Genomic DNA, 55,120 nt, shown 5'->3' with positions numbered 1-55,120 from the left:
GCGGAAGGTACCGGTGCCGTTGTCGACCACCGGCGCAACGCGGTCCACCGTGCCGGTGAACGGCTTGCCCGGCAGCGCATCAACCTGCAGCGACACCGCCTGGCCCGGCTTGAGCTTGGCGATCTCGCGCTCGGGCACATTGAGCGTGGCTTCGAGCTGGGCACTGTCGACGATGCGGATGATCGGCGAGTTGATCTGCACGAAGTTGCCCGGCTTGATGTCGCGCGAAGCGACCACGCCGCTGATCGGCGCGACCACCGTCGTGTAGGACAACTCCAGCGTCGCCATCCGGTACATCGCCCGCGCGTTCTCCAGGTCATAGCGCAGCTGGTCCACATCGGCGGCGCTGACCAGCTGTTGCTGCACTAGCTTCTCCGCACGGTGATAGCTGTTCTCCAGCTTGCGCATCTGCGCCTCGCTCTGCGCAACGCTCAGGCGCGCACGATCCGGGTCCAACCGAACCAGTGCCTGCCCGGCGCGGACCTGCTGGCCTTCTTCGACCAGCACCGCCAGCGCCACACCGGAGGTCTTGGCGACAACCTGGGATTCAGCGCGTGGCTCCAGCGCCGCGGTGCCGGTATAGCTGGCGGCAATGGCACGGCGCTCGGCCTTGGCCACTTCCACCGGTACGGCGTCGCTGGCCTTCTGCTCATCCGGCGTCTTGGCCTTGGCTTCCTCGCCACCGGCTTTGCAGCCGCCGAGCAACAGGGAAGTGGTGATCAGGAGTGCAGCAGCGCAGCTTCCGGTGCGGGCGTGCAGAGTGAAAAGTCGCGACATCGTCTTGTCCCTGGGGATGCGTAGGCAGGTGTTGTAGCAAAGTATTGCACCACCCCACGTCTACACCATGCCCCGAAAGTCATGGGTACCTGCACCTTTGCTTCCGCCTACCGCATTGCAGCATCCAAGCCCCTGTTCCGAACGGGTAAATACGCGGGCTATACTCGGCCCGTTCCGTATCCCACGGCGGAACCCCAGACCCGCTCACCGGATAAGGAAACCATGCGCTCGCAGCCGCTCGCCGCTTGTTTCGCTCTGGCTTTTGCCCTGACCTTCGGGGCCGCCCAAGCTGATCCGCAGTCTGCTACACCCGCCGTCGCCCCCGCCGCTGCTGCCCCTGCCGCCACACCGGCGCCAGCCAGCACTGGCAATGCCGCTACCGGCCGGACCCTGGCCTATACCTGCCAGGGCTGCCACGGCATCACCGGCTACAAGAACGCCTACCCCAGCTACCGTGTGCCGAAGATCGGTGGGCAGTCGCCGCAATACCTGACCCAGGCGCTGACCGAGTACCGCGAAGGCAAGCGCAAGCATCCAACGATGCAGGCGCAATCGATGAGTTTCAGCCCGCAGGACATTGCTGATCTCTCCGCCTACCTGTCCACCCTCAAATAAGCGCCGACCATGACGAAAGCCACGCACGCACTGCGTTTGTCCATCGCCCTGTTCGCCGCCATGGGTCTGGCTGCCTGTACGCAGTCGGAGGTCGAGTCCAGCGGAAAGTCCGCGGCCGACCCGGGCCATGCCAGCGGAGAACACGGCTCCAGTTCCTCAGCAGGCTTGCCCGCTGGCCGCATCGCCGCCGGTGAGCATCTGGCTGCCGTAAAGGGCAAGGCCACCGGGCAGAGCTGCATCGACTGCCACGGCGCCGACGGCAACAACCCGATCGACCCGACCTATCCCAAGCTCGGCGGCCAATACGGCGACTACCTCGCCCACGCGCTGCAGGCCTACCGGGCAAGCACCCGCGACCACATGCTGATGACCCCGCAGGCGCAGAAGCTCAGCGACCAGGACATTGCTGATCTGGCCGCCTACTTCGGTTCGCGCCCCAGCCAGTTGCGCGACCTGCACGGCGTGGACTGACAACAGCCGTTGCAACACCGCACTTGAAACAACAAAGCCGCCCAAAGGCGGCTTTGTTGTTTATTGGTCAACTCCCGATGCGTTTGAGACTGCTTGTGGGAGCGGCGTAAGCCGCGAAGCTGACATTGTTGGGGCTCTGGGCATCCGTGCCATCTGATGATGTACCTGCTTCGCGGCGTACGCCGCTCCCACCAACCAACCAACGACCGCGGCCCCCCGCGGGCCGCGCGCCGTGAGCCGGGATCCACCTTTACACGGCTGCCGTGGGGTTCCTGCAGCTCTTTCTTGAACGGGATATCCGGTGGCGGCCTTGCTTCTGCCGGCTGCTCCTGCATGTTCGGGTTGGTCAAGCCGCAGCCGCCGCCGAATTGCAGCATCGACACCACACAGGAAATCTTGCTCTTTGAGCCGGGGATCGGGATCTCCACGCTCTTGATGCCCTTGCGCACCCACTCGGCCAGCAAGGACTCGTTTGGAGCCCAGTATTTGTCGAACGAGGTTGGCGTGTAGTCATACGGCGGGCGCTTGAGCCAGGTGCCTGACTCGGCAATGCGCTCACGGCTCCAGGTGTCGGCGTCACCGCCCGGCGCGCCACGCTTGGCCGCGTCCTGCGCCTGCCCTTCGTTGCCGCCCAGCTTTACGCTGCCATCGGCATTGAACAGCCCTGTGCCCTTGTCAGCCTGACCACCAGCGTTGCCGGCAACCTGACGCTGTGATGCACCCCAGTCATCGCCACGACTCGGTGTTGCCCAACCACCGCTGCGATCCTGTGGCTTGGGGCCCGCACCAGCACTTGTTCCGGGCCGCGGACTGGCATTGGCTGCGGTCGGCTGCCCACCAGCGCGCGACGGACTGGTGGATGCGGTTGATGCCTGCGTCGTAGCAGCTGCGGACGTCGCCGCCTGCGCGGCGGGCTTGTCCGGTACACCGGGCACCGCACGCTCACGCACCGCCATCGTCGGCGTCTTTACTTGTACCTGGGCAGCGCGCGATGGCAGCGCCGCCATCGCCACCGATTCCTGCGTTGCGGTTTCAACCTGACGTTCGCGCACGCCAATCTCAGGCGTGCGAATCTGCACCTGCGTTTCGCGCGTTCGTGGCTGAGCTACCGCTACTGGTTGCTGCGTGGCCACTTCGATCTGGCGTTCGCGCACCTGCACCTGGGTCGAACGCAGCTGCACAGCAACATCCGCAGGCTGGCGTAGCGCCAGGGTTGGCTGCGGACGATCAACCGCGGTTTCGATCGTGCGTTCGCGCACCTGGGCTTGACTGCTGCGCAACGCAGGCGCAGTGACCGTGGCTGGGGGTACCACGAACTCGCTGGTCGGCCGGTTTGTCTCCGTCACCTGCAGCGGCTGCTCGCTGGCGGTTGGTGGCTGCGGCACTGGCTTGGATGCATCAATCTGCATCGACTCAGGCTCGAATGTTGGCTCAACAGACGCCGCATCGGCCTGCGCAGCGCTTGCAGCCGGGGCCTCAACCGATTCCCGTGTCGATGGCGTCGATGGCTCGGCCGCAGCAGCGCCGGACTGCGCTGCAACTGCCGCCTGCGCACCCGTCGCCTCGGCCGCCTGCGGGGCACCGCCGCCCTCTTCGTCCGGCGTACCGCGCCCGACATACTCCACCTGCACGCGCTCGCCTTCTTCGGCGCTCTGCTCCGGCACGTTGCTGCGCACCAGCGCCACCCACAGCAACAGCAACGCAAACAGCACATGCAGGCCGGCACTGAAGAACCCGGCAAACCAACGCAGGCCACGCTGATCGCGTGGCGGCGGCTCACCACCATTCCAGAACAGCAACACGATGTGTTGCCACAACGGCAACGGTGTAGCTGCTGCCTCGCGTGGGCGCGGCGGTCGAGCAGCCATGGCTTCAGCAGCATCGGCATCGACAAAGGCGGACAGCCCCTTGGATACACGCGTGCGCAGCCAATTGCTCCAGCTATACGGCATGCCGGTGCGGCGATCGTGCAGGATGCTGGTCTGCCGGCGCGAGGCCAGCAGATTGATCAGCTCGGTAACCGATGTCACCGGCATGCGTGGTAGCGGCTCAGCCCGCGCCGTCGCGCGGAATATACGGGGCCTGACCGGTTTCGTGGTCGGTGGCGTCACGCACGGCGGTAATGCCCGGCACCCGGCCCATCAAGGTCTTCTCGATCCCCTGCTTCAAGGTCACATCCGCCATGCCGCAACCGTGGCAGCCACCGCCGAAGCGCAGCAATACCACGCCGTCGGCCGACACTTCCTGTACTGCGACGCGGCCGCCATGCGAGGCTAGCTGCGGGTTGATTTCGTTTTCAATCACCCAGCGCACACGCTCGACGATGGACGCTGCATCACCCGGGGCTTCGCCCTTGATCTTGGGCGCCTTGATGGTCAGCTGCTGGGTACCGGCAGCCTGGGTGACGATGTCGATCTCGGCGCCGTCCAACCACGCCACACTGGTGGCAGCGATATACAAGGTGAAGCCATCGCAGTCCACGGCCCACTCATCACCGAGCAGGTCAGCCGGCTCGGCAAATTCGAGGCGCGCATCGGCGGTGGGGGTTCCGGGGTCCATCGCGCTCAGGCGCACGCCCATACCGGGCACGGCCTCGCGTTCGATCAACTTGCGGAAATGCGTTTGGGCGGTATCTGATATCTGGATCATGCGGGTATTCTAGCCGTGTCTTGGTTGCCACCGATGGGACAGTGATTCCAACGGCGGCACAGTTCAGTCATCTGTTATGGAGGTTTGTATGGCCCCTGATCTTGTCCCGCTGGCACAAGCGCATTGCAGTCCGCGCCGGGGCAGCGAATATCGCCTCAGCCAGGCCCGCGTTGCCGAGTTGCTGCCGCAGGTTCCGGGCTGGGAGCTGGCCGAAAATGGCCAGGCCCTTACCCGTACATTCCGCTTTGACAACTACCACGGCACCATGGCGTTCGTGAACGCGCTGGCCTGGGTTGCGCATCGCGAAGACCACCACCCAGACCTGGGCGTGCACTACGACCGCGCCGTTGTGCGCTTTTCCACCCACGACGTGGGCGGGCTGAGCGAAAACGACTTCATCTGTGCCGCCAAGGCATCCGCACTAACGGAGCAATGACATGAAACTGCGTCTGCTGTTCGCTGCAATGGGTACCGTGGCTGCACTGAGCGCCTGCAACTCCTCCAATCAACCCGACGCGCCGGTGATCGCCCCGACCGAAGTGGCCGCCGTACAGACCCCGCCGCCGGATTACCCGGCCGAACTGGCCTGCACCGGGGTTGGCGGCAAGAGCGTGTTGCGCGTGGTGGTTGGCCCGCAGGGCACACCTACCGAGGTATCGCTGGTCACCAGCAGTGGCAACAGCCAGTTGGACGACTCCGCCGCGCGCCGCGTGCGCGAGTGGAAGTTCAACCCGGCCACCCGCAACGGCCAACCGGTGCCTACCACCATCCAGGTGCCGGTCAGCTTCAACCCGCCGGATCCCAAGCCGAATGAGTGCTTCGCCATTGAAGAACGCGCCAGGCGCGGCGGCTGATCGCGGCTGATGCATCCAGTTACCCCTGAAAACCTATGGATGGCCTTCGGGCTGACCCTGGCCGCCGGCCTGGCCACCACCGTCGGCAGCCTGATGGTGGTGTTCTCCAGGCGACCCAACCCGCGCCTGCTGGCTTTTGGCCTGGCCTTCGCCGGCGGCGCGATGGTCTATGTGTCGTTATCGGAGATCCTGAACAAGTCCGTGGCCTCGTTCGCCTTGGCTTATGGCGACCGTCTCGGCTTCACCTACGGCACGCTCTGGTTCCTGGGCGGCGTGCTGCTGGTGGTGTTGATCGACCATTTCGTGCCCAACCCGCACGAAACCCTGGACAAGCAGGACCCGGCCTTCAAGGAAAAGACCCGCAGCAACATCCGCCGGGTCGGCTTGCTCAGCGCAGTGGCTATCACCGCCCACAACTTCCCGGAAGGCCTGGCGACCTTCTTCGCCACCCTCGAAAGCCCGTCGGTCGGCCTGCCGCTGGCCTTCGCCATCGCCATCCACAACATCCCGGAAGGCATCGCCATCGCGGTACCGGTGTACTTCGCCACCGGGCGCAAGTCCTATGCGGTTTTCGCCAGCCTGCTATCGGGGCTGGCCGAGCCGGTTGGCGCCGCCATCGGCTACTTCGCCCTGGCCGGCTCGCTGTCCCACGCTACCTTCGGTGCGGTGTTCGGGCTGATCTCGGGAATCATGGTGTTCCTGGCCCTGGATGAACTGCTACCGGCAGCCAAGCGTTATGCCAAGGGCCACGAGACCGTGTACGGACTGGTGATCGGCATGGCGACGATCGCCGTGAGTCTTGTGCTGTTCAAGTGGTAGGAGGCTGGGAGCGACTGGCAACCGCCCCAAATCTGGAACTGGATCTGTTGTGGGCGCGGCGTTAGCCGCGAAGCCCACACATCATCAGATCTCCGGGTTGCCGGGGGTCCAAGCAAGGTCGGCTTCGCGGCTCACGCCGCTCCCACAAACCCTTGCCCCCCCGATCCCGGCGTCAGACCCTCAAAGCCTGTTCATCGCCTCAACCAGATCCTGCGGCAGCGGCGCATTCAATACATAAGGTGTCTTGCCGCCATCCAGCGCAAACTCCAGCGAGGCCGCGTGCAGGAACAGACGCTTAAGCCCGATCTGCTCACGAAAGCGCTTGTTGACTGCAGGATCGCCGTACTTGTCGTCACCGGCGACCGGATGACCGATGTGCTGGGCGTGTACACGGATCTGATGGGTGCGGCCGGTTTCGATCCTGACTTCGCAGTAGGACTGCCCGCCGCGACGCTCCAACACCTTGAAATGACTCAGCGACGGCTTGCCGATCGCGTTCACCTGAACATGGCGCTCGCCGCCCTGACGCAGGCCGACGTGCAGCGGGGCGTCCACACTCATCACGCCGTCGGGCATGCGCCCGGCCAGCAAGGTCAGGTAGCGCTTCTGGATGCCGCCATGGTCTTCACGCAGCAATGCCTGCAGTTCGACCAAAGCCGAACGCTTCTTGGCGAGGATCAGCAGGCCGGAGGTGTCCCGGTCCAACCGGTGCACCAGTTCCAGGCTCATGTTCGGCCGCAGCGCGCGCATGGTCTCGATCGCGCCGTGGCTGATACCGCTGCCACCGTGGCTGGCGACACCGGTCGGCTTGTTGATCACCAACAGCTTGGCGTCCTCGAAGACGATGGCTTCTTCCATACGCTGCAGGAAGCTGCTCGGTGGCGGTGCCTTGTCTCCAATCTCATTGAGATTGACCGGCGGGATACGCACCTCTTCACCGCCATCCAGCTTGCGGTCGGCCTTGGCGCGGCCGCCATTCACACGGACCTGGCCACTGCGGACCAGTTTGTAGACCAGGCTGCGTGGTGCGCCCTTCAGCTGACCCAACAAAAAGTTGTCCAGTCGCTGTCCTGCCCTGTCTTCGGGCACTTTGATCATGCGCACGCTGCTTTTGGCGGCAGGCGGTGCTTGGGGCTTGTCGGAATCAGTCATCGGCCTATTTATTCTGCTACACTCGGGGGGCGATATAAGGGTTTGATTTCGTTGGAAGTTGGTCAGGGCCAGAAGCCCCGCTCCCTACGAATCCGGCACAGTGCGCGGCCACCGCCCCCGGGGCGGCCATGTTAGCGGCTCGTCGGCGTTCCCGGCCATCGCCGGATGCCAAAAAAGCATCCGAGCTGGACGAAACCCATGTCCCGCGCGACGCCATCGGCCACGGCCGCGGGCGGCCGCCGGCCCTGAAACACCTAAAAACAAGAAAGAAGCGCTCCCGCGGCCTGCCGTGGTGTCGTAGCGCTGGAAACCCAAGCCGCCCTGCCCGCGCCTGCGCGAATGGGCGGCGAACCGTGTCCAGAGGCGAAACCCCATGGCGTTCCGCGCGGTAGCAGCGCGCGAGGAACGCACAATGAAGCGAATGCTGATCAATGCCACGCAGGCTGAAGAACTGCGCGTGGCCATCGTCGACGGGCAAAACCTGTACGACATCGACATCGAGCAACCGTCCAAGGAACAGAAGAAGTCCAACATCTACAAGGGCCGTATCACCCGTCTTGAGCCATCGCTCGAGGCTGCCTTTGTCGAGTACGGCGGCGACCGCCATGGCTTCCTGCCGCTCAAGGAAATCTCCCGCGACTATTTCCAGGCGGGCGTGGACCACAACAAGGCCTCCATCAAAGAGCTCCTGCGCGAAGGCCAGGAAATCGTCGTGCAGGTCGACAAGGAAGAGCGTGGCAACAAGGGCGCCGCCCTGACCACCTTCATCTCCCTGGCCGGCCGCTACATGGTGCTGATGCCGAACTCCCCCTCTGCCGGCGGCGTGTCCCGTCGCATCGAGGGTGAAGACCGCGCTGCCCTGAAGGAAGCGCTGGACAAGCTGAACATCCCCGACGACATGGGCGTGATCATCCGCACCGCCGGCGTTGGCCGCGATGCCGAAGAGCTGCAGTGGGATCTGGACTATCTGTTGCAGGTATGGCGTTCGATCGCCGAAGCCGCACTGACCAAGCCGGCCCCGTTCCTGATCTACCAGGAATCGCGCCTGATCGTGCGCGCCCTGCGCGACTACCTGCGTTCGGACGTCGGCGAGATCCTGGTCGACACCGAAGAGCTGTACGAGACCGCACGCGACTTCATGCAGCAGGTGATGCCGCAGACCCTGCGCAAGCTCAAGCATTACAAAGACGACATCCCGCTGTTCAACCGCTTCCAGATCGAATCGCAGATCGAGGCGATCTACGAGCGCAACGTGCGCCTGCCGTCCGGCGGCTCGATCGTGGTTGACCAGACCGAAGCGCTGACCGCGGTCGACGTCAACTCGGCCCGCTCCACCAAGGGCAGCGACATCGAAGACACCGCCTTCCAGACCAATCTGGAAGCGGCCGAAGAAGTCGCCCGCCAGCTGCGCCTGCGCGACCTGGGCGGCCTGGTGGTCATCGATTTCATCGACATGTCCTCCAGCAAGCACCAGCGCGAAGTCGAAAACCGCCTGCAGAATGCGCTGAAGTACGACCGCGCCCGCGTCCAGCTGGGCCGCATCTCGCGCTTCGGCCTGATGGAAATGAGCCGCCAGCGCCTGCGTCCGAGCCTGGGCGAATCCAGCCAGATCGTCTGCCCGCGTTGTGACGGCCAAGGCCGCATGCGCAGCATCGAGTCGCTGTCGCTGTCCATCATCCGCGTTGCCGAAGAGCATGCGATGAAGGAAAACACCGGACAGGTGCTGGTGCAGGCCCCGGTCGAGATCGCCAATTACCTGCTCAACGAGAAGCGCAGCGCCCTGCGTGAAATCGAGCAGCGCCACGACGCGCCCATCGTCATCGTTGCCGATGAGCAGCTGCACACCCCGCATTACGAAGTCACGCGCCTGCGCGACAACGAGCTGGGTGAAGAGTCGAACAAGCCCAGCTACCAGCGCGGCACCCCGCGCAAGCTGCCGGTGCATGCACTGACCAAGGCCCAGTTGAACATCCCGGCACCGGCCGTGACCCACGTCAAGCACAGCCAGCCTGCGCCGATCCGTGAAGTCGTCGAAGCCGCCCCGGCTCCGGCACCGGTTGCCGCACCTGTCGCTCCCGCCGCTGGCGGCGTGATGGGCTGGCTGAAGCGCGTGTTCGGCGGCGAACCGGCTCCGGCCGCACAACCGGCCCAGCCGCAACGCCAGGACAACGGCCGCAACAACCGCAACGAGCGCGGCAACCAGCGCCGTGACGGCCGCAACGGCCAGCAGGGTCGCGGTGGCAACGGCAATGCAAATGCGGGTGGCAACGCCAACGGCAACCGCCGTGATGAGCAGCGCCGCGAAGATCGTCGCCAGAACGCCGACAAGCCGCAGCAGCAGGCCCAGCCGCAGGCGCAGAACAACGCCCAGCAGCAACCCAAGCAGCGCAATGAGCAGCCGCGCGGCGAGCAGGCACAGCAGCCCAAGCAGCAGCGCAACAACGAGCAGCAGCAGGCCAAACAGCCCAAGCAGCCGAAGCAGCCCAAGCCGCAGCAGGACGCCGACAAGCAGGCCCAGCAGCAGAACGTGCAGGGTGAGAAGCCCGCACGCCAGCAGCAGCCACAGCAGGAAGCCGCTCGAGCAGCTGCACCGGCCGTCGCAGCACCGGTCGCCGCCGCAGCAGCGATTGTTGCCAACGAAGCCGTTGCCAACACCGATGCCGTGATGAAGGACACCAACATCGCTGCCGAGATCGCCAAGCCGGCGGTCGTCTCCGAAGAGCAGCCAGCAGTGGCCGTGGTCGTCGATGAGAACGGCAACCCGGTTGCAGGCGAAGAAGCTGCCGGTGAAGCCGGTGGTCGTCGTCGTCGCGGTCGCCGTGGTGGCCGTCGTCGTCGCCGTGGCAACGGTGAAGGTGCCGCCGGCGGTGAAAACCTAGGCGGTGACGAGGACGGTCTGGACGGTTTTGATGATGCCGATGGCGAAGTCAATGAAGCTCCGGCCAAGCCCGCCAGCAGCCAGCCCGAGTTCGAGTTCGATGACGAGCCCGCAACCCCGGCCGCCCCGGCTTCCGCGCCAGTAGCAGCCAAGCCGGCTGTTGCTGCACCGGTACAAGCAGCTGCAGCCGTTGTTGCGGTTGTTGCCGCAGCACCTGCCGCTGATGTCGAAGTGCTTGCTGTTGAAGCAGCCGTTGTCGAAGTGACCGCACCGGCAGCAGCAGCTCCCGTCGAGGTGGCAGCTGCCGCCGAACCGGCAGTGGTCAAGGCCGAGCAGGTAATCGCTACCCCGGCAGAGGCCGTCGCCGAAGCCGTCATCGCAGCCCCGGTTGCCGCCGTGGTCGAAGCGCCTGTCGCTGCTCCGGTGGTTGTCAGTGCACCGGCAGTTGCCGCTGCACCGATCGAGCAGGCCGCAGCTGTTGCACCGATCAGCGAAGTGCCGACCCCGGTCAGCACGCTGCAGCCGGAACCGGTAGTAGTTGCAACACCGGAACCCGCAGCACCGGAGAACGGGCAGCTGTTCGCCCAGACCACGGTTGTTGAGGAGAGCGCTGAAAAGCCGGTCGTCGAGAACGCAGCACCGGCACCGGTCGTCGTCGCGGCTCCGGCCGTACATGCCGAGAGCGTCGCTACGGAAGTTGACGCCGAGAAGCAGGAAGACGACCAGCCGCGTAACGGCTGATCCGTCCAGCGTGTGTGAAAGCAGAAAGCGGCCTCCGGGCCGCTTTCTGCGTTTCTGGGCGAGGGAATCGCTGCGACCGTGATGCGGATTGAGTGGCGGATTCTTTGTAGGAGCGGCGTCAGCCGCGAAGCTCGCACATCATCGGATGACATAGGCACCAAGGATCCAAGCAACGCCAGCTTCGCGGCTCATACCGCTCCCGCAGGCAAACTCCAAGCTGGTGCACCACCTGCGTCACTGAAGTGAACAGCATTGCGCTCGGCCAACAGCACCCGCGCTGCGCTCTTGCGGGAGCGGTGTCAGCCGCGAAGCACGCATATCATCAGATGGCACAGCTGCAAGGAGCTTAGGCAACTCCAGCTTCGCGGCTCACGCCGCTCCCACAGACAAACGCTGGGCTGCTGCATCACCCGCATCGCCCACGTTCGACCTGTCCAGCACATAACGCGTACAAACAAAGAGAGCGCAACGTTGCCGCTGCGCTCTCTTTGATTCAACTGCATTCGAAGGGCCCCCTTCTGCAGAACAATGCCTGCCAGAAGCCCTCTCCGCTCAGATCGCCTTGCTGGGATCGCCCACGCCATACTGCGCGGCAAGCCGGGCAAGAGCGATGTTGTCCTGCACGCCCAACTTCTGGAACAGGCGCGCCTTATGGGTATTCACGGTCTTGGCACTGAGGCTCAGGCGACGAGCGATTTCTTCCTGACGGTGCCCCTGGATCAGCAACAAGGCCACTTCAAGTTCACGCGGCGAGAGCAGGTCGAACGGCGATGCGCCGCCTTCCAGATTGGACAGCGCCAGATTCTGCGCAATGCTGGTGGCCAGATAACGCTTGCCGATGGCAACGTCATGCACAGCGCGGATCAGCTCTTTCGAATCCCCACCCTTGCCCACGTAGCCGGAAGCACCCGCCTCCAGCAAGCGCTTGGGCATCGGCCCATCTTCCAGCACGGAAACGATGATTACCTTGGTGCCGTGATCGCCCTTGACGATGCGCTCGGTGATCTCCAAGCCACTGAGCCCAGGAAGATGCAGGTCACACAGTACGACGTCCGGCTTCAGCCGCCGGATCTGCGGCAGCGCGACATCGCCGCTGTCCGCTTCACCGACGACTTCTATCCCGGTTTGCCCCGAAAGAATCATCCGAATGCCCGTGCGCACAAGTGCGTGGTCATCGATAAGAAAAACGCTGATGGTCATGAAGGATTCCTCGCGGCGAGGTGACAGTTGAAGCCTTGGGCGCGGCAAAATCCGAGCATGCGAGGCGACGGCCCTCCCCCGTCCCTCATGGCAAGGCCATGTGTATTATCAAGCAGAAGTGGCCCAACTGGGCTCTATCGGACACCCGCTCGCAGGAAATGTATCTGTAGTTTTGAGCATCAGGATGATGCTGTTTATGCGCCTGCGGCTGGCGAGCTCACTATGCCGTCGCAGCCAATACTGTATCCATCAGGTCAATTCGTCCAATGACTTAGGACTTCTCTTACCTTTTGGACATTACCAATTGCAGTGCACCTCAGGGCGCGGGCAAGGACCAGCGTCGGCGGAACATCACCATATACACGCCTGTAACCCAGATCGTTGCGGCACACCAGCCGCCGAGGATATCCGAGGGGTAATGCACCCCCAGGTAGATCCGTGACAGGCCGACCGAGACGACAAAACCACTGACAACCGCCACCACCGGCCAACGCCAGCGTGTGCGCCAGGTCAAAAACACCAGGGTCAGCGCCAGGGTCATCGAGCCCATCGCATGCCCGCTGGGGAAGCTGAACGTGCTTTCCGGTGCAATCGACTCCCACAGGCTCGGGCGTTCGCGCTGGAAGATCTGCTTGCTGCCCAGGTTCAACAGCGCCGAACCAATGAACGCCGTCGCCGCGAATGCGGCCTTGCGCCAATGGCGCTGCAATAGCAGCACGGCCACGATCAGGATATCCAAGGGAATGACGCCCCACTGGTAGCCCAGCTCGGACATCAACACGAAGAAGTCATTCAGGCCGGGTGTGGCCATCGCATGCATGCGCAGCAGCAGGGCCGCGTCGAAATGGAAGGCCTCGGCCTCGTGGATCTCGTCGGCCAAGGCCACGAAGCCGGCCAAGGGCAGCAGCACACCAATGAACAACACCAGCAGCCGCCACGCATTGTGGGCGAGCCAACGACGTAAACCGGCAGCTTCGCTCCGGGAATCAGCCGGAGCTTCGGGCATAGCGGGTCTCGACATAGTCATCAATCAAGGCGACGAACTCGTGGGCGATGTTGTCACCGCGCAGGGTGATCTTCTTCTCGCCGTCGACAAACACCGGCGCGGCCGGGGTTTCGCCAGTACCCGGCAGCGAAATGCCGATGTTGGCGTGACGCGACTCACCGGGGCCGTTGACGATGCAGCCCATCACCGCAAGCGTCATGTTCTCCGCACCCGGGTGACTGACGCGCCACACCGGCATCTTTTCGCGCACGTGGTTCTGCACCACCTTGGCCAGCTCCTGGAAGAACTCGGAGGTGGTACGGCCGCAGCCCGGGCAGGCGGTGACCATTGGCGTGAAAGCGCGCTGACCGGTGGTCTGCAACAACTCCTGGGCGACGATGACTTCCTGCGTGCGCGACTGGCCCGGCTCGGGCGTCAGCGAGATACGGATGGTGTCGCCGATACCTTCCTGCATCAACACCGCCAGCGCCGCCGACGAAGCGACGATGCCCTTGCTGCCGATGCCGGCCTCGGTCAGACCCAGATGCAGGGCAAAGTCCGAGCGCTGCGCCAGATCGCGGTACACGGCGATCAATTCCTGCACGCCGCTGACCTTGGCCGACAACACGATGCGATCGCGCGGCAGGCCGAGTTCAACTGCGGTCTCGGCCGAATCCAACGCAGAGCGGATCAAGGCCTCACGCAATACCCGCCCGGCATCCCAAGGCTGCGCACGCTGACTGTTCTCATCCATCAGTTTGGCGGCGAGGGCCTGATCCAACGAGCCCCAGTTGGCGCCAATGCGCACCGGCTTGTTGTACTTGATGGCGAACTCGATCAGCTGCGCGAACTGGGTGTCTTTCTTCTTGCCGAAGCCGACGTTACCCGGATTGATGCGGTACTTGGCCAGCGCCTCGGCGCAGGCAGGCGCGCCGGTCAGCAACTGGTGGCCGTTGTAATGGAAGTCGCCGATCAGCGGCACCTCGATGCCCATCATCGCCAGCTTCTCGACGATGCGCGGAATAGCCGCGGCCGATTCAGGATTGTTGACGGTCAGTCGCACCATCTCCGAGCCCGCGCGCCAGAGTTCGGCCACCTGCTTGACACTGGCAGCCACATCGGCGGTATCGGTATTGGTCATCGACTGCACGACCACGGGATTACCTCCGCCCACCTTTACCCCGCCGATAGCGACGGACTGGGTGATGCGGCGGGGCCACGCGGTAGCGTCGGTGGGCGGTGTTGGGCGGGTCACGGCGTCATGCATTGCCCATTTTAGCGCGCCAGCCACCCGTACGGGATGAACCTTGGATTGCGTGGTAGCCACCGCGACAGCATACGATTGCGCCATGGAAACCCGAGACACCTCTTTTCTTCGCACCCTGTGCAGCCTGCGTTGGCTGGCCACTGCAGGTCAGGCCGCCACCATTCTTGTCGCCACCTGGCTGTTGGGCCTTGAACTGCCGCAGGAGCCGCTGTGGGCCGGCGTCGCTGTGCTTGCCTTGTTCAACCTGTACGTGCAGCTGCGTGTACATGACACCGACCCGGCACCGGTCACCGCCTTCGGCCATATCCTTGTCGATGTCACAGTACTGACCTGGATGGTGGGCTGGAGCGGCGGCATCGCCAATCCGTTCGGCTCGCTGTTCCTGATCCTGATCGCGCTGGCCGCGCTGGCACTGCCGCTGCGCTGGACGCACGCCGTGGCCGCCGCCTGCGTGGGCGGGTATGCACTGAGTGCGGTATTCGGCCTGCCGCTGGAAGGCGGTTACTTCGACACCATGAGCCTGCACCTGTGGGGGGCGGCGGCCAATTTCCTGTTGTCCAGCGTAGTGGTGCTGGTGTTCTCGACCCGCTTGGCTGCGGCCTTGCGCGAGCGCGAGAACCAGTTGGCGATGTTGCGCGAACGCTTCGTCCGCAACGAAGGCATTGTCGCCTTGGCCACGCATGCCGCCTCTGTCGCCCATGAACTCAACACGCCGCTGGCGACCATGACACTGCTCACCGACGACATCGTCGAGCAAGGCGCCGCCACCCCGGAAATGCGCGACGACCTGGAGACCCTGCGCGAGCTGCTGGTGCAGTGTCGGGAGAAGGTGTTGGCATTGGCAGCACCAGCTGAAGGTGCCGGCAGCCGCGCACCGGTGTCCATCGCCAGCGTGCTCGAACAATGGCGACTGGTGCGCCCGACCATCCAGTTGCGGCGCAACCCGGATGCGCCACTACACCTGAAACTGGATCCTGGCATCGGCCATCTGCTACAGGTACTGCTGAACAATGCCGCCGATGCCGGCGAACATGCTGGGCGTGCACAGATCGACCTGGACATCCGCATCCACGAAGGCCAGCTGTATGGCGAGGTACGCGACTACGGCCCCGGCTTCAACGCCAATGATGCCGCCCTGCCCGGCACCTTGTTCAACAGCGGCAAAAGCAACGGCATGGGTGTCGGTCTGGCACTGTCGCATGCCACCATTGAGCGTCTGCACGGCGAATTGTGGATGCGCCCGGCCGAAGGCCAGGGAGCACGCGTCGGCTTTCGCCTGCCGTTGAACAACATTGAGGTAAGTCCATGAATGCTGCTGCCACCCACGGCCTGCTGGTCGATGACGACCCGCTCTACCTGCGCACCTTGCAGCGCACCCTGGCCCGCCGTGGCATCGAAGCAATCACCGCCACCGACATCTCCAGCGCCATGCAACTGGCGACGCAGACACCACCGGCATTCGCACTGATCGACCTGAAGCTGGGCAGCGAATCGGGTTTGAATCTGATCCAGCCGCTGCGCGAGCTGCGCCAGGACATGCGCATTCTGCTGGTCACCGGCTATGCCTCCATCGCCACTGCGGTTGAAGCGATCAAGCTTGGCGCCGATGACTATCTGCCGAAACCAGCGACGGTGCAGATGATCCTGCGCGCGCTTGGCGAGGAAGACGAGGCCGGCGAGGAACCCGAAGATGTTGAACCACCGGATGCGATGACGCCGATCAGCCGCCTGCAATGGGAGCACATCCAACAGGCTTTGCATGAAACCGGCGGCAATGTCTCCGCTGCAGCGCGCCTGCTCGGAATGCATCGGCGCTCATTGCAGCGCAAGCTCACCAAGCGGCCCAGCCCGGAGCGGGACCCGAACAGGTAACCCCGCTTCCTGTAGTGCCGAGCCATGCTCGGCAAGGGCCTGCACCAGAAATGCGAAGCCTCTCCAAAAAATCCTCCTCTCGCCCTTGGCAAAGGGAAGTAGCGAAGGATTGTGGGAGCGGCGTAAGCCGCGAAGCAGATCAACTGTCGGGGACCATAGATACAGGGCACTTCAGCCATGTCAGCTTCGCGGCTTACGCCGCTCCCACAACACAGAGCAAAGAAAACCGCGCATCTCTGCGCGGCTTTCTTCTTCAAAAGACAATCAGCGCAGCCGCGCCAACAACTCCCGGGTCATCGGGTCGGCAATCTCTACTGCCTCACCCTGCACCGCAGGCAGCAACTGGCTGGCCAGCTGCTTGCCCAGTTCAACACCAAACTGATCGAAGGCATTGATGTCCCAGATCAAGGACTGCACGTACACCGCGTGTTCGTACATGGCGATCAGCGCACCCAGCGACTGCGGAGTCAACGCGTCCAGCAGGATCATCGTGCTCGGGCGGCCACCCGGATATTGCCGGTGCGGGTCTTCGCTGTCCTGGCCGTTGGCCAAGGCCTCGGTCTGCGCCAGCAGGTTGGCCAGCAAGGCCTGGTGGTTGATCTCGTAGGGATCATCATTGCGCACGCAGCCGATGAAATCGGCCGGCACGATGCTGGTGCCCTGGTGCAGGGCCTGGAAGAAGCTGTGCTGCACGTCGGTGCCCGCACCGCCCCACCACACCGACACCGTGTCACCATCGACCGGGCTGCCGTCGCGCTTGACCCGCTTGCCCAAGCTTTCCATCACCAACTGCTGCAGATAGGCCGGCAACAGCGCCATGCGCTGGTCGTAGGTCATCACTGCATGGGTGGCATAGCCCAGCACGTTGCGGTTCCAGATATCGGTCAGTGCGTGCAGCACCGGCAGATTGCTTGCCAGCGGTGCACTGGCCGCATGCGCATCCATCTGCGCAGCGCCTTCCAGCAGCAGGCCGAAGCGTTCAAAACCAATCGCCAAGGCAATCGGGAAGCCCACCGCCGACCATAGCGAATAACGACCGCCCACCCAGTCCCACATCGGCAGCACGCGCTCGACGGCGATGTCGAAAGCCTTGGCAGCGCGCTCGGGGTTGGCACTGACGGCGTATAGGCGCTCGCTGCCGCCCAGCCAGTCGCACAGGATGCGGCCGTTGAGCAGGGTTTCCTGGGTGCCGAAGGTCTTGGAGATCAGGATGCCGGCGGTGGTCGCCGGATCCAGCGTCGCCAAGGTGCGTTGCATTGCCGCGCCGTCGACGTTGGAAACGAAATGCACACGGAAACGCGCACCCGATGCCGGACGCAAAGCATCAGCAACCAGACGCGGGCCCAGATCCGAGCCACCAATGCCGACACTGACGATATCGGTGACGTTGCTGGCTTCCAGCGCCTTGATCAAGGCACCCATCTGCGCCTGCACCGCCACCGCTTCAGCGCGCGCAGCCACTGCAACCGGCGCGTCACTGGCGTCGCCGCGCAACGCGCTGTGCAGCACCGCGCGATCTTCGGTGTGGTTGATTTTCTGGCCAGCGAACAAACGCTGGAAACCGCCGGCGACATCGCGCGCGGCGGCCAGTTCCAGCAAGGCATCCAAGGCCGCGCGGTCATACTTCTGCCGCGCGAAGTTCACATACAACGGACCGACTTTCAGCGCCAGGCGCTGCACCCGGTCAGGCTCTGCGGCCATCAGCGAGGGAATGCCGGTGCCCTGCAGACGCTGGGCGTGGGCGTGCAATACGTCGAATCCGTTGTTGGTGATCATGCGGCCTGTGTGGGGATGCTGTCGTTGGTGTGGGAAATGCGGTTGTCGCCGTCAACGTAGACAAGCTTGGGCTTGAACGTGCTGGCTTCTTCTTCGCTCATGCCGGCGAAGGCAGCGATGATGATGATGTCGCCCACCTGCACGTGGCGCGCTGCGCCGCCGTTGAGCGAGATCACGCCGCTGCCGGCTTCTGCGCGCAGTGCGTAGGTGGTGAAACGGGCACCGTTGGTCACGTCCCAGATGTGCACCTGTTCGAATTCGCGGATGCCGGTCGCCTGCAGCAGGTTGTCGTCGATCGCGATGGAGCCTTCGTAGTTCAGCTCCGAATGGGTGACGGTGGCGCGGTGGATCTTGGTCTTGAGCAGGGAAAGTTGCATGACAATGCCGAAACTGCGTGAGAAAGGGCGCAGTCTAGCACCGGCGCGCGCCCTTGCCCGCACCGCAACATGACCTTTCCAGCGGTGTTTGCGTGGATACAGCAATGGCGCCACGAGGGCGCCATTGGCTGTCATACAGAGGACTGGTAACGGACAAGCAAAGTCCGCCAACTGCCCTATTCAGAACTCGCGGCTTCAGAACTCAATGTTGTCGATCAGGCGGGTCGTGCCCAGCTTGGCCGCCACCAGCGCCACGCGGGCACCTTCGTGGCTGGCACCGGGTTCGCTCAGGTCGGGCATGCGCACCACCGCGTAATCCACCAGGTAGCCGGCAGCTTCCAGCTGCGCCGCCGCCTGCTGCTCCACCGCTACACGCTCGGCGCCGCCCAGATAGGCATCACGCGCGGCCAGCAGCACCTTGCGGATAACCGTGGCCTGCGGCCGCACATCGGCGGTCAGGTACTGGTTGCGCGAGCTCATCGCCAGACCATCGGTCTCGCGCACGATCTCACCGCCGAGGATCTGGATCGGGAACGCAAGGTCGGCCACCATCTGCTGGATCACTGCCAGCTGCTGGTAGTCCTTGCGCCCAAACGCCGCCACGTCCGGCTGTACCTGGTTGAACAGACGGCTCACCACCGTGCAGACACCATCGAAGTGCCCCGGGCGGTGTGCGCCTTCCAGCAGCGAACTGACACCGGGCACATGTACGTTGGCAGCCAACTCCACGCCAAACGGGTACATCGACTCCACGGTGGGCAGCCACAACACGTCACAGCCAGCCTTCTCCAGGCCACTGGTATCGGCCTCGGGCGTGCGCGGGTAACGGGTGAAATCCTCGTTCGGACCGAACTGGGTCGGGTTGACGAAGACGCTGGAGACCACCTTGTCGGCGTGCTCACGCGCCAGCTTCACCAACGAGTAGTGGCCAGCGTGCAGATTGCCCATGGTCGGCACCAGCGCGACGCGCAGGCCCTCGCGCTTCCAGCCGCTGACAATGGCGCGCAGCCGGGAAAGTTCGGTAACGGTTTCGATCATGATGCGTAAGCGTGTTCTGCGTCGGGGAAGATGCCGGCGCGCACGGCGTCGGCATAGGCACGGACCGCACCGGCCACCGAGCCACCTTCGGCAAGGAAATCCTTGACGAACTTGGGACGCCGGTGACCGCTGTCCAGACCGAGGAAGTCATGCAGCACCAGCACCTGTCCGTCGCAATCGGGACCGGCGCCAATACCAATGGTGGGAATCGTGATTTCAGCAGTGACGCGACCGGCAATCGGGGTCGGCACACACTCCAGCACCAGCAGGCTGGCGCCAGCCTCGGCCACGGCCTTGGAATCGTCCAGCAACTGCTTGGCAGCATCGCCGCGACCCTGCACGCGGTAACCGCCCAGGCGCAATACCGACTGCGGGGTCAGGCCCAGATGCGAGCAGACCGGGATTTCGCGCTCGACCAGGTGACGGATGATGTCCAGCTTGAAGCCGGCACCTTCGATCTTGACCATCTCCGCGCCCGCCTGCAGCAGCTTGAGCGAGGCATCCAGCGCGCGCTCGGCGGTGGCATCGGCGCCAAACGGCAGGTCCGAGACCAGCAGCGCGCGTTCCAGCACGCCAGCTACTGCGCGGGTGTGATAGACCACGTCGTCAACGCTGACCGGCAGCGTCGAATCGTGCCCCTGCACCACCATGCCCAGCGAATCACCGACCAGGATCAGGTCCACGCCATTGGCGTCGAAGGCACGGGCGAAGCCGGCGTCGTAAGCGGTCAACATGACCAGCTTCTGGCCATTGCGCTTGGCCTCGGCCAATGCGGGTACGGTCCAGGGCTTGCTATCTGCGTGTGTGCTCATATGGTCATAACGGTGGCTTATGAGCCGACCATTATCCCCCTATCGGGTCGATACCGCAGGTATTGATGCCTACCAATACGTCCCGCACTGTTCCATGGCCCGGAATCAGGGCATCTGGCGCCACGTCTGCCAGCGGCAGCAGGGCGAAAGCGCGCTGATGCAGGAAGGGATGCGGCACCTGCAGCTGTGGCAGATCAATCACCTGCTCGGCATATAAAAGCAGGTCCAGGTCCAACAGCCGCGGCCCCCAATGCTGGCCCGGCTCGCGCACCCGCCCGAACTGCTGCTCGATCGCCAGCAACTGCTCCAGCAGCTGCGGCGCCGGCAGATCGGTCTGCAGCGCAACGGCTGCATTGATGAAGTCCGGCTGCGCCTCGTTCCCCCAGGCCGGGGTGCGATACAGGCGTGAGCTGGCCAGCAGCTGCACACCCGGCAGCTGCGCCAGCACATCGATTGCCGAACGCAGGGTGGCGGGCGCGTCCCCAAGGTTCGCGCCCAGCCCGATACACGCTACAACCATCGCTGCTTACTCGCCCGCAGTCGCGCTGCCACCGCCAGGACGACGACGACGGCGACGGCGACGCGGTGCCGCCCCCTCCTCCGCCTCGCCGTCGGTATGCACCGAATCCAGCCCAGCGCCTACTTCGTGCCCGGCCTCGGCCTGGGCCTCGCGCCAGAACGCGATGTCTTCCTGGTGCTCGCTGGAAGCAGCCTGACGCAGGGCCAGGAAATCGAACGCAGCGCGGAAGCGTGGATGGCTCAGCGTGCGCAGCACGCGCTTGCGCTGACGGCTACTGAAGCGCGACTGCAGCAGCCAGATTTCCTGCATCGGCAGCGAGAAGCGGCGCGGCAGGGCAATGGTGCTCAGCTGGTGCAGGGTCACCCGGTCGGCGGCACGGCGCTGCGCCTCTTCCGGCGCCAGGCCCTGCTTTTGCAGGCCGATCAGCGCGCGGCAGAAGGCCGGCCACAGCAGCAGCGCAAACAGGAAGGCCGGCGACACCGGCTCCTCGTTGGCGACACGCTCGTCAGTATTGCGCAGACCTTCGATCAGGATGCGACGCAGCGCGCCGGTGCGGTTGCTCTTCAGCGCAGCGGCGCTTTCCGGGAACAGCACGGCCAGCAGTCCGTAGCGCTCCAGCCCTTCAAAGCTGGCCACGCCATGCCCGGACAGGAACAGCTTGAGCACTTCTTCGAACAGACGGGCCGGCGCGGCCTCGCTCAGCAACGAGGCCAAGCGCGGAATCGGCTCGGCGGTAGCCGCCTCGATCTCGAAGTTGAGCTTGGCCGCCAGACGCACCGCGCGCAGCATGCGCACCGGATCTTCGCGGTAACGCTGCTCCGGGTCGCCGATCAGCTTCATGCTGCGCGCCATGACGTCTTCAAAGCCGCCGGTGTAGTCGCGCACCGAGAAATCCTCGATGGCGTAATACAGCGCATTGCAGGTGAAGTCGCGACGGACGGCGTCATCTTCAATGGTGCCGTAGACGTTGTCGCGCACCAGCATGCCGTTCTCGACCTCGCGGTCGCCGCTGCCGTCATCGCTGTTGGCGCGGAACGTGGCTACTTCGATGATCTCGCGACCGAACACCACGTGCGCAAGGCGGAAGCGGCGGCCGATCAGTCGGCAATTGCGGAACAGCTGCTTGACCTGCTCCGGGGTGGCATCGGTGGCCACGTCGAAATCCTTGGGTCGTCCACCTACCAACAGGTCGCGCACAGCGCCACCGACAAGATAGGCGCCGAAGCCGGATTCGCGCAGACGGTAGAGCACCCGCAGCGCATTGGGACTGATATCCCTGCGCGAGATGGTGTGCTGATCGCGCGGGATCACGCGGACGGTGAACGGCGTTGTAACTATGGAATTGATGTTGGCGCTTCCAGTTGGGTTTACGGGATTGCCGAGCGGCAACCAGATGCATATACTAGCGCGCTCGCCAGACGCGAACAAAACGCTCCCTTCGTCTAGAGGTTAGGACGTGGCCCTCTCAAGGCTAAAACAGGGGTTCGAGTCCCCTAGGGAGCACCAACTCCGTCTGCGATAGCAAAAGCCCCGCCCTGCGGGGTTTTTTGCTTTGTACACCTGCCAGAGCCCTGTCTCCAGCATGCCTCTTTGCGCCCGCAGCCCGGGCCAATGAGAATGCCCCCGCCCACCCCCTGCATCCTGATCTAGAATTGCAGGGTTCAAAGCCGGACCCCGTCATGCCTTTTGTCGTTACCGAAAACTGCATCAAGTGCAAACACACCGATTGCGTCGAAGTCTGCCCCGTGGATTGCTTCCACGAAGGCCCCAACTTCCTCGTAATCGACCCTGACGAATGCATTGATTGCACGCTGTGCGAGCCAGAATGCCCGGTCAACGCCATCTTCCCCGAAGATGATGTGCCCGCAGGCCAGGAAGGTTTTGTTGCGCTCAACGCCGAACTGGCCAAGGCCTGGCCGGTGCTGACCATCCGTAAAGATCCGCCGGCCGATGCGGCCGAGTGGGACGGCAAACCAGACAAGCTGAAGCTGCTGGAACGCTGAGCCGCCGCATAGCCAGCTCAACAGCCAGCCAATGAAAAGGGCGCCCGCTTACGCAGGCGCCCTTTTTTATTGCCAAACCGCCGCGATCAACCGACCAGCCTGGCCTTCAGCGCAGCAATCAGCTTGGTTGCAGCAGCATCGGTGGCCGGCATGCCGCGCGGATCCACCGCTGACACATAGGCACCCGCGTCGGTTGCGACCACACGCACGAGGAAGTTACTGCCTTCATAGGCAACATCATAAGAGCCCAGCAGCTGCGCGCGGCTGGCGATGGTCAGGCCTTCGACGCCGGCGAGTGCCTCACCGACCTTGCCGAATACGTCGTCACGGCTGCCACTGACGGTGAAACCGCTCTGCGACGAGGCAACAGTGGCGGCCGAGGCAGCCGCCGGCTTGGCCGCCGAGGCCAGTGCCGGGATCGGCGCCGAGCCCGAGGTGTTGGGCAGATTCAGATCCGGCGGTACTTCCAGTGGGCGCGCTTCCGGGGCCAACGCGTAATCACCGCGCGCACCGCGCTTGAAGAAGCAGCCAGAGGTGGCCACGGCGGTGACCACGCCCAGCAGCACCAGCGAGAACACGCGAACGGTAGAGGTTTGACGCATGGGTGAATCTCCAGAGTTCAAAGGCCGCAGGATCAGCGGCTGGATAGTTCTTCCAACGCACCCACGTCAGCGGCCAGATGATCGGCATGTGCGTGGTATTGCGCGGAAAGCGGGAGCAGCGGCAAGCGCAGCCCATCACCGATGCCGATACGCTGCAACAGCGCCTTGACCGGAATGGGGTTGGACTCGACACCGCAGAAATCGTGGTACGGCTCAAGACGGGCATCCCAGGCCTCGGCAGCCTCGTGCTGGCCAGCGCGAGCCAGGTCACACAGGGTGCGGTAGGCCCCAGGCAGCACGTTGGAACCGACCGAAATCAGGCCATCGGCGCCAGACAACATGGAACGGGCTGCCGAGCCGTCGTCACCACTGAGGATGGCGAAGCTGTCGCTGCGCAGCTCCAGCAGGGCTTTCAGGCGGGTGGTATCGCCCACCGCTTCCTTGATGCCGATGATGTTCGGGTGCGCGGCCAGCTCGGCGACGGTTTCCGGCAGCAGGTCGCATCCGGTACGCCCGGGCACGTTGTACAGCAGCACCGGCAGGCCGCCCTGCTCGGCCACGGCCAGGTAATGCTGGCGCAGGCCTTCCTGGGTGGGCCGCACATACGGCGGGGTGACCACCAGCGCATGGGTGGCGCCATTGGCTGCCGCGCGTTTGGTCAGGGCAATGGTGCGGGCGGTGCCGGACAGGCCGGTACCGGCCAGCACAGGCACCTTGCCGGCAAAGGCGGCAACGGCACTGCGCAGCAGGCCATCGTATTCATCGTCGGACAGGGTCGAGGCTTCGCCGGTGGAGCCGGCTACCACGACACCCTGCACGCCGCCCTTGAGCTGCTGCGCCAACAGGCGCTGCCAGCCGTCGGGATCGAGTGCGCCGTCTGCCTTGAAAGGCGTCGCCAGCGCGGTGATGAGACCAGATATGGACAAAGGGTCAGTCGCTCTTCGTGGGGGTAAAGAAGCCCGCCGAGCGGCGGGTTCGTGACCGAAGGCATGTTACTTGCCGGTCGAAAGCACGGGCAAGTATGCTGGACACCAGCGAACAGCCCCAACCGGTGCTGTTCAGACTCATCTAGCACCCGGAACCACCTTGACCGACACCACGCCGCGGCCGCTGCCGACCGAAAACCACCTCCTGATCAACGCCTATACGACGCATCCGGAGTCCCCCCTGCTGTCCGTCACCCGTCGAATTGCCGACAGCGGCTGCAACCTGGTCGATGCCCGCCTGTCCACGGTAGGCCGCGATGTCTCGGTGACCACCCTGGCCACCGGCTCCTGGGATGCCGTCGCCAAGCTCGAAGCCATGCTGACCCGGCTTGAGCGCGAAGAGAACCTGAAGCTGGTGTGGTACCGCACCGCGGCCAAGCAGGCGCAGTCCAACCTGCTGCCGTATATCGTGGAAGTGGTTGCCGCCGACAAGCCAGGCATCCTGTTCCAGCTGGCCGACTTCTTCGACCGCCAAGGCATCACCATCGAGAACCTGCAGAGCACCCGTTACCAGGCCATGCAGACCGGCGCGGAAATGTTCTCTGCGCAGATCACCATTGGCGTACCCTCCAACATGCACATCGCCGCCTTGCGCGACGATTTCCTCGAGTTCTGCGACCACCTCAACCTGGACGCGATCATGGACCCGATGAAGTTCTGAAATTCGCGTGCCCGTCACAGGCGCGCGGCGTTTCATGTAATTGCAATCGAACTACCCCAGGCTCCGGAAAGGATCTGATGAACATCGGCGATACCCTGGACCGAGACACCCTAGCCCTGCCACTGGCCCTGTCCGGCGGCACCACTACCAGCCTCGGCGAACTCGCCGGCCAATGGTTGGTGTTGTACTTCTACCCGAAGGACAGCACCCCCGGCTGCACCACCGAAGGCCTGGATTTCAACGCACTGCTACCCAAGTTCAAACGTGCAGGCGCGCAGGTGTTCGGCATCTCCCGCGACTCGCTGAAGTCGCACGACAACTTCTGCGCCAAGCAGGGTTTCAAGTTCCCACTGATCAGCGACGCCGATGAAGCGCTATGCACCGCCTTCGACGTGATCAAGATGAAGAACATGTACGGCAAGCAGGTGCGTGGCATCGAACGCAGCACCTTTCTGATCTCTCCTGACAGCCAGCTCGTGCAGGAATGGCGCAAGGTCAAAGTCGCCGGCCATGCCGATGCCGTGCTTGAAGCACTGAAGGCCGCTCAAACCAAGTGACCCACATCCCGTTCCAACCCATGTCATCGCCCTGCTCTGCAGGTGCGATGGCGTGACCCTGTCCCGCCACCAGGAATCGACGATGACCCGAGGCAAGCGCATCTACGTACTGGATACCAACGTGCTGATGCACGATCCGACCGCGCTGTTCAAATTCGAGGAACATGATGTCTACCTGCCGATGCAGGTGATCGAGGAGCTGGACAACGGCAAGAAAGGCACCACCGAGGCGAGCCGCAATGCCCGCCAGGTGAGCCGCTTCCTCAACGAGCTGATCGAACAAGCCGGCATTGGCAGCGTGCAGAACGGCGTGCCGCTGGCACGACCCAAGGGCCTGCAGCTGCGCGGCGCGCAGAGCGCCGGCAACCTCTACTTCCAGACCAGCCACTTCGAGGCCGGCAAAAGCTTTGGCAAGGTGATCCCGGACAACGCCATCCTCGGCGCGATCCTGGCATTGAAGGAAGAGCACCCGGAAACCCCGGTAGTGTTCATTTCCAAGGACATCAACCTGCGGATCAAGGCGGCTATCGCGGGCATCGATTCGGAGGACTACGAGAACGACCGCGCGCTGGACGATTTCAGCCTGCTCTACACCGGCGCCACCGTGCTGCCGGAAGATTTCTGGAAGAAGCACAGCGAAAGCCTGCGCAGCTGGAGCGACAAGGGCCGCACCAGCTACGAGATCCAAGCCGCCGACGACGAAGACTGGCATCCAAACCAGTACGCCTACCTGGCCGGCGATGACGAAGTGGAACTCAAGGTCAGCAAGGTCGAGGGCGATGGCCGCGTCACCTTGTCGGTGGTCAACGACTTCCGCCACGGCTCGCATTCGGTGTGGGGCATCACTGCGCGCAACCGCGAACAGAACTTCGCGCTCAATGCACTGATGGACCCTGAGATCGACTTCGTCACCCTGCTCGGCACTGCTGGCACCGGCAAAACCCTGCTCGCCCTGGCCGCCGGCCTGGCGCAGACCATGGATACGCAGCGCTACCGCGAGATCATCATGACCCGCGCCACGGTCAGCGTGGGCGAGGACATCGGCTTCCTGCCCGGCACCGAAGAAGAAAAGATGACGCCGTGGATGGGCGCGCTTACCGACAACCTGGAAGTACTGACCCACAACCAGGACGGCGGCGCCTGGGGCCGAGCCGCTACCAATGACCTGTTGGCCAGCCGCATCAAGATCCGCTCGATGAACTTCATGCGCGGCCGCACCTTCCTGTCGCGCTACCTGATTCTGGACGAGGCACAGAACCTCACCCCCAAGCAGATGAAGACCTTGATCACCCGCGCCGGTCCCGGCACCAAGATCGTCTGCCTCGGCAACGTCGAGCAGATCGACACGCCCTACCTCACCGAAACCACCTCCGGCCTCACCTATGCGGTGGACCGTTTCAAGAATTGGCCGCACAGTGCACACATCACACTGCGCCGGGGCGAACGCTCGCGTCTGGCCGATTACGCTTCGGAGGTTCTGTGAAACATCTGCACACCCTGTCCCTGCTGGCTGCGGCAACACTCACTCTGGCAGCCTGCACGCCGTCGAACACACGCCCCGGCAGCGTGCCGACGGCGGTCAAGACCGGACAGTCCTGGGTCGTTACCCGCCCCGTGGTCGCCGCGCAGGTGCTGGACACCTGCTCGCGCGACAGCCCCGCCAAACATGCCGGTGAAGTCACCGGCTACTGGGCCCCCAGCCGCGCCGACATCGACGCATTGGAAAGCCAGCTGGCACAGCTGCAACCCACCATTGCCGAGCCGGCCTTGTCCGGCCGGCAGTACGTGGGCTTCGAGTCCAGCGGCAAGCGCCTGATCTACATCAACGCCTTCACCCTGCCCGACCACAGCGACACCAACCCGGCCCGCGAAGCCATCCGCGTCTGCGATGGCGGCGGACAGTTCTGGGGCGCGGTATACGACCCGCAGACCAACACGTTCTCCAGCATCGAGCGCAACGGCGCGATGTCCAAGCCCTGATCCGGCGTCGGCATGAAGGTCCGCCTGCCCACCTGGGTCTGGATCGGCGCCATTGCACTGTCCTGCGTGGCCGGCATGGTCAATGCGGTCGGCTTCCTCGGGTTTGAGCACCAGGCGGTCAGTCATGTCACCGGCAGCACCAGCCAGCTCGGCATTGCCCTTGCGCATGCCGACTGGCGCTCGGTCGGCCACCTCTGGGGTCTGCTGATTGCCTTTGCGCTGGGCGCGATGCTCAGCGGCCTGATCATCCAGGACAGCACCCTGCAACTCGGCAGACGCTACGGCGTCGCACTCGCGTTGGAATCGGCCTTGCTGCTATTGGCCATTCCACTGTTCAAGCAACAGCAGGTCTGGGGCGCGCTGGCTGCCGCGATGGCCTGTGGGCTGCAGAACGCGCTGGCCACCACCTTCAGCGGCGCGGTAGTGCGCACCACCCACCTCAGCGGCATGTTCACCGACCTCGGCATCGGCCTTGGCCATCTACTGCGCGGCCTGCCGGTGCCGATGCATCGGCTGACTTTGAGCGGCTTGATCATTGGTGGCTTTTTGGCCGGCGGCATAGTGGGTGCATGGCTGTTCGCGCGTTGGCAATACGACGCGCTGCTTGTCCCAGCCGTACTGACCGGACTCAGCGGCCTGGGTTATGTGCTGTACCGGCAATGGGCCATGCGCAGGCAAGCCTGAGGCAGGCCAGCGGCAAACCCTGCACAATCGGCGCATGAGTCCTTCAACGCCCGTTTCCGCCCTCACCATCGCCGGCTCCGATTCCGGCGGCGGTGCCGGCATTCAAGCCGACCTCAAAGCCTTTGCCGCCCATCGCGTGCACGGACTGTCGGCAATCGCCGCCCTCACCGCACAGCACACCCGCGGCGTCACTGCCGTGCACGTGCCACCACTGCCATTCCTGCAGGCGCAGCTGGATGCCTGCTTCGACGACTTCGACATCCATGCGGTCAAGCTCGGCATGCTCGCCAATGCCGAAGTGATCCATCTGGTTGCCGACGTACTGGAGCAGCGCCGCCCGCCGCAGATCGTGATCGATCCGGTCATGGTCGCTACCAGCGGCGCCAAACTGCTTGAAGACAGCGCACTGCGCGCAATGCGCGAGCGGCTGCTACCGCTGGCTACGCTGCTCACACCCAATACGCCGGAAGCAGAGCTGCTACTCGGCCGCAGCATCCGCAACGCAGAAGAAGCTGAAGACGCCGCTGCCGCATTGATCGACATGGGGACCAGAGCGGTATTGCTGAAAGGCGGCCATCTATTGGAAGGCAATCGCGTGATCGATCGTTACTTCGATGGCGTCAGCCGCGAAGAATTCAGCCACATCAGGCTGCCGGTCGATGCGCATGGCACCGGTTGCACGCTGGCTTCGGCCATCACCGCGCAGCTGTGCTGCGGGCTGTCATTGGCCAATGCCTGTGAAGCGGCGATCGACTATGTCGCACGCGGCCTGCAAGGCGGCTATCACCCGGGGCGCAGCGAGGTAATGGTGCTGGATCACTTCGGCGCGGCGCGCCCGGCATGAGCACTGATTCCTTGCCCTTCGAAACAACAGCACTGCCAGTCAGCAGCGCCGATGGCCATCGCTTCGAACTGCTGGCCTACCTGCCCGCACAGCCTCTCGCCTGCCTGCTATGGCTGCCGGCACTGGGGGTGGCGGCACGCCACTACCAGGCGTTCGCAGAAACCCTCGCTGCCAACAACATCGCCGTGTTCCTGCACGAATGGCGCGGCAACGGCAGCAGCAGCCTGCGCCCGGACCGCAAGCACGACTGGGGTTACAAGGAACTGCTGCAACTCGATCTACCGGCAGCCGAGGCCGCCATGCATGCCGCACTGCCCGGCCTGCCGTTCCGACTTGGTGGCCACAGCCTCGGTGGTCAGCTCAGCTGTTGCTATGCCGGCCTGCGCGATGCCGAGCTCGATGCCTTGTGGCTGGTCGCGAGCGGCACGCCGTGGTGGCGCAGCTTTCCTGCGCCGCGTGGCTGGCTGCTGCCGCTGGCCTATCGCTTCCTGCCATGGCTTGCACAACGCAATGGCACCCTGCCCGGCCGACGCGTCGGCTTCGGCGGTACCGAAGCGCGCGGACTGATACGCGACTGGGCGCGCGTTGGCCTGAGCAATCATTACGCTGCTCAGGGAATGCCGATCGACATTGAAGCTGGCATGCGCCGTATCAGCGCAGCGACGCGCGCAGTGGTGCTGGACAGTGATTGGCTGGCGCCGGTCAGCTCGATGCAGCAACTGCTGGCCAAGCTTCCAGCGTCGGCACGCAGCTTGAAAGTATTGTCGTCACGCGAATTGGGTGCGCGTGCCGACCACTTTCATTGGATGAAATCACCACAGAACGTGGCTTCGGCACTGATTCATCCCGAAGATTAAGAAATTTTCACAAAAGCGTTGACGCAAACGTCTCAAATCCGCATAATCTCGCTCCTGGCAACGAGGCGCTCGTAGCTCAGTTGGATAGAGTACCTGGCTACGAACCAGGTGGTCGGGAGTTCGAATCTCTCCGAGCGCACCATGTCAGAACGCAGATTTGATCTGCACCGCTTCAAACTACAACAGCAATGTTGAGCGCTCGTAGCTCAGTTGGATAGAGTACCTGGCTACGAACCAGGTGGTCGGGAGTTCGAATCTCTCCGAGCGCACCAATACTAAAAACAGCAGGCATTGCCTGCTGTTTTTTTATGTGTGCTTTTTGAGCGTAATTCAACCAGACAGCCGGACAGGTAGTGCCGAGCCATGCTCGGCAGAGGCGTTACCGGGAAAGCCCCAGCCGAGCATGGCTCGGCTCTACAGCGGTGCAGCACCATCGCGCACCACAGCCCCTTCAGCGCGCACCCGCCATGCAGGAGCGCAAGCACTGTAGTGCCGAGCCATGCTCGGCAGAGGCCTCACCAGGAAAGCTCCTACCGAGCATGGCACAGCTCTTCAGCAGCACCCCGCCACGCAGCACCACCGCATCCTACACACCCGTGAGCACCCATCAGCGATGCAGGAGCGCCAAGCAGCGTAGTGCCGAGCCATGCCCGGCAAAGGCCCCCAGCAGCGCATCACTACAGCACAGCACGACTACGCCCTATAGACCCCCAGAGGCGCATCAGTTTTTGCAGGAGCGGCCTACGCCGCGAAGCTGACGTCATTGAAATCACCCGCATGCCGGCAACCCGATCCACCACTAGCTTCGCGGCTTACACCGCTCCTACAAAGACGCGAGCGCGCTTCAGCGCAAGCAACGCAGTGCCCAGCCGTGCCCGGCAGAGGCATTATCGGAGGGCCCCTGCCGAGCATGGCTCGGCACTACAGTGCGACCACCCCAACACAGCCCCTTCAGTCGCGCAGCGCCATTGCGCGCGCTACACACGACAGCCGTGGAAAAGAAACTCAAAGAGAACGCAAATAAAAAAACTACAGACACAAAAAAGCCCCGATAAAGGGGCTTTTTTGAAACTGGCGGAGTGAGAGGGATTCGAACCCTCGATAGAGCTTTTAACCCTATACTCCCTTAGCAGGGGAGCCCCTTCAGCCACTCGGGCATCACTCCGTTTCTCTTGCCCCGTTACGTGTATTCCGTAGCGGGGCGCGAAGAATAACGTTAAACGAGGTGAAAGGTAAACCCCTTATTCGGAAGTTTCTTCACTTCCGGGAGTTGCGGGCTCATCGCCACGCTGGATACGCTGGAAAATCTCCTCACGATGGACAGCAACATCCTTCGGCGCGGTGATACCGATACGTACCTGGTTGCCCTTGACGCCGAGCACGGTCACGCTGACCGAGTCGCCGATCATCAAGGTTTCGCCTACTCGGCGAGTCAGGATCAACATTGTGTAAATCTCCATGGAACCGGTGGGTTTCCCACCGGCATTGGCGCGCTTCGAGCTATGCGCCCCACGACAAAGGGGAAAAGACTCCCAATGTTACCGTCAGGGCGCGAACACCTTCAAGGTGCGTGACTTGTCACATTCAGGCCAGATGCGGCTTGACCCACTCCAGCACGCCCTCAAGGGCCGCCACCAGCTTGGGACCATCCTCACCGCCACCCTGGGCCATGTCCGGACGACCACCGCCCTTGCCGCCGATCTGGGCCGCGACGTGGGCCAACAGCTCGCCCGCCTTCACCTTGCCCAGCGCCGCACCATTCACGCCAGCCACAAGTGCGGCCTTGCCGTCCTGCACACCGGCCAGCACGATGATCGCGTCGCCCAGCTGCTGCTTCAGGCGATCGATGGCATCGCGAAGAGCCTTGGCATCAAAGCCTTCCAGGCGCACCGCCAGCACCTTCACGCCGGCCACATCGACCGCCGAACCGCCCAGGTCTGCGGTAGCGCCTGAGGCGACCTTGGCCTTCAGGGCTTCCAGCTCGCGCTCCAGCTTCTTCTGCCGCTCACCGAGTTGGCGGATCTTGTCGACCACGTCACCGGCACTGCCGCCGAGCAGCTGCGCCGCTTCGTGCAGGCGCGCCTCCTCGTCAGCCACATAGTCCAGCGCGCCCTGCCCGGTCACTGCTTCGATACGACGTACGCCCGAGGACACACCACCCTCGGAGGTGATCTTGAACAGGCCGATGTCGCCGGTGCGCGAAACATGGGTACCACCGCACAGCTCGGTGGAGTACTCGCCCATTTTCAGAACGCGTACGTTCTCGCCGTACTTCTCGCCGAACAGCGCCATGGCACCGAAATCCAGCGCTTCCTGCATGCCCATGTTGTGCACTTCGGCAGCGTTGTTGGCACGCACCTGCTCGTTGACCTTGCGCTCGATGACGGCAAGCTCTTCAGCAGTGATCGGCTGGAAGTGCGAGAAGTCGAAACGCAGACGATCCGGCGCCACCAGCGAGCCCTTCTGCTGCACATGGGTGCCCAGCACTTCGCGCAGGGCGGCATGCAGCAGGTGGGTGGCGGAATGATTGAGGATGGTGGCGCTGCGGCGCGCAGCATCGACCGTACCGGCCAGCACATCGCCGATCTTCAGTGCGCCCTGTTCCAGCTTGCCGACATGGCCGTGGAACTGGCCAGCGAACTTCTGCGTATCGCTCACCGCCAGCTTGACACCGTTGGCCGACAGCACGCCGGTATCACCGACCTGGCCGCCGGACTCGGCGTAGAACGGGGTCTGCGCAGTAAACACGATGACCTCATCGCCAGACTGCACGGCATCGACCGCGCGGCCATCCTTGATCAGCGCAACAACCTTCAGACCATCGGCCTGCAGACGGTCGTAGCCGAGGAAAACAGTCGGGCTCAGGGTGGAGACCAACTCGGCGGAAAGCGTCACGCCGCCGCCGAACTTGCCGGCCGCACGCGCGGTTTCGCGCTGGTGCTCCATCGAGGCATCAAAGCCGGCCATGTCCACCGTCATGCCGCGCTCGCGGGCGATATCGGCAGTCAGGTCGACCGGGAAACCATAGGTGTCATACAGACGGAATGCGTCGACACCCGGGATGACGCCATCGCTGACCTTGCCAGCAACGTCGTCGAAAATCTTCATGCCCGAATCGAGGGTTTCGGCGAAACGCTCTTCTTCGGCCAGCAATGCACGCACGACGGTGTCGGCCTGCGCCGGCAATTCCGGGTAGGCCTCGCCCATCTGCTCGATCAGGGTCGGCACCAGCTTGTTGAAGAACGGCTGACGCACGCCCAGCATCCAGCCATGACGCAAGGCGCGGCGGATGATACGACGCAGGACGTAGCCACGGCCTTCGTTGGACGGCAGCACGCCATCAACGATCAGGAACGAGCAGGCGCGGATGTGATCGGCGATCACGCGCAGCGACTTGTTCTCCAGGTCAGCCATTCCGGTCAGCTCGGAAGCCTTGCGGATCAGCGCCTGGAACAGGTCGATTTCATAGTTGGTGTGCACGTGCTGCAGGATCGCAGCCAGGCGCTCCAAGCCCATGCCGGTGTCCACGCACGGCGCAGGCAGCGGCTGCAGCGAGCCGTCTGGCTGACGGTCGAACTGCATGAACACCAGGTTCCAGATTTCGATGAAACGGTCGCCATCCTCGTCCGGCGAGCCCGGCGGGCCACCGGCGATGTGGTCGCCGTGATCGAAGAAAATCTCGGTGCAAGGACCGCAGGGGCCGGTATCGGCCATCTGCCAGAAGTTGTCCGACGCGAACGGCGCACCCTTGTTGTCGCCGATGCGCACGATCCGCGATTCCGGGATGCCGATCATGTCGCGCCACAGCGCGTAGGCCTCGTCATCGGTCTGGTAAACGGTGACCAGAAGGCGATCGGCCGGCAGCTTCCAGACCTGGGTCAGCAGCTCCCATGCCCAGGCAATGGCGTCCTTCTTGAAGTAATCGCCGAACGACCAGTTGCCCAGCATTTCGAAGAAGGTGTGGTGACGTGCGGTATAGCCGACCTGGTCCAGATCGTTGTGCTTGCCACCGGCACGCAGGCAGCGCTGGACGTCGGCCGCGCGCACGTAGCTGCGCTTTTCCGCGCCCAGGAACACGTCCTTGAACTGGACCATGCCCGAGTTGGTGAACAACAAGGTCGGGTCATTGCCCGGCACCAAGGGTGCCGACGGCACGATGGTGTGGCCTTTGCCCTTGAAGAAATCGAGGAAGTCAGCGCGGATCTGGGAGGTAGTAAATTTGGCAGGTGTATTCATGGGGACTGGCGGTAAGCTGGCAAGCGGGTCCCAGCAGCCTGTGCAGGCGCGGGAATTCGGGACAACCGAAACCCTGAAAGGGTATCAGGCCCAGCCCGCCCAGTCCTGTTCAGTCCTCTGGATCGTAGCGACTGGCCTGGCGGATACAGTTGCCGTCAAAACCACGCCGGGCCAATAGATCCGCGGCTTTGCGCCGTTGCGCCAGATCTTCCGGGCCGCTGGCACCAAAACGGCGGCACACCAGCTCGCGCGCGTTTTCAGTCCAATCACCTTCAAACGAGGCCATCGCGGCCTCGATCTGCTCGCCGTCCAGCCCATGGGTGCCCAGCTCCGCGCGGATATGCAGCGGCCCATAGCCGCTACCGGCGCGGTTGCGAACCACGGACTGGGCAAACCGGGCGTCATCCTGCCAGCCTTCCTCGGCCAGCTTGGCTACCGCCGCATCAACCGCATCGGGATCCACACCGCGGGATTTGAGCTTGCGGCCCAGCTCTTTACGCGAATGCTCGCGCCTGACCAGCAGGCCCAAGGCACGCTGTAGTGGCGTTTGTTGGCGACCACGCTTGGTTTTGCCCGCAGGCTGGTCATCCATCTCGGTCATCACGCCACCACGCTCCGTTCCGCCAGATTCAACTCCGGCGAGCGCGATTGCGCCTCGCCAAACTCCGGCAACGCCCAACCCCGCCCCATCCCTGGCGCGGGGTCTTCATGGACAAAATGCCGCAGGAGCGGACAACGTCACTGACGATGCGCCGCCCGCTCCCGCGGGAAAATCATTCCTCGCCGTCGTCGTCGCCTTCTTCGCGCGCCGCTTCGGTGGGCTGGAATTTCTCGCGCAGCTCTGCCTCAAGCCGGACTGCAACCTGCGGATTGTCACGCAGATAGCCGCGGGCGTTGTCCTTGCCCTGGCCAATGCGCTCTTCACCGTAGCTGTACCAGGCGCCTGCCTTCTCGACGAGCTTGGCTTCCACGCCCATGTCGATCAGCTCACCCTCACGGGAGATGCCTTCGCCGTAGAGGATTTCGGTGATGACCTGCTTGAACGGCGGCGCCAACTTGTTCTTGACCACCTTGATCTTGGTCTGGTTACCGATGATCTCGTCGCCTTTCTTGATCGCACCGATGCGGCGGATATCCAGGCGTACCGAGGCATAGAACTTCAGCGCGTTGCCGCCGGTGGTCACTTCCGGGCTCTGGCCCGGCATCATCACACCGATCTTCATGCGCAGCTGGTTGATGAAGATGACAAGAGTATTGGAGCGCTTGATGTTGCCGGTGAGCTTGCGCAGCGCCTGGCTCATCAGACGGGCCTGCAGGCCCGGCAGCTGATCACCCATTTCGCCTTCGATTTCAGCACGCGGGGTCAGCGCGGCGACCGAGTCGACCACCACGATATCGACCGACCCGGAACGCACCAGCATGTCGGCGATTTCCAGTGCCTGCTCGCCGGTGTCCGGCTGCGACAGCAGCAGGTCGTCGACATTGACGCCCAGCTTGGCGGCGTAGATCGGGTCCAGTGCGTGCTCGGCGTCGATGAAGGCAGCGGTGCCGCCCAGCTTCTGGCATTCGGCAATTGCCTGCAGGGTCAGGGTGGTCTTGCCCGAGGATTCCGGGCCGTAGATCTCGACCACACGGCCCTTGGGCAGGCCGCCTATGCCGAGCGCGATGTCCAGCATCAACGAGCCCGTGGGGATGATCTCGACGGGTTCGACAACGCGGTCGCCCATACGCATCACCGAGCCTTTGCCGAACTGCTTTTCGATCTGACTCAGTGCAGCAGTAAGCGCGCGCTTCTTGTTCTCGTCCATCGCGTTCGTCCTCGGGGTTGATTTCGTTGATTTCGTCATGGGGTCCACTGTAGGGGTGTCGTATCGCACAGGCTGAGACTGCAACCGAGACGACAAAATTATTGGGCCGACAAGGATACCGACAGCAGCCCAAACACCCGCCCTACGTAAGGGAAACAGTCAGTTACGGCTGCGAAGTGCGCAGCTTCCAAACCCGTGGGGTTCAGCGGTTTGGCCTCAGCAGCCCGCAATACAGCCCTTCGATGGAGAAATCCTGGTCAGGCAGGACCTCGATCGGTGCGTAGTCAGGGTTGCGCGGCAGCAAGCGGATCCGGTCCTTGGCGATCTTCAGCAACTTCACCGTGATCTCGTCATCGATACGCGCCACCACGATCTGCCCGGAGCTCGCATCGCGGGTGCGGTGCACGCCGATCAGGTCGCCGTTGAAAATGCCTTCGTCGATCATCGAATCGCCCTGCACTTTCAGCAGGTAATCCGGTGCCGGCGAGAAAAACACCTTGTCCAGCACCACGTAGTCGTCCGAACCGATGTCCGCGCCAATTGGTAGACCAGCAGCAACACGGCCCAGGATCGGCAGGCGCAGTACATCGTCATTGGCGGCCTGCGCAGGCGCTTGCGACTCGACGTCGCCCTCGCCTTCCTGACGCACCAGGCGGATGCCACGAGCGCGCCCAGGGACGCGCTCGATGGCGCCGGCCGCTTCCAGGGCATCCAGGTGGTATTGGGCCGAGCGCACACCCTTGAAACCAAAGGCGCGGGCGATCTCGGTCTGCGATGGCGGCATGCCCTCGGCCTCGATGCGCTCAGCGATCAAGTCGAGGATGGCCTGCTGGGTGTCGGTGAGGTTCATGGTTAGTAGTATTACTACTAACAAAAAGATCTGCAAGCCCCTCGACGTAGATCAGGGATGGCGCCCACTGCGCCAGATCGAAAACAGGATCCAGACCCCGCAGATGCCCGCGCCAACAAAGCCGCACAGGCCGAGCGCCAGGAACCAGCGACTGGAAAGCCCACCCACGCTGTGCATCACGATCGACGACCCGATGATCAAGGCTGCGGTGATTACGCCAACCACCAGTCGGTTGGCTGCGCGATTGACCTGATCGCCGAAGCCCTGCAAGGCGGTGGTTTCCACGCGTAGCTTCAGCTGCCCGCGCCGCGCCGCCTGCACCAGCCGGCGCAGATCGCGCGGCAACTCGCCAGCGAGATCCAACATTCCCAGCAGGCTGCGGCGGCCGCGTTTCAGGAGCGCCTTGGGGGCATAGCGCTGCAGCACCACCCGCTCCAGGAACGGGCGCGCGGCACTGGCCATGTCGAAGTCCGGATCCAACTGCCGACCCATGCCCTCAAGGGTGAGGAAGGCCTTGATCATCAATGCCAGATCGGCCGGCAAGGTGAGGCTGTAGCTGCGCAGCAGCTGGGTGATGTCGCCGAGCATCAAGCCGATGCGCAGATCCTTCAGCGGCACGCCACGGTATTGATCGACGAATTGGCTGATGTCCTGTTGCAGGCGACCTTCGTCGACTTCCACACCGCCAGCCCAGTCCAGCAGCACATCGGCAACCACCTGCGGCTCCTGCTCAACCAGCCCGTGCAGCAGCTGTGCGACCTGGAAGCGGCGCGCTTCGGACAGCGCACCGACCATGCCGAAGTCTATTACGCCGATGCGCCCGTCGCGCATGTAGAAGATATTTCCTGGATGCGGATCGGCATGGAAATAGCCGTCTTCCAGCACCATTTTCAGCACGATCTCGGCACCGCGCCGAGCCAGCGCAGCACGGTCCAGACCGGCGTCATCGACTGCCTCCAGCTTGCGGCCCGGAATGCCATCGACGAAGTCCTGCACGTTGAGGCTTTCACAGGTCCACTGCCAATGCACGCCGGGAATCAGGATGTCATCGCGGCCATCGAAGTTGCGTGCGATGCGTTCGGAATTGCGGCACTCGGCGGCGAAATCCATCTCGCTGCGCAGCGAGATGGTGAACTGCTGCACCACTTCAGCTGGTCGATAGCGGCGCAGATCCGGCAGCCGCGCCTCGACTATTTCAGCCAGCCGCGCCAGCAAGCGCAGATCGGCCTCAACAACATCGCGGATACCGGGCCTGCGTATTTTCAGCACCACCTCGCGGCCATCGTGCAGACGCGCGCGGTGCGCCTGCGCCAAGGAGGCAGCGGCCATCGGGGTTTCATCAAGGAAGGCGAATACCTGCGTCGGCGCCGCGCCCAGATCGGCCTCCAGCTGCTCGCGGATCGCGGCATAAGGCAATGCGGGCACCGCGTTCTGCAGCTCGGACAGCTCGGCAATCCATTCCGGCGGCAACAGGTCCACGCGCGTGGCCAGCACCTGGCCAAGCTTGACGAAGGTCGGCCCCAGTTCCTGCATTGCACTGCGCACGCGCACCGGCGCGGTCATCCGCAGCATCTGCTGGCTGTCGTTCCAGCGTACCAACCGGCCTGCCCGCTCAAGGACCGAGGCCAGACCGGTACGGCGCACTACGTCACCGAAACCATAGCGGATCAGAACCGCTGCTATTTCCTGCAAGCGGCCCAGATCACGGACCGTGCCCAGTGTTTCCCACATCGCGACTTATCCCGGTTGCTGGCCGGGCCAGCATGTCATAGATGCTCACCGATGCCGCGCAATGCAGCTTCCACGGTTTGCCGACGTACGGCATCGCGGTCGCCATCGAACTGGAACAGCTGCGCGCGCGCATAGCCACCGCGTCGCTTCCAGCCGATCCAGACACTGCCGACCGGTTTGTCCGGGCTGCCGCCGCCAGGGCCGGCAATGCCGGTCACCGCCACTGCCACCCCAGCGCCGGAATTGATCAGCGCACCTGCCACCATTTCCAGCACGGTTTCGCGGCTGACCGCACCGAACTGCTCCAAGGTCTGCGCGCGGACGCCAAGCAGGCGCTGCTTGGCTTCGTAGCTGTAGACCACCATGCCGCAGTCGAAGAAGGCCGAGGAACCAGCAATATCGGTCATGCTCTTGGCGATCCAGCCGCCACTGCAGCTTTCCGCGGTTACCAGTTGCAGCGAGGCGTGCTGCAGGCGTTCGCCGAGCGCGGCGGCCAGGGCATTGAGATCGGCATCGGTTGGATTGGACATTGCGGTAAGGGGGCTTGACGGAGAACCCTTACGTTTTACCGCAGATGATGCCTGCGTGTCAGGGCACAGCCCCGAGGTGGTACTTGCGGGTGTTGGCAGGGCTGTGGGAGCGGCATAAGCCGCGAAGCTGATAATGCTGAAGTAGCGGGCAGCTGTGCCATCTGATGATGTGCCTGCTTCGCGGCTCACGCCGCTCCCACAAACAAGACAGCCGGCACTACGCCGGCTGTCTCTTCATCCTTCAACGATCCGACAAACCGCCGAATCACCATTCAGGCAGCTTTTCCGGCAGCAAAGGCTTGATCACCGCGCCATCCTCGCTTGCTGCCAGCTTCTCAGCTTCAGCAATCGGGATATCCACCTCGATCAGCCAGCCTTCTTCATCGGCCTGCTCGCTGCGGATGACCTCCAACTGGTGCAGGCGCGCGCGCAGGCGGCCAGCGCTCGGCGGCAATCGAACCTGACCGGTGACATGCTGCAAGCCCAGGCGCTTGCCCAATACCGATTGCAGCAGTTCCAACCCGCGGCCATCACGCGCGGAAACCCACACCCGCTCGCGCCGTGATTCATCCGGAACGCCATCCTGCGCGTCATGGCGCACTTCGGCACCTTCGATGCGATCGATCTTGTTGAACACCAACAGCTGCGGCAGATCGCCGGCACCGACGGCTTCCAACACTTCGTCGACCTGGGCAATGCGTTCTTCGCGCAGCGGATCGGCGGCATCGACAAGATGCAGCAGGAAATCCGCTTCGCGCGCTTCGGAGAGCGTGGAACGGAACGCCGCCACCAGGTCATGCGGCAGGTTGCGCACGAAGCCGACGGTATCCGCCAGCATCGCGTTGCCGCCGGGCAGGGTGATACGTCGCACGGTGGGGTCCAGCGTCGCAAACAGCAGATCGGCGGCGTAGGCACCCGCACCGGTCAGTGCGTTGAACAAGGTGGACTTGCCAGCATTGGTATAGCCGACCAAGGCGATACGCGGCATTTCGCTGCGCACGCGTGCACGGCGCATCTGGGTGCGCTGCACCTCGACCTTTTCCAGCCGCTTCTGCAGCTGCTCCACCCGCTTCTGCAGCAGGCGGCGGTCGGTTTCCAGCTGGGTTTCACCCGGGCCGCGCAGACCAATGGAACCACCGCGCTGACGCTCAAGGTGGGTCCAACCGCGGACCAGCCGCGTGGCCATATGTCGCAACTGGGCCAGCTCAACCTGCAGCTTGCCTTCGTGGCTGTGCGCACGCTGGGCAAAGATGTCCAGGATCAGGCCGGTGCGATCAATCACCCGGCGCTCCAGGTAGCGCTCAAGGTTGCGCTCCTGTACCGGGCTGAGTTGATGGTTGACCAGCACCAGATCGGCGCCTGTGGCGTCGGCGGCAGCCTTCACTTCTTCCAGCTTGCCGCTGCCGATCAGCGTCGAAGGGTTCGGCCTGTCCATGCGTGCACTGATGGTCGCGGCAATAGTTGCCCCGGCCGAGCGCGCAAGATCGGTGAACTCCTCCAGTACATCTTCTTCCAACCGGCCAACATGCGGCTGGATCAACAGCGCATGTTCGCCCTTTTTAGAGCGGTCAAACATGCGCCGCCACCTGCTTATTCGTTGTCGTTGTCAATTTCGTCATCAGCTGCCTGACTTCCATCACCCGATTGCACATAGCCACCACCCGGCCCCACGCGCACATTGCGCGCCGGCACCACGGTGGAAATGGCGTGCTTGTAGACCATCTGGCTGACGGTATTGCGCAGAAGCACCACAAACTGGTCAAACGATTCAATCGTGCCCTGCAATTTGATGCCATTTACCAGGTAGACCGAAACCGGCACGCGCTCACGGCGCAACGCATTCAGAAACGGATCCTGCAAAGACTGCCCCTTGGACATCGTCTACTCCTCGTTATTGTTTTTATGGACCGGACCGATGGCGGCATCCCCTGCCCGTCCGGAACCCTGATGGTACACCGCCGCGCGCTTGCTCAGCCTTGCAGAAAGCGGGAAACCGCGTTCTGCACACCAGACATGTCCCGAACCGGGTCAAACCAGCGCGCATCCAGCTCGCCACGCAGCCAGGTGAGCTGTCGCTTGGCCAGCTGGCGGGTCGCAAACACGCCCTTGTCGCGGAACTCGGCGGCGCTGCCCTGCCCGTCCAGGAACTGCCAGGCCTGCCGGTAACCCACCGCACGTACCGCCGGCAGGTCCAGTGGCGTAGCCACCGCCGCCATCTGTGGCAGCGCCCGCAGCGCCCGCACCTCGTCCAGGAAGCCACGCTCCAGCATCAGGTCGAAGCGGCGCTCGATACGTTGATGCAGGACCGCACGGTCAGCCGGGGCCAGCACCAGTTTCAGCACCCGCGCCGGCAAGCGCGCGATCCCCGGCAAGCCCTGCCAATAGCTGATCGGCTTGCCGGTCAATCGATAGACCTCCAACGCCCGCTGGATACGCTGCGGATCGGTGGCGTGGATGCGCGCTGCGGCGATCGGGTCGATAGCTGCCAGCTGCGCGTGCAAGGCCGGCCAGCCGCTGAGCTCGGCCTCGGCGGCAATTGCCGCGCGCATGGCCGGGTCGGCCTCAGGCATCGGCGACAGTCCCTGCAGCAAGGCACGGAAGTACAGGCCGGTGCCGCCGGCCAGAATCGGCATTTTGCCGCGTGCAACGATGTCACGCACCGCAGACGTCGCGTCAGCGGAGAACTCGGCGGCCGAATAGGTCTGCCAGGGGTCGCGCAGATCCAGCAGGTGATGGCGGATGCCGTCCTGCTCGGCGGCGTCTGGCTTGGCTGCACCAATGTCCAAACCACGGTAAACCAGCGCCGAATCGACGCTGACGATTTCACCGTCATGCGCCTTGGCCAGAGCAATGGCCGCCGCGGTCTTGCCCGAGGCGGTCGGGCCCATCAAGGCAATGGCCAAGGGCCGTTGATCGATGCCCATCAATCCTCGTCCGGCCAGCGCGGCATTGCAGGCTTGTCGGCACGCGGCGCGGGTACCGCAGCGAACGCAGCCAGCACTTTGAGCGCGTCAACGGTGGCGGCCACGTCATGCACACGCACCATCATCGCGCCCTTCTGCACCGCCAGCAGATGCGCGGCCAGCGAACCGGCCATACGTTCGGCAGCAAGCGCTCTGCCGGTGACATCACCAATGCAGCGCTTGCGCGAGAAGCCCGCCAGCACCGGCGCGCCCAGCTCGTTCAAGCGATCCTGTGCGGCCAGCAAAGCAAAATTCTGCGCGGTGTCCTTGTTGAACCCATAGCCCGGGTCCAGCAGCAAACGCTTGCGCCCGATACCGGCCATTTCCGCAGAAAAAATGCGCTCGGCGAGGAAACGCTGCACATCACCGGCAATATCGACATACGTCTCGGCAACACCCGCGTCGTAAGGGCCGCCAACGGCATGCATCAACACCACTGCCGCCTTGGACCCAGCAACCGCTTCCAGCGCACCCGGCTGCCGCAGGGCCTGCACGTCGTTGATCATGTGCGCGCCAGCCGCCAACGCGGCACGCATCACTTCCGGCTTGAACGTATCCACGCTCAGCGGCACTGCCACCTGCGCAACCAGCGCTTCAATCACCGGAACGATGCGGTCGATTTCCTCCTGCACCGATACCGGGCTTGCCCCCGGCCGGGTAGATTCGCCACCGATATCTAGCAGATCGGCGCCCTGTTCGACCAATGTCAGGGCATGGGCGATGGCAGCAGCAGCATCAGCATGCTGCCCGCCATCGGAAAACGAATCCGGAGTGACGTTGACGATGCCCATCACCTGCGGCCGATCCAGCCGCAGCGTACGGTCGCCACATTCAAGGGTTGGGAAAACATCAAACATGGGCGCTCCGGCGGACTGCAACAGCACCTAGTTTAAGCCACCGCAGCGGCCCTCCAGCGAAGTCGCCGGCCAACCCCACCGTGCAACTGGACCGGCGGCATAAACCCTCAGTTCTTGTTGCGGGCGCGGATCCGGCTACCGATCAGGCTCAGGATCACGCCCAGCACCACGCCGATGAAAATACCGGCCAGAAAGTTGTTGGTCTTCACCCCGAAACCGACACCGGCCACGGTGGCGATGATCATCTCCGGCACATTCGCAGAGGGTGCCTTGGGCGGCGTCGGAGCATCATTCATGGGAAGGGAAACCTGAGAAAACCAAAGTGACGCCATTCTCGCCCAGCGCAGGGCCTGGCGCATAAAAAAACGAGCCGGGAAACCGGCTCGTTCTTGTTGCATCGACGCTGATGGCTCAGTGCTGGCCGGCAGGATCGGTGATCGGCGCCACCGGCTGCGGGGCATCGCCACCCTTGCCATCATCGGCACGGTCGTTGTTGCCGCCCTTGTCCACCCAGCCTGCAGGCGGCGAAGGCTTGCGGCCTTCCATGATCGCCTTGACCTGGTCGGCGTCGATGGTTTCCCAGTCCAGCAGCGCGGCAGTCATTGCCTCGACGATCTGGCGCTTCTCATCCAGGATCTTGTAGGCAACGTTGTACTGCTCGTCGAGGATGCGACGGATCTCCGCGTCCACCTTCTGCTGGGTGGCCTCGGAAATGGTCTTGCTGTGCATGCCATAGCCGCCTTCTTCATCGGCGTAGACCATGATGCCCAACACATCGGACATGCCGTACTTGGTGACCATGGCGCGGGCCAGCTTGGTTGCACGCTCGAAGTCGTTGGACGCACCGGTCGACATCTCACCGACGAAGATCTCCTCGGCGATACGGCCACCGAACAGGATCGCCAGCTCTTCCAGCATGCGCTCCTTGTACTTGCTGATGTGGTCATGCTCCGGCAGCTGCCAGGTCAGGCCCAGGGCCCAACCGCGCGGCATGATCGTGACCTTGTGCACAGGGTCGGCCTTGGGCAGCGACATGGCGACAACGGCGTGACCGGACTCGTGATAAGCGGTATTACGACGCTCTTCCTCACGCATGACCATGCTGCGACGCTCAGGACCCATGTAGATCTTGTCCTTGGCGTCCTCGAAGTCCTTCATGTCGACTTCCTGCTTGTTGCGACGAGCCGCAAACAGGGCGCCTTCATTGATCAGGTTGGCCAGATCGGCACCGGAGAAACCCGGTGTACCGCGTGCCAGCACTTCCGGACGCACGTCATCGGCAGCCGGCACCTTGCGCAGGTGCACGCGCAGGATCTGCTCGCGGCCCTTGATATCCGGCAGGCCGACCATGACCTGACGGTCGAAACGGCCCGGACGCAACAGCGCCTTGTCCAGCACGTCAGGACGGTTGGTGGCAGCGATCACGATCACGCCTTCGCCGCCTTCAAAGCCGTCCATCTCGACCAGCATCTGGTTCAGGGTCTGCTCGCGCTCATCGTGGCCACCGCCGGTGCCCGAGCCGCGGTGACGGCCCACGGCATCGATTTCGTCGATGAAGATGATGCACGGCGCGTGCTTCTTGGCCTGCTCGAACATGTCGCGCACACGGCTGGCGCCGACGCCGACGAACATCTCGACAAAGTCCGAACCCGAAATCGCGAAGAACGGCACCTTGGCCTCGCCGGCAATGGCGCGGGCCAGCAAGGTCTTACCGGTACCCGGCGGACCGACCATCAGCACGCCACGCGGAATCTTGCCGCCCAGCTTGGTGAACCTGGAAGGATCACGCAGGAACTCGACCAGCTCGCCGACCTCTTCCTTGGCCTCGTCGCAACCGGCGACGTCAGCAAAGGTGACCTTGATCTGGTCTTCGCCCTGCAGCTTGGCGCGGGATTTGCCGAAGGACATCGCGCCCTTGGCACCACCACCACCGCCCTGCATCTGGCGCATCATGAAGATCCAGAAGCCGATCAGCAGCAGTATCGGCAGGAACTGCAGCACGATGCCCCAGAAACTCGGGCCTGCCGGTTCCTGACGGGCAACTTCAACATTCTTGGAATACAGCTGGTCCAGCAGCTTCGGATCGGCCGGCGCATACAGCGCACCGTCAGAACCGTCAGCGCGCTTGAAGCGCAGGTGGTTGGTGGTCAGCGTGGTCTTGTCGGTGTATTCAACCGACTTGATCCGGCCCGCATCCACTTCCTGCAGGAACTGCGTGTAATTGCGTGCATCGCCAGCGGCGGCTGCCCCACTGCGCGGGGCAAAACTCTGGAACACCACCATCAGCACGACGGCGACAACCACCCATAACAGGAGGTTCTTGGTCAGGTCGTTCATCCTCATCGGCTCCGGTGTCCCTCTAGATACTAAATGCTGAAAAGTCGTATGGCTGAGCTTACTTTATCTGGGTACGCTTGCCCTGCCCCAAGGCATAAACCTCGGATGAACGCTTGCGTGAAGCGTCCGGTTTGCGAATGGCGACCTTGTCATAACGACGGCGCATTTCACGCACGTAGTCATCAAAGCCGACGCCCTGGAACAACTTGATCAGGAACGCCCCGCCCGGCTTGAGATGGTTGTCGGCAAAATCCATCGCCAACTCCGCCAGGTGCATCATCCGCGGTTGGTCAACCGCATCCATACCACTCTTATTGGGGGCCATATCCGACAGCACAAGGTCTACCGGCACATTGCCGAGCATGGCTTCAAACTGCGATAGAACGTCTTGCTCCCTGAAGTCTCCGTGAAGGAACTCCACGCCAGCCAGCGGCGGCATCTCCAGGATATCCAGCGCCAGCACGCGGCCGGTGTCGCCCATCTGCCTGCGCACCTGCTGCGACCAGCCGCCCGGCGCGGCACCCAGATCGACCACCACCATATGCGGCTTCAGCAGCCGGTCACGCTCCAGCAGCTCCTCCAGTTTGTAGGCCGCGCGCGAGCGCATGCCCTCCTTCTGGGCCTTTTTCACAAAAGGATCGGAGAAGTGTTCTTTCAGCCAGCGCTGGCTACTTTTGCTACGGGAAGGCATCGGTAATGGGGCTCACAGGGGTGGTCATGATACCCTGAACCCCCTTGATTACCTGTAGTCCTGCATGTCCATCGTCCTGACCTCGGCCCAGAACCGATTCCTGCGCGGCACCGCGCACGACCTGAAAGCACTGTTGCAGATCGGTGGCAAAGGGGTCACTCCGGCCTTTTTGGCCGAGCTGGACGAGGTGCTGGAGCGCCATGAACTGGTCAAGGTGAAGGTTGCTGCAGAAGACCGCGAAGCCCGCGACACCCTGATCGACGAGCTGGTCCAGGCCAGCGGCGCCGCCCTGGTGCAGCGCATCGGCCACGTCGCCGTGCTGTATCGCCCGGCCAAGGAAAAGCGTCAGATCGTGCTGCCGCGCGGCTGATAGCCGAGGAATACCCATGCAGTTCAGTCGCGAGCTTCCTGATTACATCTATTCCCTGCGCTCGGCCGATGGCCGCCATGCGCAGGTGAACGACCGCGCACTGAACCGCAGCTTCATCCTCGCGCCGAACAGTTTGATTGAAGACTGGCCGGTCGCCTCGGTGGCCGAGTTGCGCGCCGAAGATCTGGACGCAGCGTTGGAACTGAATCCGGCGCTGGTGATCCTTGGCACGGGTGAGAAGCAGATCTTCCCGCCGGCCGCGATCATGGCAGCCTGCCTGACCCGCGGCATCGGCATCGAGGTGATGAACAACGCCTCGGCCGCACGCACCTACAACGTGCTGGCCGGCGAGAACCGCCGCGTGGTGATGGCCATCATTCTGGAAAGCACGCCGTAGAGAGCGCAGCCATGCCGCGCTGGGGCTTTCTTGTAGGAGCGGCGTAAGCCGCGAAGCTGACGGTCAATCAGCCCGTAGGCATGCCAGCAATCCCAACCACGCCTGATTCGCAGCCCACGCCCGCAAGGCCAAATGCCGCCCCGTAGTGCCGAGCCATGCTCGGCAGGGGCTTTACAGGCAATGCATCAGATAGTTCACAGCTTCGCGGCTTACGCCGCTCCCACAAGATCGGTGCGCAATGACGCACCGCTGGGAAAGCCCTTGCCGAGCATGGCTCGGCACTACGGTGCGGCTTGGCGGGGAAAGCCCCTGCCGAGCATGGCTCGGCACTACGGACTGGTTGCAACAGGCGCTTACTTCTTCGGCAGATAGACCAGCGGGTCGACCGGCTTGCCGTTGTAGCGGATCTCGAAGTGCAGCATGTCACGCGAGGTGCCGGTACGGCCCATCTCGGCGATCTGGTCGCCTGCCTTCACGTTCTGCCCTTCATTGACCAGACGCTTGCGGTTGTGGCCGTAGGCCGACAGCCACTGGTCGTTGTGCTTGATGATGATCAGTTCACCATAGCCAACCAGACCTGCGCCGGAATACACCACCACGCCAGGACCAGCAGCACGTACAGCCTGGCCACTGCTGCCAGCGATATCCACGCCCTGCTTGGTCGCCTCACCGGCCACGAAACGACCAACCACGGCGCCCTCGGCAGGCCAACGCCAGCCGATGCCACTATTGACCGGGGTCGGCGTGACAACCGTTGGCGGCGTTACCGGACGCGCGGCGGCCGTCGTCGAGCCACCGGTTGCTGGCCGAGTGGCCGCCGCACCGCCCGGATACAGACGCAGAGCCTGCCCCGGATAGATCGTGTAGGGCTCGGACAAGCCATTCCAGGCGGCAAGATCACGCGGGGTGATGTTGTTGATCCGGGCGATACCGAACAGAGTATCGCCACGACGCACTAGCGCCGTCTGCCCAGGCTTGGCCACCGAGGTGCGCGGCGTGGTGGAAGTGGACGAGCCTGAGCTTCCGCTCGAAGGCTTGACCACCGTAGCAGTGCCACACGCTGCCAACGAGACCACGGCCAGCACCGCCAGCGCCCTGTTCAAGCCCTTGCCCAACATCAATGCATTCATGCGAATTTAGCCCTCCAGACCAGCCACGCCACCAGGCCAACCACCAACGCGGTGGCAATCCAGCCCAACGGCTCAATCCAGCGCCGCAACCGTTCAGCCGCCTGTGCGCCGCCGAAGCGGATCACCGCTGCCAACAAATAAACCCGTTTGCCACGGCCGACCAGCATGCTCAGCACATACTGCGGCAATGGCACGCCGACGATACCCGAGGCCCATGTGAAGACCTTCATCGGGATCGGCATGAAACCACCCAGCACCAGGAAGGTGAACACCGCCCATGGCGACTCCGCCATCTTGGCCTGCAGGGTGGCAATGCCAGTTTCGATCGCCGGCAGCATGCCCATTGCCTCGAACAGCGGCTTGAGCGCCTCGAAGGCGTAATGGCCCAGCGCGTAACCCACCATCGCGCCGACCATCGAGCCAGCCAGGCTCAGGGTCGCGAAACGCCAGCCCTTGCGTGGCTGTGCCACGCACATCGGCATCAGCATCACTTCCGGCATCACCGGGAAGATGATGGCCTCGATGAAACTCAGCACGGTCAAATAGGTGGGCGCGCGCTCATTGGCAGCCCAGACCATGGCACGGTCGTATAACGGCCCGAAAATCTTCATTCAGTGAGTAATCCTGTTCTCAGTCCAGCATGCCCGGCAACAACGGCACAAAGCTCACCGGTGCCAGCTCTTCCTGGGTAATGGTGCCATCTGGCTGTCGGGTCAGTTGCAACAGCACCTGTCCGCCGGGCCCGCCAACCGGCGCGACCAAGCGGCCGCCCACGGCCAGCTGGTCGATCAAGGCATCCACCAGCGCCGGCGCAGCAGCCGTCACCACGATGGCATCGTACGGGCCGTGCTCAGGCCAGCCGATGCGGCCGTCGTCATGCTTGGTGCGGATGTTCATGCCCAGGTGCCGGAAGCGCTTGCGCGCCTGCCGCAGCAGGTCGCCGATACGCTCGACGGTGAATACCTCAAGACCCAGCGCACCGAGGATGGCGGCCTGGTAACCCGAGCCGGTGCCGACTTCCAACACCTTTTTCGGCGCGACAGCCAGCACTACCTCGGTCATCCGCGCCACTACCCAAGGCTGGGAGATGGTCTGGCCATGGCCGATCGGCAACGCAGTATCTTCGTAAGCGCGTGAGGCCAGTGCCTCATCAATGAACAAGTGACGCGGCACCACCCGCACGGCATTGAGCGTGGCCTCGTCGGCAATGCCCACTTCGCGCAGGCGATCGACCAGACGGTCGCGCACCCGCTGCGAGGTCATGCCGATACCCACGGCCTCCGGCTGCAGGCGCATACGCGGCGTCATTCAGGCGTCCCCAGGGTTTCGGTCAGCCCACCCACCCAGCTGGCGACCTTTTCCAGGGCCGAATAGCGGGTCAGGTCGACCTGGATCGGGGTGATCGAAATATGCCCGGTGCGCACCGCGTGGAAGTCGGTGCCGGGACCGGCGTCCTGCTCACTGCCGGCCGGGCCGATCCAGTACACGGTATTGCCGCGCGGATCGGTTGCCGGAACACAGGCTTCGGCACGATGGCGGTTGCCAAGCCGGGTGACCTCAAAGCCACGGATCTCGTCCCATGGCAGGTCCGGCACGTTGACGTTGAGGATGGTGTCGGCCGGCAACGGATCGGCGATCAGCCGGGACACGATCTCCACCGCCGCGCGCGCGGCAGTAAGGAAGTTCTTGGCTTCGTGCTTGTGCGTGACCAGCGACACCGCCACCGACGGCAGGCCGAGGTGGCGCCCTTCCATCGCCGCCGACACCGTGCCCGAATAGATCACGTCATCGCCGAGGTTGGCGGCATTGTTGATGCCCGACACCACGATGTCCGGTTCGAATTCGAGCATGCCGGTCAGCGCCAGGTGCACACAGTCGGTGGGCGTACCCGCTACCGCACAGGTGTAGTGGTCAATGCGGCGCAGACGCACCGGCTGATCCAGCGTGAGTGAGTTGGAAGCGCCAGAACGATCACGGTCCGGTGCCACCACGGTGACTTCATGTCCGGCGTTGCGAAGCTGCTCGGCCAACATCTTGATGCCGGGGGCGTCCACACCATCGTCATTTGATACAAGTACGCGCATTAAAGGCCTGGGTTACTGGATCAACACGCGACGCTCCCACTCAGCGCCGCAATCGCCGGAACCTCCGGTTAGTACATCACCGTGACGGACCGACCTGAGCGGCCATGATACCGGAATGCGCCGCGGCACTTTCCACCCTCGCGGGACTTGCCTGCGACCGCGCGCACGTTACGCTGTACAAATGTCGTACCCAGATGAAGAAGATGACGCCGCACTGTTCCGCTCGGCCATTGGCGAAGTGACGCCGATGCGCCAGGTGGAGGCACCGGCTGCGGGCAAACCACGGCCCAAGCCGCGCGCGCGCATGGCCGAACAGGATGAATCCGAGGCCTTGGGCGAATTCGCCCGCCTGTTACGTTCCAGCAAGCCACTGGAAGCCGGCGACAACGCCAGCTACCGGCGTGACAACCTGCCGCCACAGATGTTCCAGCGACTCAAGCGTGGCCAGTATTCAGTACAGGACGAACTGGACCTGCACGGCGCCACCGCCGCCCAGGCCGAGAACCTGCTGCGCCAGTTCCTGCTGGAAGCACGCGCGCATGAACACGGCTGCGTGCGCATCATCCACGGCAAGGGATTGCAATCAGATGGTGGTGCGCCGGTATTGAAAAACCTGGTCGACCGCATGCTGCGCCAGCGCAATGACGTGTTGGCGTTTCATTCGGCGCCGCCCACCCAGGGCGGCACTGGTGCGGTTCTGGTGTTGCTGGCCAATCGTTGAGCCGGCCGCCTGGCCAGCCAAGGTTTTCACTCCAGCAGCGAAAAGCATCCACTTCGGCAGCCCGGGCAAGCGCAGCGCACCCGGGGCTGTTCGCGCAGAGCCTTGAGCTACCCCCGGATACCGCCTCCCGGCTACGCTGCGCTTAGCCGGGCTACGCGCTGACCAAACGATTAGTCGGCGGCGCCATCTTCGCTCGACACTTCGGCTTCAGCTGCCGGAGTGCCCGCAATTTCATTGCGACTGGCGTCGGTTACTTCACCCAGTTCGTGCAGCACCGCGGTGGCGTAGCAACCCGGCGGCAAGGCGAACGACACCTCCAGCACGTCGTCGGCCAGCCATTGGTGCTGCATCAGCAAGGGCTTGAGACGCAGCGAACGACGCTCCTGCTTGAGCCCTGCCTGTTCCAGACCGGCGCGCAGCGCCAAGGCCTGCTCATCACCCAGCGCCTGATCCTCCAGCGCCCGTGCGGCATCGGTGGCGCGCAGCTCACCAACGCCCCACAACGGCGCGCTGGGATGGATATCGAATCGCCCCAGACGCTCGGCCAACACCTCGTTCATCGGCTCCGGGCCAAACACCGAACGACTGCCGTCCAGCATCCACACCTCGCCCTCCAACGCGGTGTCCCAGTTACCCGCCTCAACGCGCGCGGCGAGCACCCGATTGAACAACGCTGAGCGCGCCGCCGACAGCAGCATCGAACGCTGATCCTTGCGCACCCGGCGACCGGCAAACATCTGCAATGCTGCCGGCACGTTGCCGCCATCACGGCCAAAGCGCTGTTCACCAAACCAGTTCGGCAAGCCGCGTGCGGCGACAATCTGCAACCGCTCTTCGATCGCCGCCTTGTCGCCCTGCACGCCGCGCAGCACCAGCTTGAAGCGGTTGCCCGCCAATGCGCCGCGCTGCAGCTTGCGGTTGTGCCAGGTCGAAGCGAGCACGTGCAGTTCGTCCGACTCCAGCAGCGCCAGATCCGGCGCCACGCGCTTGGGCAGGTGCACGCTGAAGCGCTGCGTGGTCACCGCATGCCGATCTTTCTGCCCGGCATAGCTGACGCCCATTTCCGGCACGCCCGCCCACTGCGCCAACTGCTTGGCAATAGCCACGGTATTGGCGCCGCGCTTGCGGATGTCGAGCAGCAGGTGCTCTCCCTCCCCGGTTGCTTCGAACGCGGGAATTTCATCCACCTGGAAATCTTCCGGCACGCTGCGGATGGCCGCAGTCAGCACCGGTTCGCCAAAGGCCAGCGGCAGCGCGATCATGCGGCCACCAACAAGGCTACGGCCTGCGCGGCAATGCCTTCTTCGCGACCAGTGAAGCCCAGCTTCTCACTGGTGGTGGCCTTGATACTGACCCGATCCAGATCGATCGCCAACAGCTGCGCGACTTTCTCGCGCATCACCAACGCATGCGGACCCACCTTGGGCCGCTCGCAGATCACGGTGATGTCCACATTGCCAACCTGCCAACCACGCTCACGCAGCAGTTCGTTGCAATGGCTGACGAAGCGACTGCTGTCCGCGCCCTTCCAGCGATCATCCGAGGGCGGGAAATGCACGCCGATATCGCCCAGCGCCAGCGCACCAAGCATGGCGTCGCACAGCGCATGCAGGGCCACATCCCCATCGCTGTGTGCGAGCACGCCACGGCTGTGCGGCACGCGCACGCCGGCCAGCATGATGTGGTCGCCCTCACCAAAGGCATGCACGTCATAGCCTTGGCCGATACGGATGGGAGGGAAGGAAACAGAAGAGTTCATGGCAATACTTCTTGGCAGAGCCGACGCCAACGCGCCGGCAAGGGATCAGCTGCCGCGCCGCGACAGCTCGAATTCGAAACGGGCCAGATCGGCCGGGGTGGTGACCTTGAAATTGCTTTCCGCGCCTTCGATCAGCAACGGACGTACGCCCTGCCGCTCCATCGCCATCGCTTCATCGGTGACATCAACACCGGCAGCGGCGGCATCGAGCAGCGCGCGGGTCAGCTGATGGCGGCGAAACAACTGCGGGGTCAGCGCACGCCACAGCCGCTCGCGCGGCTCGGTGCGATCAATGCCGCCATCATCGCCAGCACGCTTGAGCGTGTCGCGCACCGGCGCGGCAAGAATGCCGCCGACCGGATCAGCACGCCCCACTTCCAGCAATCGACTCAGATCGGTCGCGGCAAGATTTGGCCGGGCAGCATCGTGGACCAGCACGAAATCATCGGCACGTACGCTATCCGGCAGAGCCTGAAGGCCGGCCAATACCGATGCTGCGCGGGTCTCTCCTCCCACGCAGGTAAGTACCGGCTTGTCGGCAAACGAGGTCCAGCCCGGCCAATCGGCATCGTTCTCGGCAATGGCCACCATCACCCCGGCTACGCCGGGGTGGGCAAGCAAGGACTGGAGGGCATGGGCGAGCAGGGGCTCACCATCGGCCAGCAGGTACTGCTTGGGCACCGGCCCGCCGAAGCGTGCACCGCGCCCAGCTGCGGGAACCACCGCCCAGGTCTGCACGATCAAGGGATGTTCTCCGGTGGCGACTGCTGATTGCCCTGCCCGGCCGGCGTTGTCGTTGCCGCTGCAGGCGCAGGCACCACGGGAGCAGCTACCGGCGCGTCTTCGACGACCCGGTAGAACTTTTCACCCGGCTTGATCATGCCCAGCTCGCTGCGCGCACGCTCTTCGATGGCAGCTTCACCATCCTTGAGATCCTGGACTTCGGCCGCCAGGGAATCATTGCGCTGCTGTAGACCGTCGTTGTCACGCTTCTGGTTGGCCACCTGCGCCTCGAGCATCATCACTTCGCCCGAGTTGCCTTGGCCAAACCAGAAGCGGTACTGCAGCAATCCCAGCAGTACCGCCAGCACCAGCAGCAGCCAGCGCCAATTACGCATGACGATCAGCGCTTAAGCGAGACAAACGCATCACGACCGGCATAGCGCGCGCCGCTGCCGAGGGCTTCCTCGATGCGCAGCAGCTGGTTGTACTTGGCCACGCGATCGCTGCGGCACAGCGAGCCGGTCTTGATCTGGGTGGCGGTGGTGGCCACGGCGATGTCGGCGATGGTGGTGTCTTCGGTTTCGCCCGAACGGTGCGAGACCACGGCCGCATAACCAGCCTTGTCGGCCATGGCGATGGCTTCCAGGGTTTCGGTCAGGGTGCCGATCTGGTTGACCTTGATCAGGATGGCGTTGGCGGTGCCTGACTCGATGCCTTCGGCAAAGATCTTCGGGTTGGTGACGAACAGATCGTCACCGACCAGCTGCACCTTGTTGCCAATGCGCTGGGTCAGCAGCTTCCAACCGGCCCAGTCGTTTTCGGCCAGGCCATCTTCGATGCTGATGATCGGGTACTGCGCGGCCCAGTCGGCCAGGAAGTCAACGAACTGCTCGGAGGTCAGGCGCTTGTTCTCGCCGACCAGGTTGTACTTGCCATTCTCGTAGAACTCGCTGGAAGCCACGTCCAGGCCGAGCAGGATGTCTTCGCCAGCGTTGTAACCGGCCTTGCCGATCGCTTCCAGAATGGTGTCCAGGGCTTCGACGTTGCTGCGGAAGTCCGGCGCGAAGCCGCCTTCATCACCCACCGCAGTGCTCAGGCCGTGGCTCTTCAGCACCGACTTGAGCGCGTGGAAGATTTCGGTACCCGCACGCAGCGATTCGCTGAACGAGCTGAAGCCAACCGGCAACACCATGAACTCCTGGAAGTCGACGTTGTTATCGGCGTGTGCGCCACCGTTGATGATGTTCATCATCGGCACCGGCAGCGACGGCGCAGCGCCGGTCTTGCTGGCCAGGTACTGCCACAGCGCCTGCTTCTTCGAAGCGGCGACTGCGTGGGCGGCGGCCATGGAAACACCGAGCAGCGCATTGGCGCCCAGGCGGCCCTTGTTCTCGGTGCCGTCCAGATCGATCAGGCGACGATCCAGGCCTTCCTGGTCTTCGGCGTTGAAGCCGGCCAGTGCGGTGGCGATGGTGCCGTTGATATTGCCTACGGCGTTACGCACGCCCTTGCCCAGGTAACGGGTCTTGTCGCCATCGCGCAGCTCCACGGCCTCCTTGGTGCCGGTCGAAGCGCCGGACGGGACGGCAGCGCGGCCGAACGAGCCGTCGGCCAGGGTGACTTCGGCTTCCAGCGTGGGGTTGCCACGGCTGTCGAGGATTTCACGGGCGTGGATCTTGGCGATGTTGGTCATGTCTGGGGGCTAGGCTCGTTCAGGAGAGTCTGTTATCGACGGGAAACACAAATACCAGCCGGGAGTTTAAACGAAGCGCAGGCTGGCGCGGCCGTTGCTTTCGCCTGAAAGCGGCGTGGGCAGCTGAAACGGACAAGGCCCGCGCTGGGCGGGCCTTGTTTGATGCCTCCTGTAGTGGGGGGGGCGGGGGGGCGGGGGGGGGGCGGGGGCCGCCGCCGGTGGCGCCGGGCGGGGGCGCGCACCAACCCACCCACCCCCCCCCC

The 55,120-nt window shown here is 63.8% G+C and carries 57 protein-coding genes and 4 tRNA genes (1 of these 61 cut by a window edge); 22 read left to right on the top strand and 39 right to left on the bottom strand.

The window, feature by feature from the left end; translation table 11 throughout:
* A protein-coding gene (locus ACVOLR_RS02110; protein ID WP_481534967.1) for an efflux RND transporter periplasmic adaptor subunit crosses the window boundary here: on the bottom strand, window positions 1-777 show its 5' portion. 360 nt of this gene lie to the left of the window's left edge; the window shows 777 of its 1,137 coding nt (coding positions 1-777); its start codon is at window positions 775-777; its stop codon lies off the left edge, out of view.
* 222 nt (window positions 778-999) lie between these two features.
* On the opposite strand from ACVOLR_RS02110, the gene ACVOLR_RS02105 reads away from it, so the two are divergent.
* Both ACVOLR_RS02105 and ACVOLR_RS02100 read left to right on the top strand, forming a co-directional pair.
* Entirely contained in the window at window positions 1,000-1,392 is a 393-nt protein-coding gene (locus ACVOLR_RS02105; RefSeq protein ID WP_481529402.1) for a c-type cytochrome, read from the top strand.
* A gap of 9 nt (window positions 1,393-1,401) precedes the next feature.
* Window positions 1,402-1,863, top strand: coding sequence for a c-type cytochrome (locus tag ACVOLR_RS02100; RefSeq protein ID WP_481534966.1), 462 nt, complete (start codon window positions 1,402-1,404; stop codon window positions 1,861-1,863).
* Here ACVOLR_RS02100 and ACVOLR_RS02095 read toward each other — a convergent pair.
* Both ACVOLR_RS02095 and ACVOLR_RS02090 read right to left on the bottom strand, forming a co-directional pair.
* Window positions 1,812-3,899 carry a DNA polymerase III subunit gamma/tau domain-containing protein gene (locus ACVOLR_RS02095; RefSeq protein WP_481534965.1) on the bottom strand — a complete coding sequence of 696 codons (2,088 nt, stop codon included), beginning with the start codon at window positions 3,897-3,899 and terminating at the stop codon, window positions 1,812-1,814. The two genes, ACVOLR_RS02100 and ACVOLR_RS02095, sit on opposite strands and share 52 nt — an antisense overlap.
* 13 nt (window positions 3,900-3,912) lie before the next feature.
* Window positions 3,913-4,512 (bottom strand): NfuA family Fe-S biogenesis protein, encoded by a 600-nt coding sequence (locus ACVOLR_RS02090; protein ID WP_481534964.1) that lies wholly within the window; start codon window positions 4,510-4,512, stop codon window positions 3,913-3,915.
* A gap of 88 nt (window positions 4,513-4,600) precedes the next feature.
* On the opposite strand from ACVOLR_RS02090, the gene ACVOLR_RS02085 reads away from it, so the two are divergent.
* From ACVOLR_RS02085 to zupT, 3 genes are read left to right on the top strand one after another with little or no spacing between them, the layout of a single operon-like run.
* Window positions 4,601-4,948: a 4a-hydroxytetrahydrobiopterin dehydratase gene (locus ACVOLR_RS02085; RefSeq protein ID WP_481534963.1), complete on the top strand. Its 348-nt coding sequence runs from the start codon at window positions 4,601-4,603 to the stop codon at window positions 4,946-4,948.
* 1 nt (window position 4,949) lies between these two features.
* Window positions 4,950-5,366, top strand: coding sequence for an energy transducer TonB (locus ACVOLR_RS02080; protein WP_481513709.1), 417 nt, complete (start codon window positions 4,950-4,952; stop codon window positions 5,364-5,366).
* A 9-nt stretch (window positions 5,367-5,375) separates the two neighbouring features.
* Window positions 5,376-6,185, top strand: a complete 810-nt coding sequence (zupT, locus tag ACVOLR_RS02075) for a zinc transporter ZupT (protein WP_481534962.1) — start codon at window positions 5,376-5,378, stop codon at window positions 6,183-6,185.
* Between the two features lie 180 nt (window positions 6,186-6,365).
* On the opposite strand, the gene ACVOLR_RS02070 is transcribed toward zupT, so the two are convergent.
* Window positions 6,366-7,337 carry an RluA family pseudouridine synthase gene (locus ACVOLR_RS02070; protein WP_481534961.1) on the bottom strand — a complete coding sequence of 324 codons (972 nt, stop codon included), beginning with the start codon at window positions 7,335-7,337 and terminating at the stop codon, window positions 6,366-6,368.
* A 412-nt stretch (window positions 7,338-7,749) separates the two neighbouring features.
* Between ACVOLR_RS02070 and rne the strand changes: the two genes are divergently transcribed.
* Window positions 7,750-10,956, top strand: coding sequence for a ribonuclease E (gene rne, locus ACVOLR_RS02065; protein WP_481534960.1), 3,207 nt, complete (start codon window positions 7,750-7,752; stop codon window positions 10,954-10,956).
* A 552-nt stretch (window positions 10,957-11,508) separates the two neighbouring features.
* Here the strand turns inward: rne and ACVOLR_RS02060 are convergent.
* The 3 genes from ACVOLR_RS02060 to ispG form a co-directional block, all read right to left on the bottom strand.
* A complete protein-coding gene (locus ACVOLR_RS02060; RefSeq protein ID WP_481514887.1) occupies window positions 11,509-12,156 on the bottom strand; it encodes a response regulator in 648 nt (215 codons plus the stop codon).
* Between the two features lie 316 nt (window positions 12,157-12,472).
* Window positions 12,473-13,162 carry a phosphatase PAP2 family protein gene (locus ACVOLR_RS02055; RefSeq protein WP_481534959.1) on the bottom strand — a complete coding sequence of 230 codons (690 nt, stop codon included), beginning with the start codon at window positions 13,160-13,162 and terminating at the stop codon, window positions 12,473-12,475.
* Window positions 13,143-14,408 (bottom strand): flavodoxin-dependent (E)-4-hydroxy-3-methylbut-2-enyl-diphosphate synthase, encoded by a 1,266-nt coding sequence (gene ispG, locus ACVOLR_RS02050; protein ID WP_481534958.1) that lies wholly within the window; start codon window positions 14,406-14,408, stop codon window positions 13,143-13,145. Before ispG ends, ACVOLR_RS02055 begins: the two co-directional genes overlap by 20 nt.
* A gap of 82 nt (window positions 14,409-14,490) precedes the next feature.
* On the opposite strand from ispG, the gene ACVOLR_RS02045 reads away from it, so the two are divergent.
* Both ACVOLR_RS02045 and ACVOLR_RS02040 read left to right on the top strand, forming a co-directional pair.
* Complete coding sequence (locus ACVOLR_RS02045) at window positions 14,491-15,717, top strand: ATP-binding protein (protein ID WP_481534957.1); 1,227 nt, start codon at window positions 14,491-14,493, stop codon at window positions 15,715-15,717.
* Entirely contained in the window at window positions 15,714-16,280 is a 567-nt protein-coding gene (locus ACVOLR_RS02040) for a response regulator transcription factor (RefSeq protein ID WP_481534956.1), read from the top strand. The genes ACVOLR_RS02045 and ACVOLR_RS02040 overlap by 4 nt, the downstream gene beginning before the upstream one ends.
* Before the next feature lie 264 nt (window positions 16,281-16,544).
* Here the strand turns inward: ACVOLR_RS02040 and pgi are convergent, their stop codons facing one another.
* From pgi to pcnB, 6 genes are all read right to left on the bottom strand, one after another.
* Entirely contained in the window at window positions 16,545-18,056 is a 1,512-nt protein-coding gene (gene pgi, locus ACVOLR_RS02035; RefSeq protein WP_481534955.1) for a glucose-6-phosphate isomerase, read from the bottom strand.
* The gene (panD, locus tag ACVOLR_RS02030; protein WP_282268181.1) at window positions 18,053-18,433 is read right to left on the bottom strand and encodes an aspartate 1-decarboxylase; all 381 of its coding nucleotides are present in this window, start codon (window positions 18,431-18,433) and stop codon (window positions 18,053-18,055) included. Before panD ends, pgi begins: the two co-directional genes overlap by 4 nt.
* Before the next feature lie 195 nt (window positions 18,434-18,628).
* Window positions 18,629-19,471, bottom strand: coding sequence for a pantoate--beta-alanine ligase (gene panC, locus ACVOLR_RS02025; RefSeq protein WP_481534954.1), 843 nt, complete (start codon window positions 19,469-19,471; stop codon window positions 18,629-18,631).
* Window positions 19,468-20,283 carry a 3-methyl-2-oxobutanoate hydroxymethyltransferase gene (panB, locus tag ACVOLR_RS02020; protein ID WP_481529387.1) on the bottom strand — a complete coding sequence of 272 codons (816 nt, stop codon included), beginning with the start codon at window positions 20,281-20,283 and terminating at the stop codon, window positions 19,468-19,470. The genes panC and panB overlap by 4 nt, the downstream gene beginning before the upstream one ends.
* A gap of 31 nt (window positions 20,284-20,314) precedes the next feature.
* Window positions 20,315-20,803: a 2-amino-4-hydroxy-6-hydroxymethyldihydropteridine diphosphokinase gene (gene folK / locus ACVOLR_RS02015; RefSeq protein ID WP_481534953.1), complete on the bottom strand. Its 489-nt coding sequence runs from the start codon at window positions 20,801-20,803 to the stop codon at window positions 20,315-20,317.
* 6 nt (window positions 20,804-20,809) lie between these two features.
* Window positions 20,810-22,192 carry a polynucleotide adenylyltransferase PcnB gene (gene pcnB, locus ACVOLR_RS02010; RefSeq protein WP_481534952.1) on the bottom strand — a complete coding sequence of 461 codons (1,383 nt, stop codon included), beginning with the start codon at window positions 22,190-22,192 and terminating at the stop codon, window positions 20,810-20,812.
* Window positions 22,193-22,234: 42 nt separating this feature from the next.
* On the opposite strand from pcnB, the gene ACVOLR_RS02005 reads away from it, so the two are divergent.
* Both ACVOLR_RS02005 and fdxA read left to right on the top strand, forming a co-directional pair.
* Window positions 22,235-22,309: transfer RNA gene (locus tag ACVOLR_RS02005), tRNA-Glu, on the top strand.
* Between the two features lie 173 nt (window positions 22,310-22,482).
* Complete coding sequence (gene fdxA / locus ACVOLR_RS02000) at window positions 22,483-22,806, top strand: ferredoxin FdxA (RefSeq protein WP_481509654.1); 324 nt, start codon at window positions 22,483-22,485, stop codon at window positions 22,804-22,806.
* Window positions 22,807-22,892: 86 nt separating this feature from the next.
* On the opposite strand, the gene ACVOLR_RS01995 is transcribed toward fdxA, so the two are convergent.
* On the bottom strand, window positions 22,893-23,408 hold the full coding sequence (locus tag ACVOLR_RS01995; RefSeq protein WP_481534951.1) for a hypothetical protein: 516 nt from the start codon (window positions 23,406-23,408) through the stop codon (window positions 22,893-22,895).
* Window positions 23,409-23,440: 32 nt separating this feature from the next.
* Window positions 23,441-24,334 (bottom strand): 4-hydroxy-tetrahydrodipicolinate synthase, encoded by an 894-nt coding sequence (gene dapA, locus ACVOLR_RS01990; RefSeq protein WP_481534950.1) that lies wholly within the window; start codon window positions 24,332-24,334, stop codon window positions 23,441-23,443.
* 160 nt (window positions 24,335-24,494) lie between these two features.
* On the opposite strand from dapA, the gene ACVOLR_RS01985 reads away from it, so the two are divergent.
* From ACVOLR_RS01985 to ACVOLR_RS01945, 9 genes are all read left to right on the top strand, one after another.
* The gene (locus ACVOLR_RS01985; RefSeq protein ID WP_282267597.1) at window positions 24,495-25,055 is read left to right on the top strand and encodes a glycine cleavage system transcriptional repressor; all 561 of its coding nucleotides are present in this window, start codon (window positions 24,495-24,497) and stop codon (window positions 25,053-25,055) included.
* A gap of 77 nt (window positions 25,056-25,132) precedes the next feature.
* Complete coding sequence (locus tag ACVOLR_RS01980; RefSeq protein ID WP_481534949.1) at window positions 25,133-25,612, top strand: peroxiredoxin; 480 nt, start codon at window positions 25,133-25,135, stop codon at window positions 25,610-25,612.
* Between the two features lie 82 nt (window positions 25,613-25,694).
* Window positions 25,695-27,095: a PhoH family protein gene (locus ACVOLR_RS01975; RefSeq protein WP_481534948.1), complete on the top strand. Its 1,401-nt coding sequence runs from the start codon at window positions 25,695-25,697 to the stop codon at window positions 27,093-27,095.
* 5 nt (window positions 27,096-27,100) lie between these two features.
* Window positions 27,101-27,592 carry a hypothetical protein gene (locus tag ACVOLR_RS01970; RefSeq protein WP_481535017.1) on the top strand — a complete coding sequence of 164 codons (492 nt, stop codon included), beginning with the start codon at window positions 27,101-27,103 and terminating at the stop codon, window positions 27,590-27,592.
* Between the two features lie 12 nt (window positions 27,593-27,604).
* Window positions 27,605-28,276, top strand: a complete 672-nt coding sequence (locus tag ACVOLR_RS01965; RefSeq protein ID WP_481534947.1) for a YoaK family protein — start codon at window positions 27,605-27,607, stop codon at window positions 28,274-28,276.
* 34 nt (window positions 28,277-28,310) lie between these two features.
* Complete coding sequence (gene thiD, locus ACVOLR_RS01960; protein WP_481534946.1) at window positions 28,311-29,120, top strand: bifunctional hydroxymethylpyrimidine kinase/phosphomethylpyrimidine kinase; 810 nt, start codon at window positions 28,311-28,313, stop codon at window positions 29,118-29,120.
* Window positions 29,117-29,977, top strand: coding sequence for an alpha/beta hydrolase family protein (locus ACVOLR_RS01955; RefSeq protein ID WP_481534945.1), 861 nt, complete (start codon window positions 29,117-29,119; stop codon window positions 29,975-29,977). Before thiD ends, ACVOLR_RS01955 begins: the two co-directional genes overlap by 4 nt.
* Window positions 29,978-30,042: 65 nt before the next feature.
* Window positions 30,043-30,119 (top strand) — tRNA-Arg (locus ACVOLR_RS01950).
* Between the two features lie 53 nt (window positions 30,120-30,172).
* Window positions 30,173-30,249 (top strand) — tRNA-Arg (locus tag ACVOLR_RS01945).
* 800 nt (window positions 30,250-31,049) lie between these two features.
* On the opposite strand, the gene ACVOLR_RS01940 is transcribed toward ACVOLR_RS01945, so the two are convergent.
* From ACVOLR_RS01940 to rlmE, 15 genes are all read right to left on the bottom strand, one after another.
* A tRNA-Ser gene (locus ACVOLR_RS01940) sits at window positions 31,050-31,142 on the bottom strand.
* A gap of 76 nt (window positions 31,143-31,218) precedes the next feature.
* A complete protein-coding gene (csrA, locus tag ACVOLR_RS01935; RefSeq protein ID WP_057628248.1) occupies window positions 31,219-31,422 on the bottom strand; it encodes a carbon storage regulator CsrA in 204 nt (67 codons plus the stop codon).
* Window positions 31,423-31,561: 139 nt separating this feature from the next.
* Window positions 31,562-34,213: an alanine--tRNA ligase gene (gene alaS / locus ACVOLR_RS01930; RefSeq protein WP_481534944.1), complete on the bottom strand. Its 2,652-nt coding sequence runs from the start codon at window positions 34,211-34,213 to the stop codon at window positions 31,562-31,564.
* A gap of 109 nt (window positions 34,214-34,322) precedes the next feature.
* Window positions 34,323-34,805 (bottom strand): recombination regulator RecX, encoded by a 483-nt coding sequence (gene recX / locus ACVOLR_RS01925; protein ID WP_481535016.1) that lies wholly within the window; start codon window positions 34,803-34,805, stop codon window positions 34,323-34,325.
* A gap of 181 nt (window positions 34,806-34,986) precedes the next feature.
* Window positions 34,987-36,021 carry a recombinase RecA gene (gene recA, locus ACVOLR_RS01920; RefSeq protein WP_481534943.1) on the bottom strand — a complete coding sequence of 345 codons (1,035 nt, stop codon included), beginning with the start codon at window positions 36,019-36,021 and terminating at the stop codon, window positions 34,987-34,989.
* A gap of 202 nt (window positions 36,022-36,223) precedes the next feature.
* Window positions 36,224-36,871, bottom strand: coding sequence for a transcriptional repressor LexA (gene lexA, locus ACVOLR_RS01915; RefSeq protein WP_481534942.1), 648 nt, complete (start codon window positions 36,869-36,871; stop codon window positions 36,224-36,226).
* Window positions 36,872-36,922: 51 nt separating this feature from the next.
* On the bottom strand, window positions 36,923-38,602 hold the full coding sequence (gene ubiB, locus ACVOLR_RS01910; RefSeq protein WP_481534941.1) for a 2-polyprenylphenol 6-hydroxylase: 1,680 nt from the start codon (window positions 38,600-38,602) through the stop codon (window positions 36,923-36,925).
* 35 nt (window positions 38,603-38,637) lie between these two features.
* On the bottom strand, window positions 38,638-39,132 hold the full coding sequence (locus ACVOLR_RS01905; protein WP_481534940.1) for a CinA family protein: 495 nt from the start codon (window positions 39,130-39,132) through the stop codon (window positions 38,638-38,640).
* A gap of 265 nt (window positions 39,133-39,397) precedes the next feature.
* Window positions 39,398-40,708: a ribosome rescue GTPase HflX gene (hflX, locus tag ACVOLR_RS01900; RefSeq protein ID WP_481534939.1), complete on the bottom strand. Its 1,311-nt coding sequence runs from the start codon at window positions 40,706-40,708 to the stop codon at window positions 39,398-39,400.
* A gap of 14 nt (window positions 40,709-40,722) precedes the next feature.
* Window positions 40,723-41,010, bottom strand: coding sequence for an RNA chaperone Hfq (gene hfq / locus ACVOLR_RS01895; RefSeq protein ID WP_057628256.1), 288 nt, complete (start codon window positions 41,008-41,010; stop codon window positions 40,723-40,725).
* Between the two features lie 92 nt (window positions 41,011-41,102).
* Window positions 41,103-42,056, bottom strand: a complete 954-nt coding sequence (gene miaA / locus ACVOLR_RS01890) for a tRNA (adenosine(37)-N6)-dimethylallyltransferase MiaA (RefSeq protein WP_481534938.1) — start codon at window positions 42,054-42,056, stop codon at window positions 41,103-41,105.
* Window positions 42,056-42,952, bottom strand: coding sequence for a dihydropteroate synthase (gene folP / locus ACVOLR_RS01885; protein ID WP_481534937.1), 897 nt, complete (start codon window positions 42,950-42,952; stop codon window positions 42,056-42,058). The genes miaA and folP overlap by 1 nt, the downstream gene beginning before the upstream one ends.
* Window positions 42,953-43,059: 107 nt before the next feature.
* On the bottom strand, window positions 43,060-43,248 hold the full coding sequence (locus ACVOLR_RS01880) for a hypothetical protein (protein ID WP_481534936.1): 189 nt from the start codon (window positions 43,246-43,248) through the stop codon (window positions 43,060-43,062).
* Between the two features lie 115 nt (window positions 43,249-43,363).
* On the bottom strand, window positions 43,364-45,289 hold the full coding sequence (ftsH, locus tag ACVOLR_RS01875; protein WP_481514863.1) for an ATP-dependent zinc metalloprotease FtsH: 1,926 nt from the start codon (window positions 45,287-45,289) through the stop codon (window positions 43,364-43,366).
* A gap of 58 nt (window positions 45,290-45,347) precedes the next feature.
* The gene (rlmE, locus tag ACVOLR_RS01870; protein ID WP_481534935.1) at window positions 45,348-45,980 is read right to left on the bottom strand and encodes a 23S rRNA (uridine(2552)-2'-O)-methyltransferase RlmE; all 633 of its coding nucleotides are present in this window, start codon (window positions 45,978-45,980) and stop codon (window positions 45,348-45,350) included.
* A 64-nt stretch (window positions 45,981-46,044) separates the two neighbouring features.
* On the opposite strand from rlmE, the gene yhbY reads away from it, so the two are divergent.
* Complete coding sequence (gene yhbY, locus ACVOLR_RS01865) at window positions 46,045-46,350, top strand: ribosome assembly RNA-binding protein YhbY (RefSeq protein WP_481514861.1); 306 nt, start codon at window positions 46,045-46,047, stop codon at window positions 46,348-46,350.
* 16 nt (window positions 46,351-46,366) lie between these two features.
* Entirely contained in the window at window positions 46,367-46,747 is a 381-nt protein-coding gene (locus ACVOLR_RS01860; protein WP_481534934.1) for an Mth938-like domain-containing protein, read from the top strand.
* A gap of 353 nt (window positions 46,748-47,100) precedes the next feature.
* Here the strand turns inward: ACVOLR_RS01860 and ACVOLR_RS01855 are convergent, their stop codons facing one another.
* The 4 genes from ACVOLR_RS01855 to surE are packed head-to-tail and all read right to left on the bottom strand — an operon-like array spanning window position 47,101 to window position 49,961.
* Entirely contained in the window at window positions 47,101-47,877 is a 777-nt protein-coding gene (locus ACVOLR_RS01855; protein WP_481534933.1) for a peptidoglycan DD-metalloendopeptidase family protein, read from the bottom strand.
* A complete protein-coding gene (locus ACVOLR_RS01850; protein ID WP_481534932.1) occupies window positions 47,874-48,488 on the bottom strand; it encodes a YqaA family protein in 615 nt (204 codons plus the stop codon). The genes ACVOLR_RS01855 and ACVOLR_RS01850 overlap by 4 nt, the downstream gene beginning before the upstream one ends.
* A 19-nt stretch (window positions 48,489-48,507) precedes the next feature.
* The gene (locus ACVOLR_RS01845; protein ID WP_481534931.1) at window positions 48,508-49,185 is read right to left on the bottom strand and encodes a protein-L-isoaspartate(D-aspartate) O-methyltransferase; all 678 of its coding nucleotides are present in this window, start codon (window positions 49,183-49,185) and stop codon (window positions 48,508-48,510) included.
* Window positions 49,182-49,961 carry a 5'/3'-nucleotidase SurE gene (surE, locus tag ACVOLR_RS01840; RefSeq protein ID WP_481534930.1) on the bottom strand — a complete coding sequence of 260 codons (780 nt, stop codon included), beginning with the start codon at window positions 49,959-49,961 and terminating at the stop codon, window positions 49,182-49,184. Before surE ends, ACVOLR_RS01845 begins: the two co-directional genes overlap by 4 nt.
* Window positions 49,962-50,142: 181 nt before the next feature.
* On the opposite strand from surE, the gene ACVOLR_RS01835 reads away from it, so the two are divergent.
* Window positions 50,143-50,682 carry a Smr/MutS family protein gene (locus tag ACVOLR_RS01835; RefSeq protein WP_481509091.1) on the top strand — a complete coding sequence of 180 codons (540 nt, stop codon included), beginning with the start codon at window positions 50,143-50,145 and terminating at the stop codon, window positions 50,680-50,682.
* Between the two features lie 170 nt (window positions 50,683-50,852).
* On the opposite strand, the gene truD is transcribed toward ACVOLR_RS01835, so the two are convergent.
* Genes truD through eno form a run of 5 tightly spaced genes read right to left on the bottom strand, consistent with a single transcriptional unit; the run spans window position 50,853 to window position 54,857 of the window.
* A complete protein-coding gene (truD, locus tag ACVOLR_RS01830) occupies window positions 50,853-51,944 on the bottom strand; it encodes a tRNA pseudouridine(13) synthase TruD (RefSeq protein WP_481534929.1) in 1,092 nt (363 codons plus the stop codon).
* Window positions 51,941-52,441: a 2-C-methyl-D-erythritol 2,4-cyclodiphosphate synthase gene (gene ispF, locus ACVOLR_RS01825; RefSeq protein ID WP_481534928.1), complete on the bottom strand. Its 501-nt coding sequence runs from the start codon at window positions 52,439-52,441 to the stop codon at window positions 51,941-51,943. Before ispF ends, truD begins: the two co-directional genes overlap by 4 nt.
* Window positions 52,442-52,486: 45 nt before the next feature.
* The gene (gene ispD, locus ACVOLR_RS01820; protein ID WP_481534927.1) at window positions 52,487-53,185 is read right to left on the bottom strand and encodes a 2-C-methyl-D-erythritol 4-phosphate cytidylyltransferase; all 699 of its coding nucleotides are present in this window, start codon (window positions 53,183-53,185) and stop codon (window positions 52,487-52,489) included.
* Window positions 53,182-53,559: a cell division protein FtsB gene (gene ftsB / locus ACVOLR_RS01815; protein WP_481534926.1), complete on the bottom strand. Its 378-nt coding sequence runs from the start codon at window positions 53,557-53,559 to the stop codon at window positions 53,182-53,184. Before ftsB ends, ispD begins: the two co-directional genes overlap by 4 nt.
* 5 nt (window positions 53,560-53,564) lie before the next feature.
* Entirely contained in the window at window positions 53,565-54,857 is a 1,293-nt protein-coding gene (gene eno, locus ACVOLR_RS01810; protein ID WP_481534925.1) for a phosphopyruvate hydratase, read from the bottom strand.
* Window positions 54,858-55,120 lie beyond the last annotated feature (263 nt).

This window comes from Stenotrophomonas sp. STEN030, assembly GCF_056759995.1.
The sequence above is the reverse complement of the archived record's forward strand: the minus strand, read 5'-3'. Positions and strand labels throughout refer to the sequence as shown.

Excerpts from the sequence above, each read along its gene's own strand:
- rlmE (WP_481534935.1), bottom strand. The coding sequence starts at position 45,980 with ATGCCTTCCCGTAGCAAAAGTAGCCAGCGCTGGCTGAAAGAACACTTC.
- fdxA (WP_481509654.1), top strand. The coding sequence starts at position 22,483 with ATGCCTTTTGTCGTTACCGAAAACTGCATCAAGTGCAAACACACCGAT.
- eno (WP_481534925.1), bottom strand. The coding sequence starts at position 54,857 with ATGACCAACATCGCCAAGATCCACGCCCGTGAAATCCTCGACAGCCGT.
- folK (WP_481534953.1), bottom strand. The coding sequence starts at position 20,803 with ATGGTTGTAGCGTGTATCGGGCTGGGCGCGAACCTTGGGGACGCGCCC.
- hfq (WP_057628256.1), bottom strand. The coding sequence starts at position 41,010 with ATGTCCAAGGGGCAGTCTTTGCAGGATCCGTTTCTGAATGCGTTGCGC.
- ACVOLR_RS02080 (WP_481513709.1), top strand. The coding sequence starts at position 4,950 with ATGAAACTGCGTCTGCTGTTCGCTGCAATGGGTACCGTGGCTGCACTG.
- yhbY (WP_481514861.1), top strand. The coding sequence starts at position 46,045 with ATGTCCATCGTCCTGACCTCGGCCCAGAACCGATTCCTGCGCGGCACC.
- ACVOLR_RS01965 (WP_481534947.1), top strand. The coding sequence starts at position 27,605 with ATGAAGGTCCGCCTGCCCACCTGGGTCTGGATCGGCGCCATTGCACTG.
- ACVOLR_RS02055 (WP_481534959.1), bottom strand. The coding sequence starts at position 13,162 with ATGCCCGAAGCTCCGGCTGATTCCCGGAGCGAAGCTGCCGGTTTACGT.
- ubiB (WP_481534941.1), bottom strand. The coding sequence starts at position 38,602 with ATGTGGGAAACACTGGGCACGGTCCGTGATCTGGGCCGCTTGCAGGAA.
- ACVOLR_RS01860 (WP_481534934.1), top strand. The coding sequence starts at position 46,367 with ATGCAGTTCAGTCGCGAGCTTCCTGATTACATCTATTCCCTGCGCTCG.
- ACVOLR_RS02095 (WP_481534965.1), bottom strand. The coding sequence starts at position 3,899 with ATGCCGGTGACATCGGTTACCGAGCTGATCAATCTGCTGGCCTCGCGC.
- ACVOLR_RS01995 (WP_481534951.1), bottom strand. The coding sequence starts at position 23,408 with ATGCGTCAAACCTCTACCGTTCGCGTGTTCTCGCTGGTGCTGCTGGGC.
- zupT (WP_481534962.1), top strand. The coding sequence starts at position 5,376 with ATGCATCCAGTTACCCCTGAAAACCTATGGATGGCCTTCGGGCTGACC.
- csrA (WP_057628248.1), bottom strand. The coding sequence starts at position 31,422 with ATGTTGATCCTGACTCGCCGAGTAGGCGAAACCTTGATGATCGGCGAC.
- ispF (WP_481534928.1), bottom strand. The coding sequence starts at position 52,441 with ATGAACTCTTCTGTTTCCTTCCCTCCCATCCGTATCGGCCAAGGCTAT.
- ACVOLR_RS01975 (WP_481534948.1), top strand. The coding sequence starts at position 25,695 with ATGACCCGAGGCAAGCGCATCTACGTACTGGATACCAACGTGCTGATG.
- ACVOLR_RS02105 (WP_481529402.1), top strand. The coding sequence starts at position 1,000 with ATGCGCTCGCAGCCGCTCGCCGCTTGTTTCGCTCTGGCTTTTGCCCTG.
- ACVOLR_RS01850 (WP_481534932.1), bottom strand. The coding sequence starts at position 48,488 with ATGAAGATTTTCGGGCCGTTATACGACCGTGCCATGGTCTGGGCTGCC.
- ACVOLR_RS01855 (WP_481534933.1), bottom strand. The coding sequence starts at position 47,877 with ATGAATGCATTGATGTTGGGCAAGGGCTTGAACAGGGCGCTGGCGGTG.
- ispG (WP_481534958.1), bottom strand. The coding sequence starts at position 14,408 with ATGCATGACGCCGTGACCCGCCCAACACCGCCCACCGACGCTACCGCG.
- ftsH (WP_481514863.1), bottom strand. The coding sequence starts at position 45,289 with ATGAACGACCTGACCAAGAACCTCCTGTTATGGGTGGTTGTCGCCGTC.
- ACVOLR_RS02060 (WP_481514887.1), bottom strand. The coding sequence starts at position 12,156 with ATGACCATCAGCGTTTTTCTTATCGATGACCACGCACTTGTGCGCACG.
- ACVOLR_RS02090 (WP_481534964.1), bottom strand. The coding sequence starts at position 4,512 with ATGATCCAGATATCAGATACCGCCCAAACGCATTTCCGCAAGTTGATC.
- ACVOLR_RS01845 (WP_481534931.1), bottom strand. The coding sequence starts at position 49,185 with ATGACGCCGCGTATGCGCCTGCAGCCGGAGGCCGTGGGTATCGGCATG.
- ACVOLR_RS01880 (WP_481534936.1), bottom strand. The coding sequence starts at position 43,248 with ATGAATGATGCTCCGACGCCGCCCAAGGCACCCTCTGCGAATGTGCCG.
- surE (WP_481534930.1), bottom strand. The coding sequence starts at position 49,961 with ATGCGCGTACTTGTATCAAATGACGATGGTGTGGACGCCCCCGGCATC.
- panD (WP_282268181.1), bottom strand. The coding sequence starts at position 18,433 with ATGCAACTTTCCCTGCTCAAGACCAAGATCCACCGCGCCACCGTCACC.
- ftsB (WP_481534926.1), bottom strand. The coding sequence starts at position 53,559 with ATGCGTAATTGGCGCTGGCTGCTGCTGGTGCTGGCGGTACTGCTGGGA.
- truD (WP_481534929.1), bottom strand. The coding sequence starts at position 51,944 with ATGATCGCGCTGCCGCTGGCCTTTGGCGAACCGGTGCTGACTGCGGCC.
- ACVOLR_RS02045 (WP_481534957.1), top strand. The coding sequence starts at position 14,491 with ATGGAAACCCGAGACACCTCTTTTCTTCGCACCCTGTGCAGCCTGCGT.
- ACVOLR_RS02085 (WP_481534963.1), top strand. The coding sequence starts at position 4,601 with ATGGCCCCTGATCTTGTCCCGCTGGCACAAGCGCATTGCAGTCCGCGC.
- folP (WP_481534937.1), bottom strand. The coding sequence starts at position 42,952 with ATGTTTGATGTTTTCCCAACCCTTGAATGTGGCGACCGTACGCTGCGG.
- panC (WP_481534954.1), bottom strand. The coding sequence starts at position 19,471 with ATGATCGAAACCGTTACCGAACTTTCCCGGCTGCGCGCCATTGTCAGC.
- hflX (WP_481534939.1), bottom strand. The coding sequence starts at position 40,708 with ATGTTTGACCGCTCTAAAAAGGGCGAACATGCGCTGTTGATCCAGCCG.
- lexA (WP_481534942.1), bottom strand. The coding sequence starts at position 36,871 with ATGAACCTCACCGACACCCAGCAGGCCATCCTCGACTTGATCGCTGAG.
- panB (WP_481529387.1), bottom strand. The coding sequence starts at position 20,283 with ATGAGCACACACGCAGATAGCAAGCCCTGGACCGTACCCGCATTGGCC.
- miaA (WP_481534938.1), bottom strand. The coding sequence starts at position 42,056 with ATGGGCATCGATCAACGGCCCTTGGCCATTGCCTTGATGGGCCCGACC.
- ACVOLR_RS02100 (WP_481534966.1), top strand. The coding sequence starts at position 1,402 with ATGACGAAAGCCACGCACGCACTGCGTTTGTCCATCGCCCTGTTCGCC.
- ACVOLR_RS01835 (WP_481509091.1), top strand. The coding sequence starts at position 50,143 with ATGTCGTACCCAGATGAAGAAGATGACGCCGCACTGTTCCGCTCGGCC.
- ACVOLR_RS01905 (WP_481534940.1), bottom strand. The coding sequence starts at position 39,132 with ATGTCCAATCCAACCGATGCCGATCTCAATGCCCTGGCCGCCGCGCTC.
- ACVOLR_RS01955 (WP_481534945.1), top strand. The coding sequence starts at position 29,117 with ATGAGCACTGATTCCTTGCCCTTCGAAACAACAGCACTGCCAGTCAGC.
- thiD (WP_481534946.1), top strand. The coding sequence starts at position 28,311 with ATGAGTCCTTCAACGCCCGTTTCCGCCCTCACCATCGCCGGCTCCGAT.
- recX (WP_481535016.1), bottom strand. The coding sequence starts at position 34,805 with ATGGATGACCAGCCTGCGGGCAAAACCAAGCGTGGTCGCCAACAAACG.
- pgi (WP_481534955.1), bottom strand. The coding sequence starts at position 18,056 with ATGATCACCAACAACGGATTCGACGTATTGCACGCCCACGCCCAGCGT.
- rne (WP_481534960.1), top strand. The coding sequence starts at position 7,750 with ATGAAGCGAATGCTGATCAATGCCACGCAGGCTGAAGAACTGCGCGTG.
- ACVOLR_RS01980 (WP_481534949.1), top strand. The coding sequence starts at position 25,133 with ATGAACATCGGCGATACCCTGGACCGAGACACCCTAGCCCTGCCACTG.
- alaS (WP_481534944.1), bottom strand. The coding sequence starts at position 34,213 with ATGAATACACCTGCCAAATTTACTACCTCCCAGATCCGCGCTGACTTC.
- ACVOLR_RS02040 (WP_481534956.1), top strand. The coding sequence starts at position 15,714 with ATGAATGCTGCTGCCACCCACGGCCTGCTGGTCGATGACGACCCGCTC.
- ACVOLR_RS02070 (WP_481534961.1), bottom strand. The coding sequence starts at position 7,337 with ATGACTGATTCCGACAAGCCCCAAGCACCGCCTGCCGCCAAAAGCAGC.
- recA (WP_481534943.1), bottom strand. The coding sequence starts at position 36,021 with ATGGACGAGAACAAGAAGCGCGCGCTTACTGCTGCACTGAGTCAGATC.